A 50,817-nucleotide genomic window follows, 5' to 3' on the forward strand; every position below is an offset into this window, starting at 1 on the left:
CCACGCCGAATGGACCTATTCCCCCACCCTCATCCCCACCCCCACCCTCACAACCCTCACCACCACCTGGCTACAAACCCTCACCCACCTGGCCACCGACCTCACCACCACCGACCCCACCGGCCTAACCCCGTCCGACACCGCCGTCCCCACCTTGACCCAGGCGGAAATCGACGAGTTCGAGGCGGAGTGGGACCTGTGAGCACCGTCCACGCATCTCCTCGGAAACGTGTCACGCCACTGTGGTCGGAAGATTCGCCAGCGCGGCTGCGCATTCCGCGCATTCTTCGAGTCCCTCGTGATCCTGCATCGGCACGAAGAACACACCGCAGAGCGCACGCGAAGCCTTTCCTTCGATAGTCGCTGCCGCGAGATGCCCGGTGTGCACGCGATGGCTGACGGCACCGAGCACTTGTGGCAGGAGTTCATCGCGCGCCGACGCGACACGGAGACGGTCAGCCTGCTCCCGGCAGTAGCCCGGCTCAGCGATGGTCGAATACGACGAACCGTAACGATCCCAGCCCTGTACCGGAGGCGACAGCGACACCAAGACGCGCACTGTCAGAAGCCATCCGAGGTCGCTGGTCGCGAATTCGTGAGCCAGGTCGAACTCGACCACCAGCTCCTCGCATCCGTCGACCATTGCGACTGTGAACACAGCCGCACCCATGGATTCGGCACGCACCGGATGAGGGAGGCACAGTCGAAAGCTTCCGCCCGAATTGGTTGCGCTCAGTACATCGGCAACGTCCTGCTGCATCCGCAGTTCCCACTGGGTTGTCAACCAAGCCGACTTCTCGACCCTGAAAAGCCTCCGGTCGAGTTCCGTCGGCAGCAGCCGCGCACCACCGGCGCGGTCGATGATCGCACCGAGCCATTGATAGAAGTCCGCGCCGTCTTTGTGTCCGCCCTTCGCGAGCCCGGCCGCGCAGACCCACCGCACCCCAGTATCGGGGTCTGTCCACAGTCCCGCACGCCACTGCCCGTTCCGCAGCTCCTGCAACCTCAGATCGCCCGAGCAGGCGATCAAGCGCGGCGACGGGTCATTCGCCGGATCGGATCCGTAGAGTTCGGCGGCTTTGCGCAGCAACGAGTGCGGTAGCTCATTGAACGGATGCAGGTCGCTCCACCGCTGGTCGGTAACGGCTCGTATCACGCGCGGCTCCGCCCAATCCGCAACGAGGTCCTCGGTGAGCACACGGATTGTGGGGCGAGCACGACTATATGGGGCCACGCGACGATGCTCGCAGGCGACGGCACACGTTTCCACTCATCGTGGGCCTACTCGCCGGTTCGATGGGATCACACCTCGTCGGCAAGCTCGTCGATGGCCGCGGCACGGGTGCGGTCGATGTGCGCGAAACGCTCGGCGAGTTCCCGGCGGTCACGCTGACGTTCACGCTCGAACTCGATGACATCCTCCAGGTTGATCCGGCGATCGCGGCCGACCCGAAACGACGGCAGGGCCCCGGAATCGAGCAACTTGTACAAGTGCGTACGGCTCATACCGAGCCGCTGCGCGACCTGCGTGGGCGTCCACACAGCGTCGGTCCCGGACATGGCGACGTCGGAACCCGCGTGAACATTGCGGACGAGCGCCTCCAACAGCTCGCGAAGCTCGGACGGCGCGAGCTCGCCCACCAGCCTCTCGACCTTCGCCAGCTCCGCCGCAGACACCTGGGCAGCATCCACGCGATGAGTCACAACAGCCACCCGACACCCTCCTTCGTGCCCACTCACCCATCAACAGATGTCACAGATGACACTACGTCATGAGGCCGATCCAGTCAATGTCAGTCATGGAGTCGACAGATGGCCAACCACACGGACCAGCAAGCTCAACGTGCCACACGGCGAGAGCTACTCGACTCCCGGGATCGAAAATTCGGACCGGTCGCGACGGAAGGACTCGCACGAGCACGCGAGGCGTTCGGCGAACTGCATGGGAACAGCCTTCGACCTGAGCCACGTCAGGTCACCAGACTTCGAGCATCGACCGCACCCGGGACAGGCGACACCGCCGATCCGCGTTAAGTATAGTTAAACTAACTATACTTAACCTCTTATTCACAGGTCAGCAGAGGTAGGCGAGTTCCTCGAACTCGCCGGTCGTCATGAGCGGATCATGCGCGGTGGTCATGAGACAACGCTACCGACATCGGACGCGGGCATTCGACGGAATTATGATCACCGTAGTACCCATTATCTCACTTAACGATTACCATAGTAACCATGAAGCGCCCCACATCCCCCGTCGTCACGAGGAGCGCGAAGCAGCTCGGGGAGTACCTGGCGAACTGGCGGAAACTCCAGGGACTGACAGCCGAGCAGGTTGCTCAGCGCGCGAACATCACCCGCACAACCTTGCGGAGCGTCGAGAACGGTGGGCTCGGCGTGACCATGGAGACCTACCTGTCGGTCCTGCACGCCCTGGGCATTCTGCGCGATTCTCTCAACGCCATCGACCCCTACGAATCCGATCTCGGGCGAGCCCGCGCCGACCAGATCCTGCCGAAGCGAGTGCGCCCGTGACGACACCGGACAAGCTTCTCGTCGCGGTCGACCTCGACGGCGACACCACCGATGCCGCCATCGCCCACTTCAACCGCCGTGGGCCCACGATCAGCACAACCATCCACTATCTCCCGAGCTACCTGTCGAATCCCCGCGCCTACGCCTTCGATCCGGGAATCCCGCTCACCGCAGGGAGTTTCAGCGTTCGAGGTCTTCCGGGGGCATTCTCGGACTGCACCCCCGACCGCTGGGGGAAGAATCTGGTCACGAAACGGTTGGCGGCGCAGGCTCGTGAACAGGGACGCCGACCCGCCACCGTGACCGATATCGACCTGCTCGTCGGCGTCGCGGACGCGACCCGGCAGGGCGCATTGCGCTTTCGTGAAGTCGACGGGCCGGAATTCCTCCACTCGGATGCCTCGATTCCGCCCTTGGTCGAACTTCCCCGGCTCCTGCGCGCCGCCGATCGAGTTACCTTCGCGCCACAGCCGCGCTCCTCCGACCTCGCCGCCATCAAAGAGCTCTTGGCCGCAGGAACAGGCACGCTCGGCGGAGCTCGCCCCAAGGCCTCGGTCCGCGACGGCAACCGTCTGCTCATCGCCAAGTTTCCGCACCGCGACGACACCGTCGATGTCATGGCATGGGAATGCACCGCGCTCGACCTTGCCGAGCGGGCCGGAATCGAAGTTCCTCCACACCGCATCTCACGGATCGACGGACGCACGGTACTGCTACTCGATCGTTTCGATCGCCGCCCGTCCACCGGACAACGGGTCGGATACATCAGCGCGATGACGCTCACCGAACACAGCGACGGCGACATCGCCGACTACTTGGATCTCGCCGCCGCACTGTCCTTCGCCGGGCAGAAGCCGAAGGATGATCTGGTCGCGCTATGGCGCCGGATCGCGTTCTCTGTCGCCATCCACAACACCGACGATCACCTGCGAAACCATGGGTTCCTCCGTGTGCGTAACGGATGGACGCTGGCACCGCTGTTCGACGTCAACCCGAACCCCGACCCGCACAGCGAACGCGTGACCGGAATCGCCGGCGCACGCGCGGCCGACGAGGAAATCGACGCACTGATGACCAGCGCCGCCGAATTCGGGCTGTCGGCAGTCCAGGCGGCCACGATTCTCGCCGAGGTGTTCGCGGCGACGCGGGATTGGCGAAGTGTCGCTACTGCCAACGGCATCGGCAGTTCGCAGATCGCCGTTTTCGAACCAGCTTTCGAGCAACTACGCGAGGGGGCGAAACTTGCGGTCGAACGCTGATTGCCGCGCCCCGAGTTTTCCGTCGACAAACTCCAGCGGAACGCCCTCCGCCACCCGCGCGGCGACCCGGGCGAGTTCCTCGAACTCACCGGTCGTCATGAGCGGATCATGCGCGGTGGCCATGAGACAACGCTACCGACGGGGCTGGTGAGGGTGGCGGGGAACATCGTGAAACACGGCCGCCCCGGCACCCATTCGATTTCTCGGGAATGCCGGGGCGGGGGCGGCGACCCGATGAGGGTGGGGTCGCACGTTTCGGGGTCAGAGGGTTTTGGCGATCTCCTCGATGCGGTCGAGGACCGACATGGCCTGGCCGTAGTGGAGGGTATTGAAGTAGGAGAGGGGGTAGGCGTGGCCGGTGCGGACGGCGGGGAGGCGGGTCCAGGCTTCGGTGGCGCGCAGGGGGTTGGTGGTGGGGAGGGGGGCGCCGGTGTTGTCGGCTTGGTAGAGGATGACGTCGGAGGGGGTGAGGGTGTCGATCAGTTCGATCGAGAACTCCTTGGTGGTGCCGGTGCCCTGGGAGATGTCGGAGAATTGGACGCCCGCGTCGGCGAGGACGACGCCGCTCCAGGAGTCGGGCAGGGCCAGGTACCAGGTGGCGGGGTTGCGGCCGCCCATGACCATGCTCCAGCGGGTGCGGGCGAAGACGTCCTGGTAGCGGGTGGCGATGTCGTTGGCGCGTTCGTCGTAGCGGCGCTTGACCTCGTCGCCTTCGGCGCGTTTGCCGACCGTGTCGGCGGCGGACAGGGCGTGCAGTTTCCATTCGCCCGCCTGACGGGCCGGGAAGTAGACGGTGGGGGCGATCTCGGCGAAGCGGGCGGCGTTGGTGTCGGGAGCGTGCGACAGCGCGGTGCTCAGGATGAGGTCGGGGGTGTGGGTGAGGACCAGTTCGGGTTTGGCGCCGTTGCGCGGGCCGACCTTGGGGATCGCGCGGTAGGCGTCGAGATGGGTTGCCAGCAGCTGGGTTTCGTCGTATTCGGCCATCGCGACGGGCGTGTAGCCGACGTCGAGCAGGGCGCCGGGGGTGTAGTGGTCCAGGCAGACCACGCGCGCGGGGTTCACCGGGATCTGCACCGGTCCGGTCGCGCCCTCGACCGCGCGGGTGCTGGCAACCGCCGTCTCCGCCGAGCCGGCGCAACCGGCCAGTGCGACCGCGCCGACCGCGCCTGCGGCGAGTCCGAAGAACCCGCGCCTGTCCATCAGCATTGCCATCGAATTACCTTTCATCTGCCACGACGGGGTGGCTGTCGAGCGTGCGCAAAGCGGTGAGTGCGCACCAGAGAACAAGGGTCACCACGCAGCCGGCGGCGCCGTAGACGAGGAAGACCTGGCGGGTGGGCACCAGGCCGGCCACCACGCCCGCGACGATCGCGCCGACCGAGACCGAGACGGTGACCTGGGCGGTCCACACGCCGGAGACCCGGCCGCGGAACTCGTCGGGCGTATTGCCCTGCACCACCGCGAATCTCGCGATGTCACTGACGACGCGACCGACGCCGTGCGCGGCCAGGCCGAGGAACAGCACGGCGGTGGAGGCGAGCAGACCCGCGCCGACGAAGGCGGCGGCCGAGACGAGGGTGGCGGCGAAGATCACCTGGCCGCCGCGACGCATCGAACCGGTCCAGCCGGAGGTCAGGGTGCCGAGCAGGGCGCCGACGGCGGGTGCGGCGAACAGGACGCCGACGGTGCGTTCGCCGCCGTGCAGCACCTCGGCGACGTAGGCGGGCACGAGCACGCCCCAGCCCGAGAGCAGCATCGTGACGAAGCCGACCAGCATGGTCGCGCCGACGACCCGGTGGCCGAAGGCGAACCGGAACCCGGACACGATCGCGCGCAGCGGCGACTCGCCGTGGGTGCTGTCGGGGACCATGCGGTCGAGTCGGGCGATGAGCACGGTGGTGACCAGGCTGGCCGCGGCGGCCAGCCAGTAGTTGGCGGTCACGTCGAGCGCGGCGATGAGGACACCGCCCAGTGCGGGCGCGGCCACCGAACCGAGGTTGGAGGTCAGGGCCATCAGCGCGCCCGCCGCGGCGAGTTTGTCGCGCGGGATCAGTCCGGGGGTCGCGGCGATCAGGGCGGTCGCCGAGATGCCGCCGGCTACTCCGTCGATGACGGCGCACACGAAGATCGCCCACAGGTGCGGGTCGGGCAGCATGGCATTGATCGCCAGCAGCGCGAAGCCGATGGTCGCCGCGCCCCGGGCGCCCGCGATCACCGTGCGGCGGTCGTAGCGGTCGGCCGCGGTGCCGCCGAACAGGGTGCCGATCAGCGCGGAGACGCCGATGACGGTGGAGATCGTGGCGACCGTGGCGGTGGAGCCGGTGAGCCCGTAGACCTGGATCGGCAGGGCCACCACCAGGAAACCGATGCCGAACACCGAGATCGTGCGGGCGATGAACAGGGTGCGGAACTCGCGGCTGGTGCGCAGCGGTTCGAGGTCGATCGCGATCTTGCGCGGCGGGGCGGCGCTCACGGAGCGAGCACGTCGAGCCAGAGCCCGAGCACCGGTTCGGCGGCCAGGGTGACGAATTCGGCCTGCGGGGCCCCGGCGGAGCGCCACTTCTCGACCAGCTGCATCAGCCGGACCGAGTCCAGACCGGCGTCGAACAGGTTCGTGTCCTCGGTGAGTTCACCGGGTTCGACGCCGAGCGCGGCGGCGATGTCGGCGAGTACGGCGTCGCGGTCGAGGGTGGTCACGGTGTCCTCGGACATGGCAAGTCTCTCTTGATCTTTCGGAGTTCAGCGTGACGACAGTTGGTCGATGGCGCCGGGCACCGGTTCGGCGGGGTCGGCGCCGAGCGCGACGATCCGGTTGTCGGCGTCGACGTGGACGACCTTGGGCTCGTGCACCAGGATCTCGGCGGGCTCGAGCTGAGCGTAGGACATGATGATCACCAGGTCACCCGGGTTTACCAGGTGCGCGGCGGCGCCGTTGATACAGATCTTGCCCGAGCCCGCGGGTCCGGTGATCGCGTAGGTTTCCAGCCGGGCGCCGTTGGTGATGTCGACGACCGCGACCTGCTCGCCCTCGACGAGATCGGCCGCCCGCATCAGATCCGCGTCGATGGTGATGGAGCCGACGTAGTGCAGATCGGCCTGGGTGACCGTTGCGCGGTGAATCTTGCCGTTGACGAGCGTACGAAGCATTCGCTTTCTCCCACTGCATAGTTCGACGGACCGACGGGTTCCGGCGCGGGACACGCCTCGGCCGACCAGAGGTTAGGCTACACTAACGAACGCCTCTATTGGCAACCTTCCGTCATGCAATCACGGATAGGCTATTAGCACTCATTCGTCATCTTCGGCGTGATGGTCCAGGTTGACCGTGCCCACGCGCCAGTACCCGTCGACCTTCATCTGGTCCTTGGTCAGCTTCAGCTCATCGACGAGAACCCGCCGGATCGGCCGCAACGAGGTCGATTCCCCAGCCGCCCAAGCGAATACGCGCCCCTGCGGCAGGTCCAGCGCACGGATGGCCTCGACCAGCAGCGTGGTGGTGCCGGGTGCGGCACTCCCCCGGTGCAGATACGTCACGTGGACGCGATCCGAGACCGGCAGCTCGAGTTCGTCGGTGGCGTCGGTGACCTCCACGAACGCGCGCACCTGCTTGTCGGCGGGCAGTTCCTCGAGCCAGCGGTGCAGTGCGGGCAGGGCGGTCTCGTCGGCGGCGAGCAGGTACCAGTCGTAGCCGACCGGGTAGATGTGCGAGCCGCGCGGTCCGATCACGCCGATCCGGTCGCCGAGCTGCGCACCGGCCGCCCAGCTGCCGCCCACACCGTGCGTGTGGAGGACGAAATCGATGGTCACCGCGCGCTTTTCGGGATCGTAGGCGCGGATCGTGTAGTCGCGGAATTCCGGTCGGCGGCCGTCGGCGCGCGGGGCGAGACCGAACGGACCGATCTCGGGCATGACCAGTTCGCCGGTCGCCGCGTCGGGGAAGAACAGTTTGAAGTGACTGTCGGCGGCCATCGGCACGAACGGGAAGTCGTCCTCGAGGTCGTCGCCGCCCAGGACGATTCGCTGCATGCGCGGGGTGAGCGCGTAGGTTTGGAGCACCTCGAGCACGCGCGGGGCGATCGGGTGCATGACCAGGTTGATGGTGTCCTGGTGCGGGGTTGCCTCGGTGTTCACAGCAGTTCCTTTCGTTCGCGCGAGCGTGCCCGCGGAATCACCAGCGGGGTGCCCGATTCCGGGTCGTCGATGATGCGGCAGGCCAGGCCGAACACGTGCTCGACCAGCTCGGCGGTGATCACGTCCGCCGGGTGCCCCTCGGCCACCACGACGCCGTCCTTCATGGCGATCAGGTGGTCGCCGTAGCGGCAGGCCTGGTTGAGGTCGTGCAGGACCGCGACCAGGGTGTGGCCGCGGTCGCGGTTGAGATCGCGGAACAGTTCGAGCAGTTCGATCTGGTGGGCGATGTCGAGGAAGGTGGTCGGCTCGTCGAGCAGCATCAGCGGGGTCTCCTGGGCCAGGACCATCGCCACCCACACGCGCTGGCGCTGCCCGCCGGAGAGTTCGTCGACCAGGCGCGGCGCCAGCTCGGTGACGCCGGTGGCGGCCATCGCCGTGATCACCGCGTCCTCGTCGGCGCGCGACCACTGTCGGATCAGCTTCTGATGCGGGTAGCGGCCGCGCGCGACCAGGTCGGCCACCGAAATGCCTTCCGGGGCAGTGGAAGTCTGCGGCAGTAGGCCCAGCTTGCGGGCGACCTGTTTGGCCGGATACGACGAGATGGCCTTGCCGTCGAGCAGCACGGTGCCCGCCGACGGGCGCAACAGGCGCGAAAGGGCGCGCAGCAGTGTCGATTTGCCGCAGGCGTTGGGTCCGACGATCACGGTGAAGGTGTCGTCGGGGATGGCCACGGACAGCTGCGTGCTGATCACCCGTTTGTCGTAGCCGACGGTGATCTCGTGCGCGGCCAAGCGCGAACTCGGGTTCGTCAACGTCGTACCTCTCGTGCCAGCAACCAGACGAAATACAGGCCACCGATCGACACCGTGACCACCCCGACCGGCAGTTGGTTCGGGGCGAACGCGCGCTGGGCGACCCAGTCGGCGGTGACCAGCAGCAGCGCGCCCATCGCCGCGGCGGGCAGGACCGCGACCGAGGCGGTGCGGGTGAGCCTGCGCGCGAGTTGCGGGGCGGCCAGGGCGACGAAGGCGATCGGACCGGCGGCGGCAGTGGCCAGCGCGGTGAGCGCGACACCCACCAGCACCAGGGCCAGGCGGGTGGGTTCCACCCGGATGCCGAGCGCGCGGGCGGCGTCGTCGCCGAGGTCGAGCACCGGGATCCGGTAGGCGAGCAGGACCGCGCACGGCAGCAGCACCGCGAGCACGATCGTCACCGGCAGCACCTGATCCCAGCCGAGTCCGGCCAGGGAGCCCTGGCCCCAGACCGCGGCCGCCATCGCCGCGTTCAGATCGGTCTTGATGATCAGCCACACGTTCACCGATTGCAGCATGGCGCTGATCGCGATACCGACGATGATCAGCCGGAAGCCCTGCACGCCGTCGCGATAGGCGAGGACATAGACCAGCAGGGCGGTGCCGAGGCCGCCCGCCAGCGCGCCGACAGCCGTCTCGTAGTAGCCGCCCTGGAGGAACAGGATGACGATCAGGGCGCCGGTGTAGGCGCCGGTGTTGAAGCCGATGATGTCGGGGCTGCCCAGCGGATTGCGGGTCAGCGACTGGAAGATCGCGCCGCTGGCCCCGAGCGCGGCGCCGAACATCAGCGCCAACAGCACGCGCGGCATCCGCCATTTGCTCACGACGAGTTCGTCGGTGCGCGAGCCCTCGCCGAAGATGGCGCGGAGCACGTCGGGCGGGGAGATCGTGTAGTCGCCGGTGCCGAGGGAGATGACCGCGACGACACCGGCCAGCCCGATCAGCACCAGCACCACCGCGACGACGCGCAGGCCGATTCGCGCGGAGAAGCGGTCGGTGACCCGGAGGGTGGCGACGGCACGGCCGAAGTCGACGCGCGAGGCGTCCTTGCTGATCCTCACAGGCCACTGGCCTTCCGGCGGCGGACCAGCATGATCAGCACCGGTGCGCCGACGAAGGCGGTGACGATGCCGACCTGTAATTCCGTGGGGCGCAGGACGATTCGGCCGAGCACGTCCGACAGCAGCACCAGGGTGGACGCGCCGAGCACGGTGTAGGGCAGGATCCAGCGCTGGTCGGGGCCGACCAGCCAGCGGGCCACGTGCGGCACCATCAGGCCGACGAAGCCGATCGGCCCGGCGGCCGCGGTGGCCGCGCCGCACAGCAGCGTGACGGCGATGATGCCGAGCCTGCGGGTGTTGGCGATGTCGACGCCGAGCGAGCGGGCGAGGTCGTCGCCGAGGGCGATGGAGTTGAGTGGGCGCGCGACGGCGAAGGCGAGCACCAGCCCGGCGACCACGAATCCGCTGATCGCCCAGACGACGCCCGGGTCGGCGCCCGCGATCGAGCCCGCGTACCAGAACCGCAGGTGGTCGAAGGTTTTCGGGTCGATCAGCATCAGCCCGTTGGTGATGCCGTAGAGCACGGCGCCGATCGCCACGCCCGAGAGCGTGATCCGGATGGGTGTGGTGCCGCCGCGGCCCTGGGAACCGAGCAGGTAGACCGCGACCGTCACCACCACCGCGCCGAGGAAGGCGAACCACATGTACTGCCAGATGCTGGTGAAGCCGAAGATCGCGACGGCCAGTGCGACGAAGAACGCGGCACCGGCGTTCACCCCGAGAATGCCGGGGTCCGCCAAGGGGTTTCGGGTCATGGCCTGGATGAGCGCGCCCGCGACGCCGAGCGCCATACCGACCAGCAGGCCGAGCATGGTCCGTGGGACGCGCAGTGACCGCACGACCAACTGGTCGGCCGAGCCGTCGTAGTTCCACAGTGCGTCCCAGACCGCGGCGAGCGGGATATCGCGGGTGCCGACGGTGAGGCTGAGGGCGAGAGCGACGAGCAGGATCGCGGCCGCGACCAGCAGGCCCAGCGAGCGGCCTCGGTTCGAGGTGACGGTGCCGGTTCTGGTGATCGGTTTCTCGGCGGTGCTCACTTCGGCTTCCCCCTGCGAAGCCGAAGTGAGCACCATCGTCGAATCTACTGTGGCACTGGTATTTTCGGCAACGTCCTTGCGTTCCCTCATGCGCGTGCGCCGATCTTCCACGACTGGGCGCGTTCCTGTTCGCGCCAGAAGTCGGCGTAGCGGCCCTCGGCGGCGAGAAGTTCGTCGTGGGTGCCGGTTTCGGCGATGCGGCCGTGTTCGAGGAACACGATGCGGTCGGCGGCGCGGACGGTCTCGAGGCGGTGGGCGATGACCAGGACGGTGCGGCCGGTGGTGAGGGCTGCGGTGGCGGCGCGGATGGCGGCCTCGTTCTCCACGTCCAGAGCCGAGGTGGCCTCGTCCAGCAGGACGACCGGGGCGTTCTTGAGCAGCGCGCGGGCGAGCGAAATGCGTTGGCGTTCACCGCCGGACAGGGCCGCTCCACCCTCGCCGACGATGGTGTTCCAGCCGTCGGGGAGACGGGCGATGATCTCGTCCACTCGCGCCTGGGCGGCGGCCGCGGCCAGCTCGTCGTCGGTGGCGTCGGGGTGGGCGATGAGCACGTTCTCCCGGATACTGGCGTCGAACAGGTAGACGTCTTGGAAGACCATCGACACCGCGCCCATCAGTTCCACCGAACCGATCTCGCGAATGTCTTTGCCGCCGAGGGTGATCGAGCCCGAGTCGACGTCCCAGAAGCGGGCGACCAGGCGGGCCAAGGTTGTCTTGCCCGAACCGGACGGACCGACGATCGCGCAGACCGAACCCTGCGGGACCTCGAAGGAGATGCCGTCGAGGAGGGTGCGGTCGGCGTCGTAGCCGAAGGTGATGTCGCCGAAGGTGATCGAGGAATCGGCCGGGACGGCGGTGTCGGTGGTGGGTTCCGGCAGGGGCGGGGTGGCGACGATCTCGCCGATCTCGGCCAGGGTGCGTTCGGCCGCCCAGATCACGCTGCCGGTGCGGCCGAGCGCGGCCATCGAGTCGACCAGCAGCGCGGCCAGCACGATCACGATGGTGGCGACCACGGCGGATACGGCGGCGGAGTCGGCCCGGTGCAGGGCGGTGAGCAGCACCGAGGACAGGAACAGGGCGGTGCCGGCCTGGAAGACCACCGAGCCGGTCACCGCGCCACGGAAGTACGCGGCCGAGGCCGTGCGCACGCGGTCGAGGGCGGTGGTGATCTCCGAATCCGCCTGGGCGGTCCGGCCGTAGGCGCGCAGTACCGATTGCAGCTGGGCGAATTCGACCAGTTCGGCGTTGATCTGCTCGGTGGTGGTGTTGCCCGCCGAGGTGGCGCCGCGCAGCAGTCGCGCGGCCCAGAAGTACAGGACCACCAGGATTCCCAGGCCGCCCGCGGCGACCGCGCCGGTCACCGGGTCGACCACGACGAGCACCACCCAGACCGCACCGGCCAGTGCGGCGGCGCGAATATTCACCGCCACAACGCCGTTCAGGGTCGCGGCGAGCATGCGGGTGGCCTCGCCGGCCAGTCGGGTCAGCGCGGCGGCGCGGTCCGGGGAGAACCAGCCGAGTGGGAGCGTGACCACGTGCTCGGCCAGGCGATGCTGGAGGGAGGCCACGATCTCGCTGGTCACCGCGCGCTGTCGGGCCGAGGCGGCGCGGGAGGTGGCGACGGTGAGGACGAGCAGCACGCTCAGCGCCGCGACCCACCACCACGCCTGCGGGAACCGGTCCCCGATCAGGGTGTGCAACAGCGGGACCAGCACCGCGAAACAGGCGCCCTCGACCAGGGCCGAGGCCGCGACGAGCCAGTAGCATCGGCGCATTCGCCGCCGGACCGGTTCGGTGACGACACCGTCTGCCAACGCGATCATCGCGCGGTCACCTCCTGCGCGGTCGACGCCGCCCACATCCGGGCGTAGCGGCCGTTCGCGGCGAGTAGTTCTGTGTGCGTGCCGGATTCGGCGATGCGGCCCTCGTCGAGCACGACGATTCGGTCGGCGTCGGTCACGGTGGTGAGCTGGTGGGCGATGACCAGGGTGGTCTTGTCGGCCATCAGGTTCGACAGGGCGTCCTGGATGCGGGCGGCCGATTCCGGGTCGGCGGAGGCGGTGGGTTCGTCCAGCACGAGGATCGGGGCATCGGCCAGGACGGCGCGGGCGATGGCGACCCGCTGGGACTCCCCGCCGGACAGGCGGGCGTCGGCGCCGATCACCGAGTCGTAGCCGCGCGGCAGTTCGGCGATCCGATCGGCGATTCCGGCCAGGCGGGCGGCCTCGGCGACGGTGGCGTCGTCGGCGTCGGGCCGGGCCAGGCGGATGTTGTCGGCGATCGAGCGGCGTAGGAGTTGGGGGTCCTGGAAGACGAAGGCGAGTTCGCGGTAGAGGTCGTCGGGTTCTAGTTCGCGAATGTCGCGGCCCCGCAACCGGATCGCGCCCGCGTCGATATCCCAGAAGCGCGGGATCAGGCGGGCCAGGGTCGACTTGCCGGAGCCGGAGGCGCCGACCACGGCGGTGACTGTGCCCGGTTCCAGGCGTAGGTCGATCTCGCGCAGGACCGGGGCGTCCGCACGGTAACCGAAGCTGACCCCGACGAACTCGACCGCCGCACGCTCGGTGTCCGCGCCGATTCGCACCTCGGCCGAACGCGCATCGAAGGCGATTTCGGGCGCGCCTGCGGCAGGATCCGCGACCTCCCCGGACTGCGTATCGACCGGACCTTCGCCCGAGTTCACGCTGTCGACATCACGGGACTCGAAGCGCCTATCGACACCCACGGCGAGTCGCCGCTGCGCACGATCGTGTTCGGGTTCCGGTTCACCTTCGGCCACACCGGCATCCGGGTCCTGCGACACACTCGCGGGCCGCACCTCGAGCGGTGCCTCACCGAAGATCTGCGCCAGCGACATCCCCACCATGCGGGCGCGCCGACCGGCCATCAGCACCATCGGCAGCGACCACACCCCGCGCGAGATGATCCAGGAGAGCAGCAGGAACGGGACCACGACCACGCCGTCGATCCAGCCCGCTGCGGTGAACGCGGTGCCCGCGACGGCGGTGATCACGATGGTGACGATCCAGGAGGACAGGAGGGAGGTGGCGCGGGTGCGGCGGGCTTCGACGGCTTCGGCGAGCAGGTAGGTCTGCGCGAAACTGTCGGCGGCCTCGCCGAAACGTCGGGTGCCGCGCTGGGCCTGGCCGAAGACCTTGAACACCGAAATGCCCTGGGCGAGTTCGGTGGTGCGAGCGCCGAGCAGGCGGGCGGCCTCCTCGTGCGCGGTTTCGGCCGGGCTGGGGTTGCGGCGCTGACGGGTGATGATCGCCGTCGCGGCCAGGGTGGGAGCCAGCACGATGAGCGCGAGGCGCCAGTCGACCCACAGCAGGTACCCGGTGGCGAGCACGGTGGTGGCGACGAAGCGCGGCAGCATCGGAATGCCCTCGCCGACAAGCACACTCAGTGAGCCGATATCGGCGCCGACGGTCTTGCGGACCTGCGCGGAACCGTTGCGGGTGAACCACCCCAGCGGCAACCGCTCGAGGTGGGCGACCACCGCCCGTCGGGCCGCGTATTCGACCTGGCGGCTGGCGCCGAAGCTCAGGGTGAACGAGATGCCGTGTGCCACCGGCACGGCGAACAGGGTGCCGACGGCGATCCAGGCCCACACCCGCACCGCATCGGTGACGCCCGCCGCGATCAGGGTGATCAGGAGTTCGCCGAGCGCGATGAACGTCAGCACCGTGGCCACGGCGGCGACCAGTTGCAGCAGGGCCGCGGCGATCAGGCGCGACCGGACCGGGCGCAGCAGCAGGGCCAGCTGCGACGGGCCCGCCGGTCGACCGGCCCCGCCATCCGCGGTGGTCCGCGACATGGACTTCCTCCTGAACCGTGGCAACACCGGAAGCTACCTCTAACAAAGACGCAATTGGACAGTACAGGCTATAAGTCCGGTTCACGACAAACGGCGGGCCCGTGGACCGGACCCGCCGATTGGTCGTACCGAAACCTGATGGAGAAGAATCAGGAGGCGGTGACGGTGATGAAGTACTCGACCGCGGCGGCGATGGCCACCGGCACACCGACGAACAGCGCGCCGCCCATGGTGCCCGCGGGCGCCAGCATGACCGCGCCGGCGATGCAGCCCGCGACCGGACCCGCGCCGAGGAACATGGCCAGCGGCAGCGACAGACCGGCACCGATGACGCCACCGATGATGCAGCCCGCGACACCCGCGCCGACCGCGCCGACGAGGGCACCGATCGCGGCGCCGACCGACAGGCGGCTACCGAACTTCTGCCAGGCCGAGGCCTCGCGCTGCTGCGGGCTGACCTCGGCGATGTGCTGGGGCGCGCTGGCCGAGGGCTTGTAGTACGCACCCTCGGTGACCGGGGTCAGACGCGCGGTGTTGCCGTTGATCTCGGCCCGCACCGGGTACGCGATCTCGTCGATGCTGATCTCGAGCGGCGTACCGCCGACGATCTGGTTCTCGGCGTTCTTGATCTGGAACTGGCCGTTGGCGACGGTCAGGGAGCCCGCGTCGATCGTGATGATCGCGGCGGTGTCGTCGCGGGTGGCGGTGTAGTTCACCACGCCGGGGACGATCTCGACCGCGATGCCACCGTCGGGCGCGACCGGGGCGGGGACCGCACCGGCGCTGCCCGCGGTGCCTGCGATCCCGACCGCGGCGATCGCCACCATCGAGGCGAACGCCATCTTCCTCATCTTCATGCCTGTTCCTTCTGCTCGTCGACCGAGCACAGCCAACCGGCCGTCTCGATCCGTCGGGAGTTGTTCGGCAGGTGCGCCGCACCGGAACCGCCGCTTCGTCGATCACGGCGTTCCAACCCCTCCGAGGGCGTGCCGCACGATCGCTCAGCCGAACGACGCTAAAGTTAGCCTATCCTGACAACGTGCACAAGCGGTTGCTCATCGTCAATGCGCGGGGACCTGTGCGCGCAGCACGATCGAGTCCAGGATCTCGGCCGCGCGCACCGCGACCACCGAGAGCAGCGAGGAACTCAACCCGTGGGTGTCCTCGACGCCGCCGTTGAGATACACCCCGCACGCCTGCCCCTCCGGCAGCCGGAGCCGGTAGTCGCGCTCGACCGGAGGTTTGCCCGAAGCCTGTTGCCCCGCAACGACATCGACGAGTTGGGTCACGTCGAAGGACCGGAAACCGGTCGCGTAGACCACCGCGTCGACCGTGAGCGAGCGACGCCGCCGGTCCATCACGTCGAACAGCTCCAGCCGCACCCCGTCGGCCAGCTCGGTCACCGCCTCGATCCGGGTGGCGTTGTGCACGTACTGCCTGCGATGCCCGGCGACCTTCTCCTCGTACTCGCGCCGGAACAGATCGGCGATGAGCTCGCCGTCGACCGCGCTGTAATTGGTGCCGCGGTGGTAGGACATCATCTGCTCGCGCACCGGCTCGGGGGCGTCGTACCAGCGGTCGACGGTGTCGGGATCGAAGACCCGATTGGCATAGGGACTGTCGTCGGACGGGCTGAACCCGAACCGCGAGATGACCGAGTGCACCTCGGCCTCGGGATACTGGGTGTGCAGATACCGGATCACCTCGCCCGCGCTCTGCCCCGCGCCGACGACGGCGAACCGGCCGTGCGGACGACTCGGCACCTGCCCGAGATGATCGAGCAGCTGATGGTTGTGGAACACGCGCGCGCTCGGCGTGACGCCCTCGGGCAGTTTCGGCACCAGCCCCGGCGCGACCACCACGTTCTTGGCGCGCACCGTCGTGACGCCGTCGGGTCCGTGGCAGGTCACTTCGACAAGCTCACCGACACAGTCGATTCGGACAACGCGGGTGCTGTAGCGGACCTCCACGTCGACCCGTTCGGCGGCCCAGTTCAGATAGTCGGAGAATTCCTGCCTACTGGGGAAGAAGGTCTGTAGGTTCACGAAGTCGACGATGCGGCCGCGCTCGTGCAGGTAGTTGAAGAAGGTGAACTCGCTGCGCGGATTGCGCAGGGTGGCAAGGTCTTTGGCGAAGGATATCTGCATCGTCGAGTCCGGCAACAACATGCCGGGATGCCAGCCGAACTGCGGTTTCGCCTCGAGGAAGACCGCGTCGACGCGGGTGGCCGCGCCCTGGTTGCGCTCGTGCACCACGGTGGCCAGCGCCAGATTCGAGGGCCCGAACCCGACCCCGATCAGGTCGTGGACCTGCGTTGCGGCGTCCGCTCCATTCATTGTGTTACGCAAGGAATATCCCATCGATCGACCCCGGAGCCCCCGTTGGCAACTCGAGGCGCGACAGTAACACATAGCCTATCACTTTTGGTTGCCTCAATGTAGGCACAATGGGTACCCGGATGGGACGAACCGCGTTGCCGCTACCAGCGCGTTCGATTCGCCGCGCCTACCCGAGTCGGCGATGGTCGGGTCACAGCGGGACGGGGTCGAGCCTCTCGTGCGCGGTTGCCGCGCTCACTGCGCGATATCGCAGGTCCCGTCGGACACGAGGAGTTCCGGTCCGTTGTTGCGCACATTGTTGACCAGGGTCGAGACCGGACGCACCGAGATCGACGCCAGTTCCGCCGGCGAGGGCGGCGCCAGCAGGTCGGCGGGCGCGGGGTGGTCGGGGTCGAGCCAGGCGTCCCAGTGCGCGCGCGGCATCGGCAGCGGCATCCGGTCGTGGATGTCGGCCAGCTCGCCCGCGGAATCGGTGGTCAGGATCGTGCACGACAGGATCGGCTCGGCGTCGGGCTGGGCGCGATCGCGCCACACCGACCACAGTCCGGCCATGTACAGCAGGGAACCGTCACTGTGCGACATGTAGAAGGGTTTCTTCACCGCCTTGCCCGTGCCGGTCGGGGCCGGCTCGACCAGCCATTCGTACCAGCCGTCCATCGGCACCAGGCAGCGCTTGTGCTTGACCGCGTCACGGAACGAGGGCGCGGTGGCCGCCTTGTCGGCGCGCGCGTTGAACAGCGGCTTGCCCTTGGCGGGCACGCCCGGTTCGGCCGCCTTGGTCCAGTGCGGGATCAGACCCCAGCGCATCCGCCGGATCCGCAGGCGCGGGTCGTCGTCGGGGTCGCCGTGCTCGTGGCGTTCCACCACGGTGAGGACCTGGGTGGTCGGGGCGACGTTGTAGCTGACGGCCGCGTCGGGCTCGCTCAGCCCGGTCTCGTCGACGGCGTCGAGCTCGGCCGCCAACCGGCCCGGATTCGTGGTCGTCGCATATCGTCCACACATACCGGCCAAGATACGCGCCGAAATACCCACCACCGGTGTGTCCACGACGCACATAGGCGAAGATGGGGACGTGAGTTTCTGGCCTGCGCCCCATATCGAGGTCCCCGTCCACGCGACCGTGACCCTGCCCGGTTCGAAATCCATCACCAACCGAGCGCTCATCCTGGCCGCGCTGGCCGATGGGCCCTCCACCCTCACCGGTGCGCTGCGCAGCCGCGACACCGACCTGATGATCGCGGCCCTGCGCGCGCTCGGCACCGAGATCACCGGCGCGGCTGACGTCCTCGAGGTGACCCCCGCGCCCCTGCACAGCGCCGCCGTCGACTGCGGTCTCGCGGGCACCATCATGCGATTCCTGCCGCCCGCCGCCGCCCTGGCGACCGGCGACGTCGCGTTCTTCGGCGACGAGCAGGCCAAGACGCGTCCGCTGTCGACCATCCTCGACGCCCTGCGCGCGCTCGGCCTCGACGTCGACGGCGACGCGCTGCCGTTCGTCGTGCACGGCACCGGCGCGCTGCGCGGCGGCACGGTCACCATCGACGCCTCCGGTTCCTCGCAGTTCGTCTCCGGGCTGCTGCTCTCGGCGGCCCGCTTCGACGAGGGCGTCACCGTCCACCACGACGGCAAGTCGCTGCCCTCGATGCCGCACATCGAGATGACCGTCGAGATGCTGCGTCGCGCCGACGTGGACGTGCGCACCCCCGCCGACTCCGGCAACGCCCAGACCTGGACCGTGGCGCCCGGCCCGATCCGCGCGGTCGACTGGGACATCGAACCCGACCTGTCCAACGCCACCCCGTTCCTGGCCGCCGCGGCGATCACCGGCGGCGAGGTGAGCATTCCGATGTGGCCGCGCGGCACCACCCAGCCCGGCGACGTGATCCGCGAGATCCTGGTGCGCATGGGCGCCGAGGCCCGCGTCACCGACGGCATCCTGACCGTGCGCGGACCGGAGCGGTTGGCGGGCATCGACATCGACCTGCACGATGTCGGCGAGCTCACCCCCACCGTCGCCGCACTGGCCGCGCTGGCCGACTCCCCCTCGCGCCTGCGTGGCATCGCGCATCTGCGCGGTCACGAAACCGACCGGCTCGCAGCGCTTTCCACCGAGATCAACCGTCTCGGCGGCAAGGTCGCCGAGACCGAGGACGGCCTCGAGATCATCCCCACCCCGCTGCACGGCGGCCAGTGGCACTCCTACCACGATCACCGGATGGCCACCGCCGGTGCGATTCTGGGTCTGCGGGTGCCGGGCGTGCAGATCGAGGACATCGGCACCACGGCCAAGACCCTGCCGACCTTCGTCGCGCTGTGGGAGCAGATGTTGGCGCCCGCCCTATCCGGTGAGGGAGTAGCGCGCTGAGCCGCCAGGGGCGATCCTCGGCCAGCTACGACGAATCCGACGTCCGGGTGCGTCCGGGCAAGGCCTCGTCGCGTCCGCGCACCAAAACCCGTCCGCAGCACGCCGACGCCGAGGCCGCCATGGTCGTCGCCGTCGACCGGGGGCGCTGGGGCTGTGTGCTCGACGGTGACGCCGACCGGCGCATCGTCGCCATGCGGGCGCGCGAACTCGGCCGCACCCCGATCGTGGTCGGCGACCAGGTCGACGTGGTCGGCGACCTCACCGGCAAACCCGACAGCCTGGCCAGGATCGTGCGGGTGAGTCCGCGCAGCACCGTGTTGCGGCGCACCGCCGACGACACCGATCCGTTCGAACGCATCGTCGTCGCCAATGCCCAGCAGCTGTTCATCGTGGTCGCGCTGGCCGATCCGCCGCCGCGCACCGGGTTCGTCGAGCGGGCGATGGTGGCCGCGTATGCCGGTGGGCTGGAACCGATCCTGGTGCTGACCAAACGCGATCTGGTCTCCGAGTCCGAGTTCGCCGCCGCCTTCGACGGTCTGGACCTGACGATCCTCTACGCGGGCATCGACGATCCGATGGAGCCGGTGCTCGAGATCCTGCGCGATCGGCTCACCGCGCTGATCGGGCACTCCGGGGTGGGCAAGTCGACCATGGTGAATCGTCTTGTGCCCGACGCGTACCGGGCCGTCGGCGAGGTGTCGGGGGTCGGCAAGGGTAAACACACCTCCACCCAGTCGGTCGCGCTGCCGTTGCCCGAAGGTGGCTGGGTCATCGACACCCCCGGTGTGCGCTCGTTCGGTCTCGCCCACATCACGCCCGACGATGTGATCGCGTCCTTCACCGACCTCGCAGGCGCGATCGAGGATTGTCCGCGCGGCTGCACCCATCTGGGCCCGCCCGCCGACCCGGAATGTGCGCTTGACCAGCTTCCCGGCACCGAACGTCGGGTGGCCGCGATCCGCACGTTGCTCACCGCGCTGATCGCCAATGATGCCTGGTAAGTAGCGAAGGTTGCGAAATGAGCAACGGTCAGATTGCGAATTCGACTCGCGTCCGCGCACGTTCACGATCTGGACCACCCGCGCCGTTAGGGTCATCCCCATGAAGCCACCGGCGATCGGTTACCTGCGACGCGACATCTCGGGTGTCGCGCAGTCCTGGGACGAAACGCAGATCCGTTCCCTAGCCGAGCGACTCGGTTACCGCTTCACCAAGACCGTCGTGTTCAGCAATCGCACCGCCGATCCGATCGGCAGGCTGCTCGACGTGGTCGCCACCACCGAGGCCGCCGCGATCGTCACCCCGAGCCTGGCCCACCTCGACTCCGACCTCCCGCACCGGATCGTCGCGGCCTGCGATGTGATCACGGTGTCCCCCGAGATCACCCACGCGAGAACCCTGCCCGCGCTGCCCGCCTAGGCGAGCGCGCGGAAGCGGCCGTCGGGGTCGCGGGCCAGCCGTCCGCGCCGGACCGCGGCATTGAGGCAGGCTTCGATGCGGTCCTCGGCGGCGCCGGTGCGTTCGTGGCCGAACTGGGTGAGCGTGGCCCAGACGATCTCGTCGAGGGTGTGCCGATCACGCTGCGCGACATGGGTTATCGCGTTGACGATCTCCTCGGCCGGGATGGCGTCGATGGTGCGGGTGAGGGTGGGCGGGGTGAAGCGGAAGCCGCGCCAGGTGGCCGGATCCAGGTCCGAGGGCCAGACGAAGACACCCAGCGAGGTGGCGCGCATGAGGGATTCGGGAACCTCGCCCAGCACGCAGATCTGCTGCTTCTCCGAGGGTTTCTGGACGCCGAAACGTTGGGCTACCCGCGCGACCAGCAGGTTTCGCTCGATCGGGCCCTCGAGGGAGATGGTTTCGCGCACCGCGTCGCGGACCCGCACGGGGATGGTGGCGGAACTGTCGCGGTCGAGGTCGGCGGGGGAACCGAGGACGCCGGTCGAGGCTTTGACGTAGGGGATGCCGGTGGGGAGCCAGTGGTGGGCGGTGCGGGTATGGGTCTGCCAGTCGGGGGTTTGAGCGACGGTGGGAGACGGGGGTGGGGTGTAGGCGTGCGGGGACGGTGAGGGCGGGGCGGTGTGGGCGATCGGGTAGTGCGTGGGGGTGTGCGGGCGGGGCACAGGCGGGGCGTACGGACCCGGCTGTCCGTAGCCGTGCTGCGGGGCAACGGGATTGACGTAGTGCGCACGATCCGGTTGCCACGGTGCGCCGACACGCTGCTTGTGACGTGCGCGCCGATCGCCGGTGACGAGCTGCCAGATCGACACCCCGACCAGCGCCGTGCCGGCCACCAGGAAGCCGACCGCGAGGGCGATCTCGCCCGTGCTCGCGTTGCCGATGCCGCTCGAGTAGCCGACCGCGCCGAGTAGCACGCCGAAAATGCCGCCGATGATGCCGACGATCCAGCCGATCTTGCCGAACACCTGCACAGGGCCCACTCCACTTCCGCGCGGGCCTGTATTTCGAGGCCGCACCGATGTCCGACGCGCTCCCCCGTCGGCGATGCGCCGAGCCTACTACCGAGGTGCGACAGGTTCGTCGTTCCGGTTCCCCTGCGATCAGCAGCCGAGTTCGGCGGCGAGCTGTTCGACGCGGCGCCGGACCGGATCGTCGGCGGGTCGAAGGATTCCCAGGTCGTCGCGCAACTGCCCCACGAATCGCCCCGCCTTCGCCTGATCACCCACCGCCGGAAGCAGATTCGCGATCGCTACCCGGACCGCCAGCGCGTCCTCACCGAATTCGCCACCGGTGGCGCGGATTTCGCCGAGGATCCGATACAGCTCGTCCACCGCCGAGGCCGCGGTCAGATCGCCCAGAGCGGCCCGGCACTCCACCGCGGCTGTCCGGGCCTGCCGGACCGGACTGCTGCTCGGGCCGCCTGCCCGCAGTTCGATCGCCTCGACCCGCTCCCATTCGGCCAGGGCTCGACGCTGTTCGCCGCTGAGGGCCAAGGCGAGGGCGATGTCGCGATGTAGTTGGCCGAGTTGGGAACTGACGGGACCGTAGCGGTGCTCGGCCTCGTCGATGACGGTGACCAGGGCTTGGGCCGCCTGCGCGAAACGTCCCTGATCGCACAGTTCGCGGTAGCGGGCGCCCACGCCGACGAGTCCCGTTGTCTCCGTTGCCGGTTGGTGACCAATGGGCTCATTCTCTCGCGGTGCCGTTTCTCGCGGTGCCTCGGCGGGCGGATTCGGACGGCGGAAGATCCGGGTGGGATCGGGACAGCCTGGCGGAGAGTACGATTCGGGTGCGCCGCTGCCGGGCAGGAACGGCAGCAACCGGTCATAGACCTCGCGCGCCGTCGCGGGCCGATCGGACGGGTCCTTCGCCAGCAATTCCAGGACCAGCTGTTCGATCTGCGCGGGCACCTCGCGACGCAGGGACCGCAGCGGCGTCGGCACGTCCGACAGGTGCCGATTGTGCGCATCGAATTCCGAGCGCGCCTCGAACACCCCACGCCCGCTGAACATCTCGTGCATGATGCAGCCCAGCGCGTACAGGTCCGCGCGCGGTCCCACAGCCAGCCCGTTCACCAACTCCGGCGACATATACGCCGCCGTCCCCAGCACCGACCCGGTTCGCGTGATCCGTCCGGTGCTGCCGTCGAGCAGCGCGGCGATCCCGAAGTCGATCACCTTCACCGTGCCGTCCGCCGCCACCAGCACATTCGCCGGTTTCAGATCCCGGTGCACCACCGGAAACACGTGCGCGTGCGACAGCACCGTCGCGATCTGCGCCGCGATCGCCACCCCGCATTCGATCGACACCGTGCCCACGCCGGCCAGGAAGTCACGCAGGGTCACGCCCTCGATGTGTTCCATGACCAGATACACGCTCTCGGCGTCGGAATCGAGCACCGCGTCGAACACCTGCGGCACGCCGTGATGGCGGATCCGCGCGGTCACCCTGGCCTCGCGGCGGAACCGGGCCACGAACTCCTCGGCCAGATCCTGGCGAGTGGCGAACTGTCCCACCGCGATTCGCTTGACCGCCACCGGTCGATCCAGGACCGTGTCGTAGCCCGACAACACCTGCCCCATGCCACCCGCGCCCAGCGCTCCCGTAATCTCATAGCGACCGCCGAGAATTTCGCGCACCCGAACCACCTTCCGTTCCACGACACACCAGCGCGAGGCTATCTCAGTGCTATTACTGGTCGAGCCACCAGAAGACCGACCCGAGCGCAAGCCGCGCCCACCAGCAGATCCGCCCGCGCGCTACCAGCGCCCACCCGCGTACCTGGACCCTGCCGACCTGTGCCTCGAAGACCTGCGGACCGTAGCTCAGGTCCTCTACCGGTGGCGAAACGGCATCTCGTCCCCGAACGCGATCCCGCCGAGTTCCAACAACTCGCAGTAGGCCACGCGGTCGGCGGCGAGGCGCTGGGCGGCCTCGGCCAACGTGGCCGGAGTGAAGTCGGCGCCGACCGTGGCCTGATGCTCGACCGCCTCATCGGCCAACGCGACCAGCAGATCAGCCAACCGGTTGATCTGCCGCTCCACCGTGCCCGAACGCCGCCCACCCAGCTGATCGGTCATCCCGTCGGCGACCCCGAGCCGATGCAGTCGCGCCATGGACTCCGACAGCCCGCGCGTGCTGGTGGCATCGATCCAGCCCCGGCGCTGGAGTTCGGACACCACGCCGTACGCCTTGTCGAGCCGAAACCACGACGCCTTCAACCGATGCGGTAGCTGCGGACCCCGCACGGCCGCAGGACGATTCGGCGGCGGAGCCACCGGCCGAGGCGGCGGCGGCAGTCGACGCGCCTGCATGATCATCGCCCGCCGCGCCTCCCCCCGCTCATGCAGCAGCACACCACCCAACGGCAACACACCCACCAGGATCGAGGCATAGAAGTGCCCCGCCTCGGTGCTGTCCACCCCCCGCGCCTCGAACAGCGACGCCACCCCGTACCCGAGACTCAGCGCACACCAGCAGGCAGCGAGCACCCACAGTGTGATCACCGAGCCCGAACGCTGATACTTCATCGCCCCACCCCCATATCAGCCGCCCCTCCTGCTCTGAGAATACTTTTGTCACTGTAGAGGCGGGATACTCCGGCAGTTGTACGAACGCTTACTCAATCCTTCGTACATGCACAGCGTCGGCCGGGCATGATGCGATCATGCGGACCACGGTATCCCTGGACCCCGACGTGGCAGCCCAGATCACCGAGCGGATGCGCAGGACTGGAGCGTCCTTCGACAAGGTGCTCAATGATGCTGTCCGCGCGGCTCTTTCGCCACAGTCTGCTCCAACCGAAATTCGGGTACGCACCCGCAATCTCGGAAGCCCGTCCGGAGTGCAATGGCCGTAAGCATCGGCTCGTACGCGCAGCGGCTCCGCCCGAAGACCTAAGTCACCCGACGACCACATCGGCCGCTCGCACTCGAGTCGGACGCTATGCAGCGCTGCTATGCGGGACGAAGCTCACGCGCGCGTCATCGACCGCGATGACAAGGTTCAGTTCCGCATCCAAGCCCTTGGCAAGCTTGGCCAACAACCCCAGCGTCGGCACTGCGTCAGAGCCCTCGATACGAGAGATCTTGGCCTGCGTCAGTCCGGCCCGCTCAGCCAACTCCGCCTGTGTCAAACCCAACTCGGTCCGCCGCCCATACACCGCCTCGGCCAGGGCCATCGCCAACCGAACCTCATGCCGAACGCTCGCGACCTCCTCGGACTCGAACGGCGCGACTCCGGCCCTCCATCGACTATGGGTCATCACAGCTCTCCCTTATCGATCACACGAGCGAACTCATCATGCGATGGCCCATGCTGCGCTTCACAGACCAGCTTCGCCTTGATAGCGACCTTCATCACCTCGTCGCCGTAGTCGTTGATGACCTTGACCGCGATTTTGCCGCTCTCCGGCTTCGGGAAGGGGCGAGAGACCGTCTGATAGAGGGACTCCAAGGCGTCTGGGTCGATGTCGGCCTCGAGCGCGGTCTCGAGCCGCTTGTAGGGGTCGTTACCGCCGGTGAAGCCGACCGTCCTTGATGACACCAGTGGGGCCGCGCCGTCCGATCTCGAAGTATCTAGCGGGCGGGTCGTACGGCGAGTTCAAGATCGGATTGTCGCTCGACTCAGACACCCCACGCACCTTCACCTACGACACACCATCTATAGACGGCACCACCCGGACCGGTCACATAATGCCATCTATAGATGGTCGACGCGAGAGCAACGCCTCGGAAGCCTTGTTGAGGTGCCAGAATCCGCCGTCGAGAACGAGCTCGTCGCGATTCTGGGACATCATCTGGCCGAGTTGCGCATGGCCCGAGGGCTCACTCAGGAGCAGGTCGCGCTCGCCGCGGGGATGAGTCGCAACCACTATCAGTTGCTCGAGGCCGGGTTGCGGGCGCGTAAGCCTAGGAAACCGGCGAATCCCACGTTCACGACGCTGGTCGCGCTGAGCGAGGTGCTCGATACTCCGCTGCCGGATCTGATCAACGAGGTTTGGAATCGGAACGCGGGCTGAGGTGCCCCGGGGGCTGGGTTATCGGAGGTAACTTCGGTTGCGGAAGTAGTCGCCTTCCTCGTCGTCGGGGTCGACGAGGCTGGTCGGGGCTTCCGTAACCGGTTCCGGGAGTGGGGGCGGGGGTGGTGATACCTGGGCGATCAGGTCTTTCATGCTCGGCGCGCCGGGGATCAGGTCGGGGAGGTCGGGCATGGATGCCGACAGTGGTGCCAGGGCCTGGTGTTGGGCTTCGGCGGTTCGGCGGGTCAGTTCGGTGAGGGCTTCGGTGACGGAGCGGCCCAGGGCTTCGGGGGTGGTTCGTTTGAAGGCGTCCTCGGCGATGTGCACTTCGGAGACGCCGACGACGGTGCCGGAGGCCCGCACCAGACCGTCGGCCGACCACACGCCGACCAGGGCTGTGGCGCGGTCGCCGGCGTCGAGCAGGGCCGACTTCTCGGCGTCGAACGTGTCGAGTAGCGCGTCGATCTGGGCGCGCAACGCGGCGTTGGACGCGCGGGTCGGGGCGGACTGATCGTCGTTCATGGAACTCTCACTCTGTCGGGAGGCACGTCACGTTGCATGATATGGGCAGGTCTCGCCCCCAGCCGAAATCAGCCGTGCTGCCACACCAGCCGATCGAGCATGTTGTGCATCGGCCTGTTGTCACCGCGCAGTGAGGCCATCGATGCGTGGACATTCTCTTCGGGATCGAGACCCGACCAGTCGATCACCCAGCCGACCTCACGGCCGAGCTGATGAAAGAACGCCCGTTGGGCACGGCCATTGCCTTCGCGGAACGGATGTATCGCGTTGACCTCACCCAGGTAGTGCGCGAGTTTCGCGATGAATTCGGGTCGGTTCATACCTCGCAGGTGCCCGTCAGCCGACAGTGCCGCGAATACCTCAGCGGAGTAGCCGACGATGTGGTGCGGATGGCAGAACGGATCCGATTTGGCGATCCCGACTGTCCGAACCTCTCCAGCCCACGGATAGACGTCGCCCAGAATCTCGCGGTGGAACGCGGCGAGATGTGCCAAGTCGTAGCTTCCCGGCAACGATCGGATACCCAAGTCGACCAGCGCGGCTTGGCTCAGATCCGACTCCACCTGATGCAGCGTGTCAGCGTCGGTGATCCCGAAATGATTGCGCAGCAACCCAGATTCAGGATCGATGTACGGGTCGACGGTCACGCCGCGCTGTGCAGACCCCGAACCAACTCCCGCATGCGCACGGTGCTGATCTCACCGCGTGCCCACTGCCCCATGATCGCCTCCGCGGCTGGACTCGCCGATCCGCCTTCCGCCCGAACCGACGCCGCCGCCTGCGCCAGGGATCGAGAACGCTCGGCGGTCAACTCCTCGAACACCTCGACAGGAACCATCACTGCCTCGGTCTTGCGATGCGACCCTACGCCGACCGGTCGCAGATCGCCGCGACGAAACCGAGCCAGCAGGGCGGACAGCTGCTCTCGCGCTTCACGTACCGACAGGGTATCCATCAGCAAAGTGTACCCAAATATGTACACATCGACCTCGCCCTTCCGGTCAGCGGATCACTCTGCCTCGGGGTGGTGTTCGAGGGCTCCCGCAGTTGCGCAAGGCAGAGGACAGGCCAGAAGTAGCCGGCGATCCGTCCGGTGGCGGGTGGCGGCGGTCTGTTGCCGCGCGCCCAGGCCGCGAAGGGGGATCGGCTGTTCGATCGACAGTCGCCACGCGGTGATCCGTGCGATCACTCCGTTGCCTACGGTGCTACTCCGGTACGGAGAAGGGTTCGAGGGCTGCGGCGGTGAGGCCGGTGGCGATGAGGTCGGCGGTGGTGTGGGCGGATTGGGTGGTGGTGCGGGCGGTGACGCGGAGGTGGTGCAGGCGGCGGAAGGCTTGGCCGTAGGTCTTCTGGGTGGGGAGGGGGAGCAGGGGGATGCGCAGGCGAGCGGGGTCGAGGCGGATGGTGGTGGTGCCGATCATGGCGGCGGCGTTGTCGGGGCTGCCGATGAAACCGGCGAAGAACCAGGGGTCGATGCGGGTGGGGTCGGTGCGGAAGACGAGGACGCCGGGGCCGGGGACGGCGCCGATGTCGGGGCCCTCGGCGACGCGGGCGCCCTGGGCGGCGCCGTGGTCGTCGCGCAGGCGGGAGACCAGGACGTCGCCGTCCTCGATGGGGTCGTCGACGGAGGCGCCGGGCGCGGACAGGCCGGAGGGGGCGCGGCTGGCGAGCAGGTCGTGGCCGGTGAGGACCGGGCGCTGTGGGGTGTCGAGGGCGACGGTTTCGGAGTTGGGGGTGACGATGCGGACCGCCTTGCCCGCGATGAGGTTGCCGACGGCGACGTAGCGCCACACAGTGCCGGGGGCCGATTCCCAGTCGCGCACGGCGTCGGCGGCCGCGCGGAGTTCGGTGAGGTCGTCGGCGAGGCGGGTGATGGCGGCGTGGGCGGCGGCGGAGGCGTTGTCGGGGTCCACTGCGGCGCGCACCTGACGGGCGGGGGTGAGGTCGACGTCGTCGTCGAGGACGTCCATCACCCGGACCACGGCGGTCACATCGGGGACGGTGGGGTCCTGACCCGCGTCGAAGGCGCGCCACGCGGTGACCACCGTGTCGGCGAGCACCTGCCAATCCGATTGTTCGCCACCGTGATTCGGTAGGCGGGTGGTGTCGGCGAACAGCAGGGTGTCCTTCGAGATGCCCGGTGCGGGGCGGCGCACCACCCACAGGTGCAGACCGACCTGGCGCGGCGTGGACGCGCCGGGCGGGAGTGCGATCACAGCGCGTAATGCGCCCGCGCGCAACAGTTCCATGCGAATCCGTCGGCCCGAGGATCGGGCGGCGACGGCGGGCGGTAGCAGGAGAACGGCGGTGCCGCCGGAGTGCAGGTGGGCGATGGCGTGCTGGACCCAGGCCAGTTCGGATTCGCTGCGCGGGGGCACCGAGTAGACCCAGCGCGGGTCGAGCGCCAGTTCGTCGGCACTCCAATCACGTTGGGAATAGGGCGGATTCGACAGGACACCGTCGAACTCGAGATCGGTGAAGGCGTCGGCGAGCAGGGCGTCGCCCGCGTGGATGTCGATCTGCGCCTCGGGCGCGAGGGAGCTGAGCAGGGCGGCGGTGCGGCCGGCTTGCACGGGCACGATGTCTTGGCCGACGAGCTGGTCGGCCCCGATTCGTGAGGCCTCGAGCAGGAGGGTGCCGCCGCCGCAGGCCGGGTCGAGGACCGAGCGCGGGGCGGGCGCGGCGGAGGCGGCGAGGACGTCGGCCATCAGGGCGGCGACGGGTTGATCGGTGGGGTAGACGCCGGTGCTGGGGCCGTCGAGGCCGCGTTCGGCGAGCACGGACAGGGTCCGCTGCACGCCGACCTCCGTGACCGCCGCCCGCACCGCCGCCAGCACCGCCCCTTCGGACTCGCGCGCGGGGTCCGCGACGAACTCCATCAGCGCGGCCACCTCGCCGGGCGCGACCTCGGAGCGCAACACGGTGCGCAGATGCTGCACCGGGGAGTCGGCCGCGGTGTTGCCGTGGCCGCGCAACCACTGCTGCACCTCGGCGAGGTCGAACAGGGGGCGGGTTTCGGAGCCGCCGGGGACCGGTGCGGGGAAATCGGCATGTCGGCGGCGCCAGTTGCTGACGGTGGCGCGGGTGACGCCGGCCAGCCGGGAGATCTCGGCCGCGGCGACGGTGGGCGCCGGGGATGCGGGCCTGCTCGGCGTGTCCGTCGCGGGGCGCCGTGTTCTGCGGGTCGAGTCCGACATGTGCCTCCTCTGGTCAAGGTCAAACATTACACATATCGTTGACAAAACCCGAGGTCGGTAAACGTGTTTTCAACGTCAACAGTGAAAACATTGTTCATCTGTTGCCATTGCCTCGCGGAGCGTGTAGCGTCTTCCTCAACGGCGCGGCAACGATCGAGACAACCGCCCGAGACGCACGAAACATGTTGCACCGCAATCTGTTTCGTGACAGCACCCATCGCGGCACACCCCTGTAGACGACGACCGGAACCGGTCGGCGATCGGTCGTGCCATCAGCCAGCCCTACACATGGCCACCGGCAGCTCCGACGGCCTTTTCCAGGAGGAACCGATGACCGGACCGCTCGACAAGCCCGCTCAGCCCGCCGACGCGCCGGTGGCGTGGGATCCGCCGACGCAGGTGGAGCCGCTGCCGGACCCCCGGAACTTCGCGCCGCATCCGCGGGAGTCGCCGCGCGATCTCGCGCCGCCGCAGCCGGTCGCGCCCACCCAGCCCTACCCCGCCCCGCAGCAGCCCTATCCCCCTGCGCCGCAGCACTATTCGCCCTATCAGGGTTATCCGCCGCCGGCCTATCCGATGCCCGGACAGCCGATGGTGTCGGTGACCCAGCACAACGGGATGGGCCCGCACACGATCGTGGTCCGCCGCGGGGTGAACCACGGCCTGCACCTGGTCCTCACCCTGATCACCTGCGGCCTGTGGTTGCCCATCTGGGCGATCGCCATCGTCATCGACTTGATGAACAACAACTGACCCACTTCCACCGAGGAGAGAAGCCATGTCCAACCCGTATCCGGCCCATCCCGGCGTCCCGCCGCAGCCCTACTACCCGCAGCCGCCGCGCAAGAAGAAGGTGTGGCCGTGGGTGCTCGGCGCCTTCGCACTCGCCGTGCTCGCGCTCTTCGGCGGGTGCGTGGCCCTGATCAGCAGCGCGGCCGACGAGGTCACCAAGGCCGAGGAGAGTCGCGCGGTGGCGGCACCGGCGGGCACCGAGGTCCGTGACGGCAAGTTCGGGTTCACGGTGACCAAGGTCGATCCGCCGGTGCAGACCGTCGGGGACAACGAGTACCTGCGCAAGACCGCGCAGGGCGAATTCGTGCTGGTCTACGTCGACGTCGCCAACACCTCCACTGTCGCCCAGCACTACTTCGGGTCGAACCAGAAGCTCATCGACGACCAGGGTCGCGAATTCGCCAACGACACCTCGGCGGAGATGAACGTGAACGACCAGCTCTCGGCCGAGATCAATCCGGGCAACAAGATCTCGATGGTCCTCGTGTTCGACGTCCCGGTCGGCACAGTCGCGGCCGCGGTCGAATTCCACGACTCGGCCTTCTCCGACGGAGCCCGCGTCGCCCTGAAGTGAGGTGAATCCGGTTCGGGTCCAGCGATAACGCTGGGCCCGAACCTATTTCGTGTTCGACACTCCCGCACCACCGGCCACGCCGAGTCGTGCGGGAAAATGGCGCGGTGAGCCCCGACGAGCGCCCCGGCCCCCCGACGATGAGCCCGAGCATTCTGGCGATCACCCTGTCGCGGCGGGTGGAGTCGGAGTTGGCGAACGAACTCGCGGCATTGGATCTGACGGTGGCCCGGTTGGGGTTGCTCGGCCACATCAACGGGGTGTCGGGGCCTCGTTCAGCGAGTCGGCCCGAATGTCGGGCACGAGCGTGCAGAGTGATCGTTCGGCCGGGTGCTGGCACCTGAGTCAGTGTTCGGCGCCGATGGTGTGCAGGATTTCGTGGATGATCGGGTCGGACAGGCGGTTGGTGACCGAGCGGCCCTCGCGGGTCGAGGTGACGCAGCCTTCGTGACGTAGGACGCGTAGCGCCTGGGAGATGGCGTTCTCGTTGCGGCCGATGGCGGCGGCCAGTTCGCCGACGCTGATGCCCGGCGAACGGTGCAGGCACAGCAGGATTTCCAGGCGGCCGGGGTCGGAGAGCACGTCGAAGCGTTGCGCCCACTGGCCGATCTCGACATCGCCGATCGCGCGCCGACCGAGTTCGACCGGCGATCCGTCCAGCGTGCGTGGCTCTCCCATGGCGATGTTCAGGATACGTGATTATTATCTGTCCATCTGTTCAGATAAACATGAGTTGGGATCCTGTGATGCGCGCACGGCCGCTGGTGGTTCTGGGGGCCGTGTTGGCGGTCGCGGCGTGTGGCGCGCCCGAGAGCGGGTCGGCCGATTCGCTCGTGCTGGCCGATGCCTATGAGCTGGGCGGATACAACCCGGTCGCCGGGTACGGGGCGGCCGGTGAGGCCAAGGTCTACGACGGTTTGCTGAAGCTGACCGGCGGGACCGGACTGCCCGGTTTCGTGCCGGGTCTGGCGACCGAACTGCCCACCGCCGAGGCCGACGCGACCGTGTGGACGGCGCCGCTGCGATCGGGCGTGCGGTTCAGTGATGGGTCGGAGTTCGACGCGGCCGATGTGGTGGCCACCTATCGCGCGATCCTGGACCCGGCGTCCGCGTCGGAGGTGCGGTCGTCGTTCTCGATGATCGAGCGGGTGGAGGCGGTGGATCCGCTGCGGGTGCGGTTCACCCTGCGCCATTCCTATGCCGCGTTCCCGACCAAGCTGCTGATCGGGATCGTGCCGTCGGAGTCGGTCGCGACGCCGGGACCCGCGACGGAATCGCCGCTGAATTCGGCGCCGATCGGCACCGGGCCCTACCGGCTCACCGCGTTGGAGCCGACGCGGGCGGTGTTCGAGGCGAACGAGAACTATTGGGGCGGTGCGCCTTCGGTCAAGCGGTTGACCTTGCTGTACGTGCCCGACGACAACACGCGGGCGCAGCGGATGGCCAGTGGCGAGTTGGACGGGACGTCGTTGCCGCCGCTGCTGGCGGATACGTTCGAGGCGCCGATGTCGGTGCGGGCCAATGCTTCCGCTGATTGGCGGGGGGTGTCGATGCCGTCGGGCGATCTGGTCGCCGGCGACCCCGCTGTTCGACTGGCGTTGAATCACGCGGTCGACCGGCAAGCGATGATCGACAATATCCTCGGCGGGCATGGGCGTCCGGCCTACACGCCCTTCGCGGATGTCTACGGCGAATCCTATGAGCCCGCAGCCACTTTCGCCTTCGATCGCGAGCGGGCCGCGCGGATTCTCGACGACGCGGGCTGGCGGGCAGGCGCTGACGGGGTTCGCGCGAAAGATGGTGTGCGAGCGCGGTTCAGCGTGATGTACAACTCCAGCGACACGTTACGACGTGATCTGGCACTGGCTTTCGCCTCCGACGCGCGTCGGGTGGGGATCGAGGTGGATCTCGAGGCGCTGTCGTGGGATCGGATCGAGCCGCGCATCGAGCGGGCGGGGATCCTGCTCGGCGGCGGCAGTGAGCCCTACGACGCCGACACCCAGGCGTACAACACCCTGCACTCGCCGCTGTCGGATCCGGGCGCGGGCAGCCCGTACGACAACGCGAGCAGGCACGCGGACCCGGCGATCGACGCGCAGCTCGACATCGGCAGGCGCAGTACCGATCCCGCCGTGCGAGCGGCCGCGTACCGGGCGGTGCAGAGCCGCTACACGCAGGATCCGAGTCACGTGTTCCTGGTGCACCTCGATCACACCTATGTGGTGAAGGATTCGGCGTGGACCATGTCGGGGCCGATTCTCGAACCGCACTCCCACGGGGTCACCTGGGGGCCGTGGTGGTCGTTGCAGACGTGGACTCGATGAGGGTGCGCGGGCGCGGGCTGCCCGCCATGATCGGATGGCGGCTGGTCGCGGTGCTCCCGGTGGTCGTGGCGGTGTCGGCGCTGCTGTTCGCCGCGGCGGCGATCTCGCCGTTCGATCCGCTGGTGGGGTACCTGGGGTCGCGGTACGAGACGACGAGTTCGGCGGATCGCACGCTGCTCAGCAACCAACTCGGGTTGGACGCGTCCTGGTACCAGCTGTACGGGCGGTGGGTCGGTGATCTGTTCAGCGGTGACCTCGGCGTCTCACGTGGGTTCTCCCAGCCGGTGAGTACCGTTCTGGCGCAACGGATTCCCTGGACCGTGCTGCTGGTGGCCGTCGGGATGGGGACGGCGATCGTGGTCGCGCTCGCGGCCGGGGTGTGGGCGGGGATGCGTCGCGGCGGGGTGGTGGATCGGGTGGTGACCGCGCTGTGTGTGGCGATGCAGGGGTTGCCGCCGTTCGTGGTGTCGCTCGGGGCGATCGCGCTGTTCGCGGTCGGGCTCGGGTGGTTGCCGCCCGCGGGGCTCACCGACGCCGGCGCGGAGGTCGGATTCGGGCAGGTGGCGCGGCATCTGGTGCTGCCCGCGGCCGCGTTGGCCGTGTCGCAGGTGCCGTGGTTGCTGTTGGCCGTGCGGGAGTCGGTGTCGGGCAATCGCGGGGAGGATTTCGTGGTCGGCGCGGCGACTCGCGGTATCGACTCCACGACCATCACCCGCAAACACATTCTGCCGAGTTCGCTGGCCCCGTTCGTGACCATTCTCGGCGCGCGACTACCGGAAGTCGTCGTGGGCGCGGTGCTGGTGGAGGAGATCTTCTCGTGGCCGGGGATCGCCGGTGCGTTCGTGCAGTCGGCGAAAGACCTGGATATGGCGTTGCTGGCGATACTGACGGTGGGAACGACCGGGGCGGTGCTGCTCGGGTCGCTGCTCGCCGATGTCGCGGTGGTGCTGCTCGATCCGCGGGTGCGCGCCGATGGGTGAGCGGCGGCGGCTGGTGCTCGCGGGGTCGGTGCTGGTGGCGGTGGTGCTGTACGCGGTGATCGTGCCGTGGGTGGGCGGGGTCGATGATCGGCTGACCGATTTCGCGCAGGCTCGACAGGCGCCCTCGGGGCAGTGGTGGTTCGGGACCGACGCGGCCGGGCGGTCGCTGTTCGTGCGGATCGCGGCGGCGCTGCGGACCTCGCTGATCGTCGCGGCGTGCGCGGCGGCGGTGTCCACGGTGATCGGGGTGCTGGTCGGGGCGGTGTCGGCGCTGGCCGGCGGATGGGTGGATCGGGTGGTGATGCGGGTCGCCGACACGGCCAACGCGCTGCCGCACCTGCTGCTCGGGATCGTGATCGTGGCGCTGTTCCGTGGCAACGCGGTGGCGGTGGTGTTGTCGATCGGGCTCACGCACTGGGTGCAGGTGGCGCGGATCGTGCGGGCGGAGAGTTTGAGTCTGCGGGAACGCGAATACATCTCCGCCGCGGTGCTGGCCGGGGCCGGGCGCGCGCATCTGCTCGTCCGGCATCTACTGCCCGCGGTGGCTCCGCAGGCGTTGATCGCGGTGGTTCTGCTACTACCGCATGCGATTTGGCACGAGTCGACCTTGTCGTTCCTCGGGTTCGGGTTGCCGCCGCACGAGCCGAGCCTGGGGACCCTGCTCGAGGAGGCGCGCACGTCGCTGTTGCTCGGGGGGTGGTGGACGCTGGTGTTTCCGGCCGGACTGCTGGTGCTGACGACCGTGGCGGTCGCGGTGGCGGGGTCGTCGTTGCGGGGGCTGTTGGCTCCGCCGAAGCCTTCGAGGGTGCTGTGATGCTGTCTATCGCTGAGTTGAGTGTGCGGATCCCGGTGGGGGGCGGGGATGTGGTGCACGCGGTGAGTGAGGTGTCGCTCGAGGTCGGGGCTGGGCGGGTGACGGCGCTGGTGGGGGAATCCGGGTGTGGGAAGTCGATTGTGGCTGGTGCGGTGATGGGGGTGTTGCCGGTGGGGGCTGTTGTGACCGGGGCTGTTCGGTTGGGCGATCCGGCGGTGAAATACCCAGCGCTCTACCGGGATCACCGGGCCGCTCTCGGCGGTGACGACCACGCTGCCAATGGGGTCGATGTGCTCGGTGGGGATCATTCCTATCGTGGTCGGCGGATCGCGCTGGTTCCGCAGTCGCCCAGCACGTACTTCACGCCGGTGCGCACGCTCGGTTCCCAGCTCACCGAGACCATCGCGGCGCTCGGAACCGACTACAGCGCAGGTGATCTCGTCGATCGGGCGGGGCTGTCGCGTTCGGCGTTGGCGCTGTTTCCGCATGAGTTGTCCGGTGGGATGGCGCAGCGGGCGGCCGTGGCGGCGGCGTTGGCGGGTGATCCCGAGGTGATCGTGGCCGACGAACCGACCTCCGGGCTGGACCGGGGGCGGACCGACCAGATCGGGAAATTGTTGCGCGAGTGCGCCGATGGGGGTGCGGCGGTGCTGCTGATCACCCACGATCTCGGTCACCTGCTGCGCGCGAGCCTGGCCGACACGGTGGCGGTCATGTACGCGTCGCGGCTGATGGAGGTCGGGCCCGGTGCCGAGGTGCTCGACGATCCATGGCACGACTACACCCGCGACCTGCTCGCCGCGCTGCCCGAGCGTGGGCTGCGACCGCTCCCCCATCCGCCGCGCGCGCTGACGAATCTGTCCGAGGTGTGCCCGTACGCGGGTGGGCCGACGACGCTGATTCGGCAGGGGCAGCGCATGATTCGCCAACGGAGGTCTTGATGCTCGTCGCCGATTCGGTTACCGCCGGTTACCGCGCCGGTGCGGTCATCCGGGAGGTGGACCTCCAGGTGGCGCCCGGGGAGATCGTCGGGATCACCGGGGATTCGGGGTCGGGGAAGACGACGCTGGCCCGGACGATGGCGGGACTGGTCGCGCCCAGCGGAGGCACGGTCACCGTCGACGGTCGGTCGCCCCGTCGCGCGCGCGGCACCATCGCGATGGTCTTCCAATCCCCCCGCGCCGCAACCAATCCCCACTTCACCATCGCCCGGATCATCACCGAACCCACCACGATCAGCCGCACCCCACCCCCCGACCTGACCGAACTCGCCGCCACCGTCGGCCTCACCCCCGACCTGCTCACCCGCCGCCCCCACGCCCTCAGCGACGGCCAACTCCAACGCGCCTGCCTGGCCCGCGCCCTGGCCCAATCCCCCCGCTACCTCATCCTCGACGAACCCACCGCCATGCTCGACGCCGCCACCACGGCCACCATCATCCGCCTGGTCATGCACCGCACCGACCTGGGCACCCTCCTGATCAGCCACGACCAACCCCTCCTCACCGCCGCCTGCACCCGAATCCTGACCATGCACGAGGGCACCCTGAAAACCCACCCCGAATCTCCCCACTAGCAACACAATTACCTCAGCCCGTACTCAGGAACCGGCCCTAGCGTCAGTCCCCGTGACATCGAACGCAGTCAGCACACGACGCAGTCTCAGCGGGTGGGGACGGACCGCGCCGACGGTCGCCGAGGTCCTCCGCACACCCGACCTCGCGGTGATCGCCGAACGGGTGCGCACGGCGGGCCCGCGCGGGGTGATCGCCCGGGGACTCGGCCGCAGTTACGGCGATCCCGCGCAGAACGCGGGCGGACTGGTCATCGACATGACCGCGCTCGACCGCATCCACGCGATCGACCCGGACAGCGGAATCGTCGACGCCGACGCCGGGGTCAGCCTGGACACGCTCATGCGGGCCGCGCTGCCGTTCGGGCTGTGGGTTCCGGTGCTGCCGGGCACCAGGCAGGTGACCGTCGGCGGGGCGATCGGCGCGGATATCCATGGCAAGAACCATCATTCGCAGGGCAGCTTCGGCAATCACGTCGTCTCGATGGACATGATCACCGCCGACGGGCAGGTGCGCACGCTGACTCCCGACGGGACCGACGCCGCGCTGTTCTGGGCGACCGTGGGCGGGATGGGACTCACCGGGATCATCGTGCGAGCGCGAATTCGCTTGAAGCACACCGAGACCGCCTACTTCCTCGTCGACAACGACCGCACCCGCGATCTCGACGAAACCATGGAACTGCTGACCGGCGGGTCCGACGACGGGTACGACTACTCGATGTCGGTGCCGGACACCATCTCCACCGGCGCGAAACTGGGGCGCGCCGGATTCAGTCGCGGGTCGCTGGCCACGATCGATCAGCTACCGGTGAAACTTCGGTCGCGACCGCTGGAATTCGCCGCGCCGCACCTGTTCACGGTCCCCGACATCTTCCCGAACGGGATGGTCAACGCGGTGACGACGCGGATCGCCGCCGAGGCCGCGCATCGCCTGTTCCCCCGGCGCGCACGCGGGCGCATCCAGAATCTGACGCAGTTCTATCACCCGCTCGACCTGCTCGGGGAGTGGAATCGTGCCTACGGCAAGCGCGGATTCCTGCAGTACCAGTTTTCCATGCCGTTCGGAGCCGAGCGGCAGTTGGCGGATACGGTGCGCGCGATCGCCGAGTCGGGGCACCACTCGTTTCTCAATGTGTTCAAGCGGATGGGCGCGAGCAATCCGGCGCCGCTGTCGTGGCCGCACCCGGGGTACATGCTGAGCTTGGACTTCACGCTGAGCAGTGGGCTCGATCGGTTCTGCGTCGAACTCGACGAACGGGTCCTGGACGCGGGTGGGCGGCTGTATTTCGCCAAGGAGTCGCGGACTACACCGGCGATGATCGCGGCGATGTATCCGCGACTCGACGAATGGCGGCGGGTGCGGGAGCTGGTCGATCCGGCGGGGGTGTTCGTGTCCGATCTGGCTCGGCGGTTGCGGCTTCAGCGTTGATCGGCGCGGGTGCGTAGGGCGGTGTGGGCGGTGGTCCAGGCGTCGTGGGTGAGGGGGCCGCCTGCGGCGGAGTAGGCGTTCCAGTCGGTGGTGGGGTCGGGTTGGGTGGTCGGGGTCAGGGCGGTGGCGGCGGTGCCGTTCTGGGCGACCTGTTGTTCGAGGGCGCTGAGTTGTTCGGGGTTCAGGGCGCGGACGGTGACGTGGGCGAAGGCGTTGATGGGGACGGTTTGGCCCGCGGGGACCAGGTAGGGGTTGTAGGTGGCGGTGCAGCGGATGGCGGTGGAGCTGTTGGGGGACATGGTGCCGGTGCCGACGCAATCGGGGCCGGTGGTGATGTCGAGGGCGGACTCCACGGTGATGGTGTAGTCGTAGGAGATCGAGGTGATGCGGATGTCGGGGGACGTGGACACGGTGTTCTTGATGGTGAACTCGATCGTGCACGTGCCCAGGCACGGGTTCTCCAGGAAGCGGCCGTTCAGGGTGCCGCCGAGGTCGACGCGTGAGTCGATCGCGGTGCTCAGGGCCTGGATGCGGCCGGGGAACTCGGCGTAGACGGTGGTGGCCTCGCTCGCGGTCAGGTAAGTCGTGTCGAGGGTGAACTCGGGCAGCCGGTCCCGGCCTGCGCCCGAGTAGCCCGCGGCGTTGTTGATGATGCGGGTGATGATCGACTCCTCGCCGCCGGCCAGGCCGCGCAGGTAGGTGGTCACGTCACCGCTGGTCACGGGGGTCGACTGGTGATCGCCGACGCGGGCTTCGGCACCCACGCGCACAGCCGTGTCGTAGGTGGCCTCGGGATCCAGGGCCAGGGCGAGTCGGGCCGGTGCCAGCACCGTCGCCAGGTCGACACCGAACAGATCGGGTCCGATCAGCACCGGACGATTCAGGTAGAGCTCGATCTTGTCCTTCGGCACACCCAGTGCGCGCCAATCACTCTCGTCGCCGGTGAGGAACGACGTGCCGCCGACGCCGAGGTAGTCCAGCGACGCGCTGCCCACCGCGAGCGTGCCGGTGGCCTCCCCGACATTGGTGACGACCAGGTTCACCGTCATCGTCGGCGACCCCGCGGCGGTGCCGGTGAGAGTGCCCTCGTAGCGCACGGCGGGGGTGTGCAGCAGGCGCAGTTGTGCGGTGGCCAGTGCGGATCGGGCCTGGCGCTCGGGGCTGTTGTCGGCGCTGTTGACGACGAGCAGCACGACCGCCGTGAGACCGAGCACGACGATCAACGCGACGGCGCCGAGGGCGAGGAACAGGGGCTTGTTGCTGGAGCGCGGCGGTCGCGGGGCGTAGCCGTGGGGCGGTGCGCCGAACTGCTGTTGCGCATAGTGGTTCGGTTGCACGGCAAAGGGATTCGGACCAGAGTGCGGATTCTGCGGGGCTCCGACCGGCGGCGTCGGTCCGTAGGCCGGATTCTGCGGAGTTCCGACCGGGGGCGTCGGACCGTAGGTCGGATACGGCTGCGCACCGGATCCCGCACGGTCGCCGAAATCCGACATGTCCCCTCCTGACGGGCCCCGCCAGCACGCGACGGATCCCCAATAACCTGTAACCCCGGCAATTCTAGGGCTTCGGCGCTACCCGTGAGTACTCAGCCGGATGCGCAGCGTCTCGTAGGTGGGGATGAAAACCCTTCGCCGGTAACGACGTTCGACGATGTCCCACGGGCGGCCCGCGGCGGTGAGGGCTTCGAGCAGGGCGGTCAGTTCGGAATGGACCAGTTGGGCGCCCAGGCACAGGTGGCGGCCGCCGCCGAACCAGAGTTGGCGGGTTTCGGGGTTGTAGTCGCGGGCGATGTCGAACTCGCCCGCGGCGTTGTTGATGGTCCAGGTGAGGATCTTGACGTGCTCGCCGACGCGCAGGTCGCGGTCGGCCACGCGCACGTCGGCGGTCACCGAGCGGCCGACCAGGTAGGCGGGGCTGGTGACGCGCAGGGTCTCGCGCACGGCGTCGGGCAGGCGGTCGGGGGCGGCGAGCAGGGCGCGGTGCTGGTCGGTGTCGTGCATGATCGCGACCATGCGGGTCATGGCGCTGGCCAGGGTGTCGGTGCCGGCGACGGCCATCAGGATGGCGAGGCCGCCCGCGTGCTCGACCGCGAGACCGAGCTCCCGGCAGCGGCCCAGGGTGGTGTCGGGGTCGGCGCGGGCGTAGGCGGCGGGCACGTTCACGGCAAGCTGAGCGGCCAGTTCGCGGGCGCGGGCCACGGCGACGGGGTCCAGCGTGGTCGAGGCCATGGTGCCGAAACCCAGGTTGACCAGCTCTTCGACGTGGTGGAACAGGCGCAGGAACAGCGCGTCGGAGTCGTCGGTGACCTCGCCGCCGATGGCCGCGGCGATGTCCTCGGGGCGCATGCCGACCAGGTCGGAGACGCTGCGACCGACCAGGATCCGCGCGCGGGCGGCGATGTCGACGGTCTCGCCCGCCGCGAGGCGTTCGCGCAGGTCACGCAGGTCGGGGCCGATCACGCGTTCGACCAGGGCGTCGGTGTGGGCGAGGGTGAACAGGTCGCGGACCCTGGTGCGCAGTTCGGTGTGGCCGGGGCCCTCGAACAGGTCCTCGACCCAGTCGCCGATCACCTGCGCCCACCAGTGCCCGGCCGCGCCCTCGGAGACGATGCTGAAGTGGGTGCTGTCGTTGTAGATCTGGCGCGCCACCAGCGGATCCGCCACGAACCAACCGAGCTTGGGCACCGCCCGGATCGGGCGCGCGAAACGACCGAGCAGCAGTAAACCGGGCAACCAGGGTTGTCCCGCGGCGAGTAAGGTGAGCTCATGGCGTCGGGCAGTGCTCCACACCCCGGCACAATCTAGTTGAGCTTGCCCGATTAGTGAAGGTCCGCGGCGAGATCCGGAAGTGAACGAACATGAGATCGACCATCGAAGCGATCGGCGCGTACCTGCCGAGCACCGAGGTGAGTACGGCGCAGTTACTGGCACAGTTGGCCGTGGACGCGCCGGTAGACCTGGAAAAGGTCAGCGGAGTCAAAGCCCGGCGGGTGCGCGGGGACGCGGAGGACTCGTTCACCATCGCGCTGGCCGCCGCGCGCAGCGCCCTGGACAACTCCCGCTACGACGCCGCCGATCTCGACGTCATCATCTCCTGCTCGATCACCCGCACCCGCGGCGAGGACTTCTGCTACGAACCGTCCTTCGCGCTGCTGCTGCGCAACGCGCTCGGAGCGCGCACGGCGATCCACTTCGACGTGTCCAATGCCTGCGCCGGGATGATGACCGGGGTTCTGGTGCTGGACAGGATGATTCGCGCCGGCGCGGTGCGGCGCGGGATGGTGGTCTCCGGGGAGTGCATCACGCCCATCGCCGACACCGCGGTGCGCGAGATCTCGCAGAAATACGATCCACAGTTCGCGTCGCTGACCGTGGGCGACGCCGGGGCGGCGGTGGTGCTCGACGGCACCGACGGGCCCGGCCTGGACTACGTGGAACTCAATACCAGCGCGTCGTTCGCCAAGCTGTGCCTGGGAATGCCCAGTGACAAGGGCCCCGGCGTCGCGCTCTACACCGACAACCGGGCCATGCACAACGAGTCGCGGTACCTGCTGTGGACCTCGCGGCAGCAGGAGTTCCTCGACGCGCGCGGGTCCAGCTTCGCCGACGAACACTACGACTACCTGATCCACCACCAATTCAGCGCTCCGGCAGTGGAATTGATCGACAAGATCGCCGAACGCGAATTCGACTCCCCCATGCCGCCGGGTCTGATGGTGCTCGACCGGTACGGCAATACCGCCTCGACCTCGCATTTCGTGGTCCTGCACGACGCGCTGCGGCGCGGACTCGTCGCGCCGGGGTCGAAGGTGCTGCTCGTGCCCGCGGCGTCGGGGGTGGTGGCCGGATTCCTGTCGGTGATAATCGGCGATCTGCGGGTATAGAACAGTATGGGAATCATCATTTCTTCGGCCTCGGTGCGGAGCGACGGGGTCAGCTCGGTCGGACAGGCGGCCGATGCCGCGCAGGACGCGTTGGCGGCGGCGCAGTGTCCGCTCGAACAGGTCGACGCGCTGATCAACGTGGGCGTCTACCGCGACGCCAACCTCGTGGAACCGGCGGTCGCTGCGCTGATCCAGCAGGCGGCGGGGATCGGGTTGGACTACCGGCGCGGGGACGTGCCGTGCCTGTCGTTCGATCTGATGAACGGCGCGTGCGGGATGGTCAACGCCGTGGGAGTGGCGGCCTCGCTGCTGGCCGATCTGCCCGAGGGGCACGTGGTGGTGGTGTCGGGGGACGCGCATCCGGCGGGGTCGGACGAGTTCGCGTTCACGCCGGTGGGTGCGGCATTCGTCCTCGAGAATTCCACTGACGCAGTAGGTTTCGGTGGTGTGCACGTGAGCGCGGGTGACGCGCTGCCCGATCCGCAGGGGTATGTGACCCTGTCGGCGATGGGTTCGCAGGGGCGCTCGTCGTTGACGGTGGAGTTGCTGTCCGACACCACCGAACTCGTCGAACACGCCGCGGCCGCCGCCAGGGAAGCGCTCGCCGCCGACGGGCTCGACGCCGCCGATGTGGTGCTGCTGTGCGGCAAGCCGACCGCCGATTTCGCCGGTGGACTCGCCGCCGAACTGGGCGTGGGGGCGGTGGTGACCGACGAATTCACCGGGGACGCGCATACTTCGGCCCTGACCGCCGCGTACGTGACCGCGCGCGCGGCGGGGCTGGCCGATCGACCGTTGTTGTTCGTAGCCGCCGATGGTGGACCCACCGCGGCGGCGGTGACCTATCGAGGAGTTGGTGTGCGGTGAGTCCTTCGTTGCAGCACGGTCGACATCGGGCCGAGTCCGATGCGTCGGCGCCCAGCCGGGAGACGGTGCTGGCGCTGCGTTCGATTCCGGTGCTGGGGTGGGCGTTCCTGATCATCGGGCTGGTGCGACCGTTCCGGGCGCGCTGGTTGCGGGTGGTCTTCTGGATCGACGTGGTGTTGAGCGTGGGCGTGCACGCCGCGCAGATCCCGGCCGCGCGCAAGGTGGCGGCCGAACGCGGCATCTCGAGCGGGCGGGCCGCGATGATGACCATGCTGTTCGGGGCGACCTGGTGGAAGACACTGGGCGAGCACTGAGATGACAGTCCTGGTGACCGGTGCGAGCGGGTTCGTCGGCGGGGCGATCGTGCGCGGGCTCGCGCGTCGCGGGGTGCCCGTTCGCGCGATGGTCCGGGACGCGGCCTCGGCGCCCGAGGGTGTCGAGGTGGCGGTGGCCGATCTCGGCGACACCACGGCGCTGGCTCGGGCGGTGACCGGGGTGCGGGCGGTGGTGCACGCCGCCGCGCTGCTCGGCGAATTCGGCAGGCCCGCCGAGTTCTTCGCCGTGAATGTCGCCGGAACCGACCGGTTGGCGCAGGAAGCGGCGGCGGCCGGGGTGGCGCGGTTCGTGTTCATCGGCAGCCCGAGCGCGTTGATGGCGCCCGACGGTGGGGATCAGCTCGGGATCGACGAGACGGTGCCGTATCCGTCGCGGTTCCTGAACAGCTACTGCGAAACCAAGGCTGTCGCTGAACAATTGGTGCTCGCGGCCGACGCGCCGGGGTTCACGACGTGTTCGTTGCGGCCGCGGGCGGTGTGGGGGCCGGGCGATCGGCGGGGACCGATCGTGCAGATTCTGGCGAAGTTGCGGGCGGGGCGGTTGCCGGAGCTGTCCGGCGGGCGCGAGGTGCTGGCCTCGCTGTGCTACATCGACCATCTCGTCGACGCCGTCGCGCTCGCCCTCGTGGCCGAGAATATCGGTGGGCGTGCGTATTTCGTCGCCGATGCCGAGCCGGTGTCGGTGTGGCCGACGCTGGACGCGGTGGCGCGGCGGTTCGGGCTGGCCGGACCCGGAGTGACGGTGCCCGCGCCGGTACTGGGGGCGGGATTGTCGGTGATCGAAACACTGTGGCGGATACCGGCTGTCGCGCAGCGGTGGACTCCCCCGCTGTCGCGGTACGCGGTCGCGCTGGTCACCCGGTCGGCGACCTACGACCTGTCCCGAGCCGAACGCGAGCTGGGCTATCGACCCACCGTGGGGTTCGCCGATGGCCTCGACGAATTCCACCGGTGGGTCGACGAGGTCGGCGGGCTCGACCGGCTGCTGGAGGACGCGTGAGCGAGTTCTGGGTGGTGATTCCCGCCTTCGACGAGGAGCGGGGAATCTCGGCGACGCTGGAAGCCGTTGCGGCCCAGCAGGACAGCGACTTCACCGTGGTGGTGGTCGACAACAACTCGACCGACGGCACGGTGAAGGTGGTCGAGGCGTTCGCCCAGGCGCATCCGGTGCCGCGCATCGTGGTGATCTCCGAACCGCAGAAAGGCACCGGCGCGGCCGCCGACACCGGAATGCGCTACGCCATCGCACAGGGCGCCACACATCTGGCGCGCACCGACGCCGACTGCCTGCCCGCGCCGGACTGGACGCAAAAGATCAAGGCGGGGTTCGACTCCGGGCTGCGGCTGGTCAGTGGGCAGTTGATTCCGCGCACCGACGAGGGAGTGTCGTGGCGGGATCGCACCATCATTCGGGTCGCGCTCGAGGTGGCGTCGACCTTCGGAAAGGTGCGCTCGGGCAATCGGGACCCGAAATATCTAGGGCCCTACGTGATGACGCCCGGGTGCAATATGGCGATCACGGCCGAACTGTATGTGGCGGCGGGCGGGTTCCCGCGCACGGCCATCGAGGACCTGCACGAGGACCGGGCGCTGGTCAACGCGGTACGCACGATCACCACCGCATACGGGCTCCGGCGCGACGTGCGGGTGTACGGGTCGAATCGACGGGTGCGCGCGTGGGGAATTCGTAAGACACTGGCCTGGTACGCCGACCACCGGTACCGACCCGATGTGGTCGATATTCGGTGACGCAGCGAGTGGTCGAGCTCGACAGGCCCAATGACGAGGGGGAACATCGATGACCGACTTTCTCGAACGGCTCGCGGCGCAAGCCGATCGCATACCCGATGCCTCCGCGCTCGGGGCCGTCGGCAAACGCGCCTTCACCTACCGCGAGCTCGTCGACACCGTCGCACGGGTGGCGCACAACCTCGGCGAGGCGGGATTCGAGCCCGGGGATCGGATGCTGTTCTCGATCCGGCCCAGCGTGTCGTCGGTAATGTTGATCTTCGGGACGATCGCGGCGGGCGGGACGATCGTCTTCGTCGATCCCGGGGTGGGGCCGGAACTGTTCGCCCAGCGGGTCGCGATGGTCGAACCTCGTTGGGCGGCAACGGAATCGCTGTTGTACGCGGTGAGTGGGCCGCTGTCGCGGTACGGGCGCAAGAAGGGGTTGGAGTTGCCCCGGTTCGGGGCGCTCGATGTTCGCCATATCCACAGCGGCCTGTGGGTGCCGGGCACGCCGCTGGGATCCGTGCCGATGCGGCGCTTCACCGGCGACGCGCCCGACACCTCGTTGCCGGCAACCGATCCCGACGCCGAGGCACTGATCGTGTTCACCTCCGGGACCACCGCCGACCCCAAAGCCGTTGTGCACACGCGCGCTTCGTTGAGTGCGGGATTGGCCGCGATGGGCGGCCGGACCAGCCTCGCACCCGGCGCCTTCCTCCACACCGAACAGCTCATGATGGGACTGCCCGCGCTGATGGCCGGGGCGCGGTGGGCCATGCCGCGCTATCCGCGCCTGGGCACCCACATCGACCCCGTGCGCTTCACCCGAAACCTACGCAGCGCGACCCACGCCTTCTACACCCCGGCCGACCTCGCCGTCGCGCTCGATCACCTCGAGGCCGAATCCCTGCCGGTCCCCCCGCATCTGCGCCAGGTCGCCCTCGGCGGTGCGCCGGTGACCTCGGCATTGCTGCGGCGGGCGCAGAAGTCGTTGCCGGACACGGAGTTTCTCGCGATCTACGGGATGACCGAGATCCTGCCCGTCGCGGTGGCCACCGGTGCGGCGAAACTCGCCCACGACGGCGACCTGCTCGGGGCGCCCGTGCGGGGCGTGGAGGCGCGGATCGCCGAGGACGGTGAACTGGTGCTGTCCGGGCCCAACCTGTGTCGCGGGTACCTCGGCGCGGAGCCGCTCACCGAGATCGCCACCGGGGATCTGGCACGCTGGGACGGCAAGGAACTGGTGCTCACCGGGCGCAAGAAGGACATGATGATCCGGGGCAAGACCAACATCTACCCCGGGCTGTACGAACCGGCGATCGTCGCTCTCGACGGGGTCAGGGAGGCGGTCATGGTGGGGCTGCCCGACGAGATCGGCGACGAGCGGATCGTGCTCGCGGTGGTCGCCGAACCGGAGGCCAGGGACCTCGTCGCCCGGCTTCGGGAGCTTGTGCCGCAGATCATCGACACCACTGCGGTACCCGATGACATCGTGGTGGTGGAGCGGATTCCGGTCAGCGGGCGGACGAACAAACCGGATCGGGCGGCGCTGCGGGAAATGCTCTCCTGAGTTCGCCGCAGCGCGCACTCCGTAGCTTTCTGTACACTGCGTAGCGTTCGCGCGTACGCGATGATCGACCCGGACATGCCCGACGATGAGTGAATTCGCCGAGCCACTCCACATTCTGCTCGACACCTCGGTCCTCATCGACTACAGCGATATTCAATCGAGTTTGCCGGTCGATGCGGGACGCGGCGATCAGCGCCGTCAGCGTTGCCGAACTCGCCGCGGGTATCCATGCGGCCACAGACCCGGTGCGCCAGGCTCAGCGCCAGCTCCGGTTCCAGTGGGTCGTCCGGTCGTTCGACCCGCTGCCGTTCGACACCGATACCGCGCACGTCTACGGGTTGGCCCTACTGGTCGAGCAGATCGGCCGCAAGCCCCGACGGCGGGTGGCCGCCCTGCAGATCGCGGCTACGGCCGTTCAACACGCACTTCCGCTCTACACCCGCAATCCGGATGACTTCAGGGGGCTCGGACCGCTTCTCGATATCATTGCCGTGTAGCGGTCGCGATCGCGCGAAGGGTGTGGTCGGCGAGGGATTCGATGGTGGGGCGCGGGAGCATGGTGTCGACGTAGCAGAAAGTGATCGACATGGTGGGGCCGAGGGTGGCCACCGCTACGGTCAGGGCGCTGGCGCAGGAGTTGGTGCCTGCGATGGTGAGGGCGGTGATGTGCAGGGGGTCGGGGGTTTCGGGTGGGGTGAGTTTTCCGAGGTTGCTGAGGGTGACGTTCCAGGGGGCGCGGCGGTCGATGAGTTCTATTGTGCGGCGGCCTGATTCGAGGGTGCGGGGACAGCCGTAGCGGATGGCGGCCAGGGCTGCTAGGTGGTTCTTCTGCTGGAGTTGTTGGGACAGTTGGTCTTTGGCTGTTCGGGCGGCTTGCCAGAGCGTGGCTCGGGGGCCGTAGGGGATGTAGGTGGGGACTACGGCGGTGAACATGCCGGGTTCGTCGTCGGCCGGGGGTGGGGTGAGGTCGGCGCGGATGTCGACGGGGATGCCGATGCCCGCCACCTGCGTGGATCGGGGGGCCAGGGCGCCGAGGGCGGCGGCGAGTGCGGCGGCCAGGGCGGCGTTGATTGTGACGTCGTGCTGGTGGCAGCGGGCGCGGAGTTCGGTGAGATCCGCGCCCTCGATCGTGCGAATCACGGTGCGGGTGCGGCGAATCGGGAGCGGGGGCGCGGTGCCGGGCAGGCCGGTCGGGCGGCGGCGGAGCGCGGTGAGTTGGGCGGTGAGGTTGGTGCGCAGGCAGTGCAGCAGGCGGGTGTGTTCGGGTGGGATGAGGTCGTCGGCGGCCGGGATCGGGGCGCGCGGGGAGGCGGGCGGGGCGCCGAAGGCGTGGGCGAGGATGCGCCAGCCGAGCGAGGCCATCGAACGGCCGTCGAGCAGGACGTGCGACAGAACCAGGATCAGGTCATGGTGTTCGTCGGAAGTTCCTGGGCGCCAAGCCAAGTCGATGAGACGGCCCGGCGCGGTGGCGAGGTCGATGGGTTCGGAGAGTTGGGTGTCGAAGATCGTGCGCCACTCGTCGGGGTCGGTGACGATGCGGTGCAGGACCGGCAGATGCGGGTCGGGCGACGGGGCGAAACGGGGGCCGGCGACGACTGTTGTTCGCAGCAGCGGGAATTCGGCGACCACGGCATCGGCGGCCTCCTCCAAGCGATAGGCGCCGAGCGGGCCGCGCACGCGCAATCGGACAACGCAATTCGCCGGCGACAACTGATCGATGAGCCAGAACCAACGCTCCGACGCCGACAGCGGGCGGCTGATCTCCCCCATCGCGAGCCTCCCCTGTGTCGACATCACCCTCACCGTATCGAACCCCGATCGATACACAGTGCTTTCACATGGTGTTACTACGTGCGTATTATGGGGTTATGGGTTTCGAGTGGCCTGATTGGGCGATCGCTCACCTGATCGGCATCGAACCCAGCGAGGTTCGGCAGGTCCTCGCAGCGTCACGACGGTGGCCACGCCCGGCCTACGACGGCCAGGTGACCGTCCTGACGGTGTGGGGGCGCACCACGGCCGGGCGCCCGCTGATCGTGGTCATGCGACAGCGGGAGGACTGGACGTGGGTGATCATCGGCGCACGCACGATGCGCGCCGAGGAACTGGCGCGATTCGAGCAGTGGGAAAGTGGGAACCGATCATGAGCGATCTTCCGTCCGACAAAGAAGGACTCGCCGACTTCCTCGATCGGCTGAGCTTCTCCGACGAACCCACCGACGCCCCACCACGCCTTCCCGCCAACGAAGACATCATGGTGACCACGTCGATCCGCCTTCCCCTCGGACTGCACAGTCGGTTGAAATCACTCGCCGACGAGCGGCGGGTGGGGGTCTCGACGCTCCTGCGGGAATGGGCCGAGGCGGCGGTCGCCGATATCGACGACGAGGACCAGATGATCTCGTTGGCCGAAGCCAAGCGGGCGCTGTCGCGGGTGCATCCGATTCATCGGGCCAGCTGACGAGAGGCCCACCGGTTCCGACCGGATGCCCGAAGCACACTCAACGTGCGGTACCCCGACATCTTCGTGCGTGACTGCGAACCCTACGACGTCGACACGGTTCGCGAGCACCTCGCGCTGGTTGTCGAGGTCGCCTCGCGCGCTACGGTCGACAGCGATACCGGGGTGAAGCATCAGCTCTACGCACGGGCCGGTATTCCAGGCGGGGATCGGCGGCGCCGGTGCACGGGTGGTCGGTTCGACGGCCGGGGTCGGTAGCAGGTCGAACGCGCCGGTTGTCGCGCGCGGCAGGCTGGCCGAGAGATTCGCGGCCAGCTTCTTCGCGATGGCGTCGGCGCCGGTGCGCAACTGCGCGCGCAATCCCGACGAGTCGCGGACCAAACATCTTTCGTGATCGCCGGGTCTTGCGGTTCGCGACCGATCAATGCTCGATACGCAGCACCCGCTTCGGGGGTAGTGCGGCAGTGGTCGCCGCGGGGCAGAGTTGGGGAGGGTGGGGCGAAGTGGCCCGGCAGATCCTCGATAAAGGTCCGGCAGATTCCGAATAAAGTCCCGGCAGATCCCGAATAAGTACCCGGCAGATCCCGAATAAGTACCCGGCAGATCCCGAATAAGTACCCGGCAGATTCCGAATAGGCACCCGGCAGATCCCGAGTACTCTCGTCAGAGCATGGAGAATCCGAGACTGCCGACCGAGGGGAACTCGTGCTCGAATTGGTGCCGCGTGCCGCATCCGATCAGCTCGCGGATGCTGTCGCCGGCCAGGTCAACGCCCACTGGGCGCACTCGTCGAGACCTTCGTCTTCGCCGAACTGCTGAAACTGAAGAGCTTGACCTGCGATGCCTTCGAGATCATGCACTACCGCGACCGCGACGGCCGCGAGATCGACTTCATTCTCGAGACACCGGATGGCTCCGCGACAAACTCGGCGACCGCTTCACCGCCGGAATCGTCCTTCACTTGGGAGCCAAAGGGTTCTCCTACGGGGACCGAATCCTGTCGCTGCCGCTGTCGGCTCTCTGGGGTCATGCGCCGCTGCGCACGGAACCTGCCGATGCCGGACAGACCGGACCGTGACCAGCACACGTCCGCCGGATGGTTGGCCGCGAGCGGCCACGGACACCGATTCGGCGGGACTTCCACCGTGGACCCGGCACCGGGCCGAATGACGATCTGCCGGGCCGATCAATCCTCGGTTCGCAGCACCCGCACCGGGCAGGTTATGCCCGGCGCGTTCGCCAATCGTGTGTCTGTGGTGAGTAATTCGCAGCCGTAGGCTTCCGCTGTCGCGACGTAGGCGGCGTCGTAGGTGGTGAGGTTGTCGCGTAGTTCCCAGATTCTGGGGACCAGGACTCGGGTGACGGGGACCTCTGGATCGAGTTTTTCCAGGGCGGTGACGGCTTGGGTGGCCTGGGCGGGGGTGATGGTGCCCGCTCGGGTGAAGCGGCGGATGACTGACAGGACCTCGATGGTCCAGTGTTGGGGGGCGATCCAGCGGTTGTCGGCTTCCAAGGCGGTGCGGCAGTGGTCGCCGAGGGGAGCGGGGTTGAGGAGGGCGTGGGCGAAGACTGATGCGTCGACCACGATCACTCGGTGGCCTCGTGGTCGGTCAGTGCCGAATCTCGTTCGGCGCGTTCGGCATCCAGTGCCACCTGGATGTCCTGCGCGGGGAAAGCGACATCCCAGGTGGCGGGGCTGAACTGTTTGAGGACCGCGATGTTGTCCTGGCGGCGGGCCTCGTCGCGGATCAGGTCGAACAGGAAGGCTTGCAGGGACTGGCCTCGGCGCTGTGCCAGCGCGACCAGCTGATCACGCAGCGGCTCGGGAACGTCTCGAATCTGCAGGGCAACCATGCATGCAATAGTACATGCATGAGCTACGGGCGGTTGAGGCAGCGAGGGCTCCCACGGAAACCGTGGGAGCCCTCGTG

General features: G+C 68.5%; 58 protein-coding genes. 27 read left to right on the forward strand and 31 right to left on the reverse strand.

Going from position 1 to position 50,817, the window contains the following annotated elements:
- The coding region (locus ACFP3H_RS22050) for a hypothetical protein (protein WP_378608874.1) at positions 1 to 202 on the forward strand (202 nt) is incomplete at its 5' end.
- A 30-nt stretch (positions 203 to 232) separates the two neighbouring features.
- Here ACFP3H_RS22050 and ACFP3H_RS22055 read toward each other — a convergent pair.
- Together ACFP3H_RS22055 and ACFP3H_RS22060 are read right to left on the reverse strand one after the other, a co-directional pair.
- Positions 233 to 1,198: a DUF3039 domain-containing protein gene (locus ACFP3H_RS22055; protein WP_378608875.1), complete on the reverse strand. Its 966-nt coding sequence runs from the start codon at positions 1,196 to 1,198 to the stop codon at positions 233 to 235.
- A gap of 104 nt (positions 1,199 to 1,302) precedes the next feature.
- Positions 1,303 to 1,713, reverse strand: coding sequence for a helix-turn-helix domain-containing protein (locus tag ACFP3H_RS22060; protein ID WP_378608876.1), 411 nt, complete (start codon positions 1,711 to 1,713; stop codon positions 1,303 to 1,305).
- A 519-nt stretch (positions 1,714 to 2,232) separates the two neighbouring features.
- Here ACFP3H_RS22060 and ACFP3H_RS22065 point away from each other — a divergent pair.
- A complete protein-coding gene (locus tag ACFP3H_RS22065) occupies positions 2,233 to 2,532 on the forward strand; it encodes a helix-turn-helix domain-containing protein (RefSeq protein ID WP_378608877.1) in 300 nt (99 codons plus the stop codon).
- A 299-nt stretch (positions 2,533 to 2,831) separates the two neighbouring features.
- On the forward strand, positions 2,832 to 3,791 hold the full coding sequence (locus tag ACFP3H_RS22070; protein WP_378608878.1) for a type II toxin-antitoxin system HipA family toxin: 960 nt from the start codon (positions 2,832 to 2,834) through the stop codon (positions 3,789 to 3,791).
- Here ACFP3H_RS22070 and ACFP3H_RS22075 read toward each other — a convergent pair.
- From ACFP3H_RS22075 to ACFP3H_RS22140, 14 genes are all read right to left on the reverse strand, one after another.
- Positions 3,756 to 3,914 (reverse strand): hypothetical protein, encoded by a 159-nt coding sequence (locus ACFP3H_RS22075; RefSeq protein WP_378608880.1) that lies wholly within the window; start codon positions 3,912 to 3,914, stop codon positions 3,756 to 3,758. The genes ACFP3H_RS22070 and ACFP3H_RS22075 overlap by 36 nt on opposite strands.
- A 138-nt stretch (positions 3,915 to 4,052) precedes the next feature.
- A complete protein-coding gene (locus ACFP3H_RS22080; RefSeq protein WP_378608881.1) occupies positions 4,053 to 5,003 on the reverse strand; it encodes an ABC transporter substrate-binding protein in 951 nt (316 codons plus the stop codon).
- A gap of 4 nt (positions 5,004 to 5,007) precedes the next feature.
- Positions 5,008 to 6,264: an enterobactin transporter EntS gene (gene entS, locus ACFP3H_RS22085; RefSeq protein WP_378608882.1), complete on the reverse strand. Its 1,257-nt coding sequence runs from the start codon at positions 6,262 to 6,264 to the stop codon at positions 5,008 to 5,010.
- A complete protein-coding gene (locus ACFP3H_RS22090) occupies positions 6,261 to 6,503 on the reverse strand; it encodes a phosphopantetheine-binding protein (protein WP_378608884.1) in 243 nt (80 codons plus the stop codon). The genes entS and ACFP3H_RS22090 overlap by 4 nt, the downstream gene beginning before the upstream one ends.
- Before the next feature lie 27 nt (positions 6,504 to 6,530).
- Entirely contained in the window at positions 6,531 to 6,938 is a 408-nt protein-coding gene (panD, locus tag ACFP3H_RS22095) for an aspartate 1-decarboxylase (protein WP_378608886.1), read from the reverse strand.
- A 141-nt stretch (positions 6,939 to 7,079) separates the two neighbouring features.
- Positions 7,080 to 7,922 carry a siderophore-interacting protein gene (locus tag ACFP3H_RS22100; protein WP_378608887.1) on the reverse strand — a complete coding sequence of 281 codons (843 nt, stop codon included), beginning with the start codon at positions 7,920 to 7,922 and terminating at the stop codon, positions 7,080 to 7,082.
- Positions 7,919 to 8,734, reverse strand: coding sequence for an ABC transporter ATP-binding protein (locus ACFP3H_RS22105; protein ID WP_378608889.1), 816 nt, complete (start codon positions 8,732 to 8,734; stop codon positions 7,919 to 7,921). Before ACFP3H_RS22105 ends, ACFP3H_RS22100 begins: the two co-directional genes overlap by 4 nt.
- Complete coding sequence (locus ACFP3H_RS22110) at positions 8,731 to 9,795, reverse strand: FecCD family ABC transporter permease (protein ID WP_378608890.1); 1,065 nt, start codon at positions 9,793 to 9,795, stop codon at positions 8,731 to 8,733. Before ACFP3H_RS22110 ends, ACFP3H_RS22105 begins: the two co-directional genes overlap by 4 nt.
- Complete coding sequence (locus ACFP3H_RS22115) at positions 9,792 to 10,868, reverse strand: FecCD family ABC transporter permease (protein ID WP_378608891.1); 1,077 nt, start codon at positions 10,866 to 10,868, stop codon at positions 9,792 to 9,794. The genes ACFP3H_RS22110 and ACFP3H_RS22115 overlap by 4 nt, the downstream gene beginning before the upstream one ends.
- A gap of 50 nt (positions 10,869 to 10,918) precedes the next feature.
- Positions 10,919 to 12,655: an ABC transporter ATP-binding protein gene (locus tag ACFP3H_RS22120; protein ID WP_378608892.1), complete on the reverse strand. Its 1,737-nt coding sequence runs from the start codon at positions 12,653 to 12,655 to the stop codon at positions 10,919 to 10,921.
- Positions 12,652 to 14,649, reverse strand: a complete 1,998-nt coding sequence (locus tag ACFP3H_RS22125; protein ID WP_378608893.1) for an ABC transporter ATP-binding protein — start codon at positions 14,647 to 14,649, stop codon at positions 12,652 to 12,654. Before ACFP3H_RS22125 ends, ACFP3H_RS22120 begins: the two co-directional genes overlap by 4 nt.
- A 149-nt stretch (positions 14,650 to 14,798) precedes the next feature.
- A complete protein-coding gene (locus tag ACFP3H_RS22130) occupies positions 14,799 to 15,506 on the reverse strand; it encodes a DUF8020 domain-containing protein (RefSeq protein ID WP_378608894.1) in 708 nt (235 codons plus the stop codon).
- 204 nt (positions 15,507 to 15,710) lie between these two features.
- The gene (locus tag ACFP3H_RS22135; protein WP_378608895.1) at positions 15,711 to 16,985 is read right to left on the reverse strand and encodes a lysine N(6)-hydroxylase/L-ornithine N(5)-oxygenase family protein; all 1,275 of its coding nucleotides are present in this window, start codon (positions 16,983 to 16,985) and stop codon (positions 15,711 to 15,713) included.
- A gap of 237 nt (positions 16,986 to 17,222) precedes the next feature.
- Positions 17,223 to 17,990, reverse strand: coding sequence for an SOS response-associated peptidase (locus tag ACFP3H_RS22140; RefSeq protein ID WP_378608896.1), 768 nt, complete (start codon positions 17,988 to 17,990; stop codon positions 17,223 to 17,225).
- A gap of 70 nt (positions 17,991 to 18,060) precedes the next feature.
- On the opposite strand from ACFP3H_RS22140, the gene aroA reads away from it, so the two are divergent.
- The 3 genes from aroA (at position 18,061) to ACFP3H_RS22155 (ending at position 20,772) form a co-directional block, all read left to right on the forward strand.
- Positions 18,061 to 19,353 (forward strand): 3-phosphoshikimate 1-carboxyvinyltransferase, encoded by a 1,293-nt coding sequence (gene aroA / locus ACFP3H_RS22145; RefSeq protein WP_378608897.1) that lies wholly within the window; start codon positions 18,061 to 18,063, stop codon positions 19,351 to 19,353.
- Entirely contained in the window at positions 19,350 to 20,354 is a 1,005-nt protein-coding gene (rsgA, locus tag ACFP3H_RS22150; RefSeq protein ID WP_378609553.1) for a ribosome small subunit-dependent GTPase A, read from the forward strand. Before aroA ends, rsgA begins: the two co-directional genes overlap by 4 nt.
- A gap of 100 nt (positions 20,355 to 20,454) precedes the next feature.
- Complete coding sequence (locus ACFP3H_RS22155) at positions 20,455 to 20,772, forward strand: hypothetical protein (protein WP_378608898.1); 318 nt, start codon at positions 20,455 to 20,457, stop codon at positions 20,770 to 20,772.
- Here the strand turns inward: ACFP3H_RS22155 and ACFP3H_RS22160 are convergent.
- From ACFP3H_RS22160 to ACFP3H_RS22180, 5 genes are all read right to left on the reverse strand, one after another.
- Positions 20,769 to 21,794 (reverse strand): hypothetical protein, encoded by a 1,026-nt coding sequence (locus tag ACFP3H_RS22160; RefSeq protein WP_378608899.1) that lies wholly within the window; start codon positions 21,792 to 21,794, stop codon positions 20,769 to 20,771. The two genes, ACFP3H_RS22155 and ACFP3H_RS22160, sit on opposite strands and share 4 nt — an antisense overlap.
- 120 nt (positions 21,795 to 21,914) lie before the next feature.
- Complete coding sequence (locus ACFP3H_RS22165; RefSeq protein ID WP_378608900.1) at positions 21,915 to 23,453, reverse strand: serine/threonine-protein kinase; 1,539 nt, start codon at positions 23,451 to 23,453, stop codon at positions 21,915 to 21,917.
- Between the two features lie 195 nt (positions 23,454 to 23,648).
- Positions 23,649 to 24,344: a hypothetical protein gene (locus tag ACFP3H_RS22170; RefSeq protein ID WP_378608901.1), complete on the reverse strand. Its 696-nt coding sequence runs from the start codon at positions 24,342 to 24,344 to the stop codon at positions 23,649 to 23,651.
- 413 nt (positions 24,345 to 24,757) lie between these two features.
- Complete coding sequence (locus ACFP3H_RS22175; RefSeq protein ID WP_378608903.1) at positions 24,758 to 24,994, reverse strand: helix-turn-helix domain-containing protein; 237 nt, start codon at positions 24,992 to 24,994, stop codon at positions 24,758 to 24,760.
- An 83-nt stretch (positions 24,995 to 25,077) separates the two neighbouring features.
- On the reverse strand, positions 25,078 to 25,359 hold the full coding sequence (locus ACFP3H_RS22180; RefSeq protein WP_378608904.1) for a hypothetical protein: 282 nt from the start codon (positions 25,357 to 25,359) through the stop codon (positions 25,078 to 25,080).
- A gap of 202 nt (positions 25,360 to 25,561) precedes the next feature.
- Here ACFP3H_RS22180 and ACFP3H_RS22185 point away from each other — a divergent pair, with 202 nt between their 5' ends.
- The gene (locus ACFP3H_RS22185) at positions 25,562 to 25,834 is read left to right on the forward strand and encodes a helix-turn-helix domain-containing protein (RefSeq protein WP_378608905.1); all 273 of its coding nucleotides are present in this window, start codon (positions 25,562 to 25,564) and stop codon (positions 25,832 to 25,834) included.
- Between the two features lie 18 nt (positions 25,835 to 25,852).
- Here the strand turns inward: ACFP3H_RS22185 and ACFP3H_RS22190 are convergent, their stop codons facing one another.
- From ACFP3H_RS22190 to ACFP3H_RS22205, 4 genes are all read right to left on the reverse strand, one after another.
- Positions 25,853 to 26,356: a YbaB/EbfC family DNA-binding protein gene (locus tag ACFP3H_RS22190; protein ID WP_378608906.1), complete on the reverse strand. Its 504-nt coding sequence runs from the start codon at positions 26,354 to 26,356 to the stop codon at positions 25,853 to 25,855.
- A gap of 68 nt (positions 26,357 to 26,424) precedes the next feature.
- Positions 26,425 to 27,003: a Fic/DOC family protein gene (locus ACFP3H_RS22195; protein WP_378608907.1), complete on the reverse strand. Its 579-nt coding sequence runs from the start codon at positions 27,001 to 27,003 to the stop codon at positions 26,425 to 26,427.
- On the reverse strand, positions 27,000 to 27,311 hold the full coding sequence (locus ACFP3H_RS22200; RefSeq protein ID WP_378608909.1) for an antitoxin VbhA family protein: 312 nt from the start codon (positions 27,309 to 27,311) through the stop codon (positions 27,000 to 27,002). The genes ACFP3H_RS22195 and ACFP3H_RS22200 overlap by 4 nt, the downstream gene beginning before the upstream one ends.
- Positions 27,312 to 27,561: 250 nt before the next feature.
- Positions 27,562 to 29,553 (reverse strand): N-6 DNA methylase, encoded by a 1,992-nt coding sequence (locus ACFP3H_RS22205; protein ID WP_378608911.1) that lies wholly within the window; start codon positions 29,551 to 29,553, stop codon positions 27,562 to 27,564.
- Between the two features lie 330 nt (positions 29,554 to 29,883).
- On the opposite strand from ACFP3H_RS22205, the gene ACFP3H_RS22210 reads away from it, so the two are divergent.
- Positions 29,884 to 30,306, forward strand: a complete 423-nt coding sequence (locus ACFP3H_RS22210; protein ID WP_378608912.1) for a hypothetical protein — start codon at positions 29,884 to 29,886, stop codon at positions 30,304 to 30,306.
- Between the two features lie 25 nt (positions 30,307 to 30,331).
- Positions 30,332 to 30,919, forward strand: a complete 588-nt coding sequence (locus ACFP3H_RS22215) for a DUF4352 domain-containing protein (RefSeq protein WP_378608914.1) — start codon at positions 30,332 to 30,334, stop codon at positions 30,917 to 30,919.
- 342 nt (positions 30,920 to 31,261) lie between these two features.
- On the opposite strand, the gene ACFP3H_RS22220 is transcribed toward ACFP3H_RS22215, so the two are convergent.
- The gene (locus ACFP3H_RS22220; RefSeq protein ID WP_378608915.1) at positions 31,262 to 31,594 is read right to left on the reverse strand and encodes an ArsR/SmtB family transcription factor; all 333 of its coding nucleotides are present in this window, start codon (positions 31,592 to 31,594) and stop codon (positions 31,262 to 31,264) included.
- Positions 31,595 to 31,644: 50 nt separating this feature from the next.
- Here ACFP3H_RS22220 and ACFP3H_RS22225 point away from each other — a divergent pair, with 50 nt between their 5' ends.
- The 6 genes from ACFP3H_RS22225 to ACFP3H_RS22250 are packed head-to-tail and all read left to right on the forward strand — an operon-like array spanning position 31,645 to position 38,039.
- Complete coding sequence (locus ACFP3H_RS22225; protein WP_378608917.1) at positions 31,645 to 33,240, forward strand: ABC transporter substrate-binding protein; 1,596 nt, start codon at positions 31,645 to 31,647, stop codon at positions 33,238 to 33,240.
- Entirely contained in the window at positions 33,237 to 34,220 is a 984-nt protein-coding gene (locus ACFP3H_RS22230) for an ABC transporter permease (RefSeq protein WP_378608918.1), read from the forward strand. Before ACFP3H_RS22225 ends, ACFP3H_RS22230 begins: the two co-directional genes overlap by 4 nt.
- On the forward strand, positions 34,213 to 35,034 hold the full coding sequence (locus ACFP3H_RS22235) for an ABC transporter permease (RefSeq protein WP_378608920.1): 822 nt from the start codon (positions 34,213 to 34,215) through the stop codon (positions 35,032 to 35,034). Before ACFP3H_RS22230 ends, ACFP3H_RS22235 begins: the two co-directional genes overlap by 8 nt.
- Positions 35,034 to 35,975, forward strand: a complete 942-nt coding sequence (locus ACFP3H_RS22240; RefSeq protein ID WP_378608921.1) for an ATP-binding cassette domain-containing protein — start codon at positions 35,034 to 35,036, stop codon at positions 35,973 to 35,975. Before ACFP3H_RS22235 ends, ACFP3H_RS22240 begins: the two co-directional genes overlap by 1 nt.
- Positions 35,975 to 36,610, forward strand: coding sequence for an ABC transporter ATP-binding protein (locus ACFP3H_RS22245; protein WP_378608923.1), 636 nt, complete (start codon positions 35,975 to 35,977; stop codon positions 36,608 to 36,610). Before ACFP3H_RS22240 ends, ACFP3H_RS22245 begins: the two co-directional genes overlap by 1 nt.
- A 52-nt stretch (positions 36,611 to 36,662) precedes the next feature.
- Entirely contained in the window at positions 36,663 to 38,039 is a 1,377-nt protein-coding gene (locus ACFP3H_RS22250) for an FAD-binding protein (RefSeq protein ID WP_378608924.1), read from the forward strand.
- On the opposite strand, the gene ACFP3H_RS22255 is transcribed toward ACFP3H_RS22250, so the two are convergent.
- Positions 38,030 to 39,532 (reverse strand): DUF3824 domain-containing protein, encoded by a 1,503-nt coding sequence (locus ACFP3H_RS22255; RefSeq protein WP_378608925.1) that lies wholly within the window; start codon positions 39,530 to 39,532, stop codon positions 38,030 to 38,032. The two genes, ACFP3H_RS22250 and ACFP3H_RS22255, sit on opposite strands and share 10 nt — an antisense overlap.
- A 78-nt stretch (positions 39,533 to 39,610) precedes the next feature.
- On the reverse strand, positions 39,611 to 40,723 hold the full coding sequence (locus ACFP3H_RS22260) for a cytochrome P450 (protein WP_378608926.1): 1,113 nt from the start codon (positions 40,721 to 40,723) through the stop codon (positions 39,611 to 39,613).
- A gap of 173 nt (positions 40,724 to 40,896) precedes the next feature.
- Here ACFP3H_RS22260 and ACFP3H_RS22265 point away from each other — a divergent pair, with 173 nt between their 5' ends.
- From ACFP3H_RS22265 to ACFP3H_RS22295, 7 genes are all read left to right on the forward strand, one after another.
- Positions 40,897 to 41,922 (forward strand): 3-oxoacyl-ACP synthase III family protein, encoded by a 1,026-nt coding sequence (locus ACFP3H_RS22265; protein WP_378608927.1) that lies wholly within the window; start codon positions 40,897 to 40,899, stop codon positions 41,920 to 41,922.
- A gap of 6 nt (positions 41,923 to 41,928) precedes the next feature.
- Positions 41,929 to 42,789, forward strand: a complete 861-nt coding sequence (locus tag ACFP3H_RS22270) for a hypothetical protein (RefSeq protein WP_378608928.1) — start codon at positions 41,929 to 41,931, stop codon at positions 42,787 to 42,789.
- Complete coding sequence (locus tag ACFP3H_RS22275) at positions 42,786 to 43,103, forward strand: hypothetical protein (protein WP_378608929.1); 318 nt, start codon at positions 42,786 to 42,788, stop codon at positions 43,101 to 43,103. The genes ACFP3H_RS22270 and ACFP3H_RS22275 overlap by 4 nt, the downstream gene beginning before the upstream one ends.
- Before the next feature lies 1 nt (position 43,104).
- Complete coding sequence (locus ACFP3H_RS22280) at positions 43,105 to 44,124, forward strand: NAD-dependent epimerase/dehydratase family protein (protein ID WP_378608930.1); 1,020 nt, start codon at positions 43,105 to 43,107, stop codon at positions 44,122 to 44,124.
- Entirely contained in the window at positions 44,121 to 44,873 is a 753-nt protein-coding gene (locus ACFP3H_RS22285; RefSeq protein ID WP_378608931.1) for a glycosyltransferase family A protein, read from the forward strand. The genes ACFP3H_RS22280 and ACFP3H_RS22285 overlap by 4 nt, the downstream gene beginning before the upstream one ends.
- A 49-nt stretch (positions 44,874 to 44,922) precedes the next feature.
- Entirely contained in the window at positions 44,923 to 46,425 is a 1,503-nt protein-coding gene (locus ACFP3H_RS22290; protein WP_378608932.1) for a class I adenylate-forming enzyme family protein, read from the forward strand.
- A gap of 173 nt (positions 46,426 to 46,598) precedes the next feature.
- Positions 46,599 to 46,922, forward strand: a complete 324-nt coding sequence (locus tag ACFP3H_RS22295; protein ID WP_378608933.1) for a PIN domain-containing protein — start codon at positions 46,599 to 46,601, stop codon at positions 46,920 to 46,922.
- Here the strand turns inward: ACFP3H_RS22295 and ACFP3H_RS22300 are convergent.
- Positions 46,909 to 48,219 (reverse strand): phthiocerol/phthiodiolone dimycocerosyl transferase family protein, encoded by a 1,311-nt coding sequence (locus tag ACFP3H_RS22300; protein ID WP_378608934.1) that lies wholly within the window; start codon positions 48,217 to 48,219, stop codon positions 46,909 to 46,911. The genes ACFP3H_RS22295 and ACFP3H_RS22300 overlap by 14 nt on opposite strands.
- A 74-nt stretch (positions 48,220 to 48,293) precedes the next feature.
- Here ACFP3H_RS22300 and ACFP3H_RS22305 point away from each other — a divergent pair, with 74 nt between their 5' ends.
- From ACFP3H_RS22305 to ACFP3H_RS22325, 5 genes are all read left to right on the forward strand, one after another.
- Positions 48,294 to 48,572, forward strand: coding sequence for a hypothetical protein (locus ACFP3H_RS22305; protein WP_378608935.1), 279 nt, complete (start codon positions 48,294 to 48,296; stop codon positions 48,570 to 48,572).
- Positions 48,569 to 48,886 (forward strand): hypothetical protein, encoded by a 318-nt coding sequence (locus tag ACFP3H_RS22310; protein WP_378608936.1) that lies wholly within the window; start codon positions 48,569 to 48,571, stop codon positions 48,884 to 48,886. The genes ACFP3H_RS22305 and ACFP3H_RS22310 overlap by 4 nt, the downstream gene beginning before the upstream one ends.
- 45 nt (positions 48,887 to 48,931) lie before the next feature.
- Positions 48,932 to 49,144 (forward strand): hypothetical protein, encoded by a 213-nt coding sequence (locus ACFP3H_RS22315; RefSeq protein ID WP_378608937.1) that lies wholly within the window; start codon positions 48,932 to 48,934, stop codon positions 49,142 to 49,144.
- Positions 49,116 to 49,280, forward strand: coding sequence for a hypothetical protein (locus tag ACFP3H_RS22320; RefSeq protein ID WP_378609598.1), 165 nt, complete (start codon positions 49,116 to 49,118; stop codon positions 49,278 to 49,280). Before ACFP3H_RS22315 ends, ACFP3H_RS22320 begins: the two co-directional genes overlap by 29 nt.
- Before the next feature lie 382 nt (positions 49,281 to 49,662).
- A complete protein-coding gene (locus ACFP3H_RS22325; protein ID WP_378609554.1) occupies positions 49,663 to 50,163 on the forward strand; it encodes a DUF4143 domain-containing protein in 501 nt (166 codons plus the stop codon).
- Here ACFP3H_RS22325 and ACFP3H_RS22330 read toward each other — a convergent pair.
- Together ACFP3H_RS22330 and ACFP3H_RS22335 are read right to left on the reverse strand one after the other, a co-directional pair.
- Positions 50,073 to 50,471, reverse strand: coding sequence for a type II toxin-antitoxin system VapC family toxin (locus ACFP3H_RS22330; RefSeq protein ID WP_378608938.1), 399 nt, complete (start codon positions 50,469 to 50,471; stop codon positions 50,073 to 50,075). The two genes, ACFP3H_RS22325 and ACFP3H_RS22330, sit on opposite strands and share 91 nt — an antisense overlap.
- A 2-nt stretch (positions 50,472 to 50,473) precedes the next feature.
- The gene (locus ACFP3H_RS22335; RefSeq protein ID WP_378608939.1) at positions 50,474 to 50,740 is read right to left on the reverse strand and encodes a hypothetical protein; all 267 of its coding nucleotides are present in this window, start codon (positions 50,738 to 50,740) and stop codon (positions 50,474 to 50,476) included.
- Between the last annotated feature and the right edge of the window lie 77 nt (positions 50,741 to 50,817).

Source organism: Nocardia lasii (assembly GCF_042658545.1).
Classification (GTDB): Bacteria; Actinomycetota; Actinomycetes; order Mycobacteriales; family Mycobacteriaceae; genus Nocardia; species Nocardia lasii.

Coding starts and splice junctions, on each gene's coding strand:
- ACFP3H_RS22065 (WP_378608877.1), top strand. CDS start 2,233: ATGAAGCGCCCCACATCCCCCGTCGTCACGAGGAGCGCGAAGCAGCTC.
- ACFP3H_RS22075 (WP_378608880.1), bottom strand. CDS start 3,914: ATGGCCACCGCGCATGATCCGCTCATGACGACCGGTGAGTTCGAGGAA.
- ACFP3H_RS22080 (WP_378608881.1), bottom strand. CDS start 5,003: ATGGCAATGCTGATGGACAGGCGCGGGTTCTTCGGACTCGCCGCAGGC.
- ACFP3H_RS22090 (WP_378608884.1), bottom strand. CDS start 6,503: ATGTCCGAGGACACCGTGACCACCCTCGACCGCGACGCCGTACTCGCC.
- panD (WP_378608886.1), bottom strand. CDS start 6,938: ATGCTTCGTACGCTCGTCAACGGCAAGATTCACCGCGCAACGGTCACC.
- ACFP3H_RS22115 (WP_378608891.1), bottom strand. CDS start 10,868: ATGGTGCTCACTTCGGCTTCGCAGGGGGAAGCCGAAGTGAGCACCGCC.
- ACFP3H_RS22120 (WP_378608892.1), bottom strand. CDS start 12,655: ATGATCGCGTTGGCAGACGGTGTCGTCACCGAACCGGTCCGGCGGCGA.
- ACFP3H_RS22125 (WP_378608893.1), bottom strand. CDS start 14,649: ATGTCGCGGACCACCGCGGATGGCGGGGCCGGTCGACCGGCGGGCCCG.
- ACFP3H_RS22130 (WP_378608894.1), bottom strand. CDS start 15,506: ATGAAGATGAGGAAGATGGCGTTCGCCTCGATGGTGGCGATCGCCGCG.
- ACFP3H_RS22135 (WP_378608895.1), bottom strand. CDS start 16,985: ATGAATGGAGCGGACGCCGCAACGCAGGTCCACGACCTGATCGGGGTC.
- ACFP3H_RS22140 (WP_378608896.1), bottom strand. CDS start 17,990: ATGTGTGGACGATATGCGACGACCACGAATCCGGGCCGGTTGGCGGCC.
- ACFP3H_RS22155 (WP_378608898.1), top strand. CDS start 20,455: ATGAAGCCACCGGCGATCGGTTACCTGCGACGCGACATCTCGGGTGTC.
- ACFP3H_RS22170 (WP_378608901.1), bottom strand. CDS start 24,344: ATGAAGTATCAGCGTTCGGGCTCGGTGATCACACTGTGGGTGCTCGCT.
- ACFP3H_RS22175 (WP_378608903.1), bottom strand. CDS start 24,994: ATGGCCCTGGCCGAGGCGGTGTATGGGCGGCGGACCGAGTTGGGTTTG.
- ACFP3H_RS22190 (WP_378608906.1), bottom strand. CDS start 26,356: ATGAACGACGATCAGTCCGCCCCGACCCGCGCGTCCAACGCCGCGTTG.
- ACFP3H_RS22200 (WP_378608909.1), bottom strand. CDS start 27,311: ATGGATACCCTGTCGGTACGTGAAGCGCGAGAGCAGCTGTCCGCCCTG.
- ACFP3H_RS22205 (WP_378608911.1), bottom strand. CDS start 29,553: ATGTCGGACTCGACCCGCAGAACACGGCGCCCCGCGACGGACACGCCG.
- ACFP3H_RS22210 (WP_378608912.1), top strand. CDS start 29,884: ATGACCGGACCGCTCGACAAGCCCGCTCAGCCCGCCGACGCGCCGGTG.
- ACFP3H_RS22215 (WP_378608914.1), top strand. CDS start 30,332: ATGTCCAACCCGTATCCGGCCCATCCCGGCGTCCCGCCGCAGCCCTAC.
- ACFP3H_RS22220 (WP_378608915.1), bottom strand. CDS start 31,594: ATGGGAGAGCCACGCACGCTGGACGGATCGCCGGTCGAACTCGGTCGG.
- ACFP3H_RS22225 (WP_378608917.1), top strand. CDS start 31,645: ATGAGTTGGGATCCTGTGATGCGCGCACGGCCGCTGGTGGTTCTGGGG.
- ACFP3H_RS22230 (WP_378608918.1), top strand. CDS start 33,237: ATGAGGGTGCGCGGGCGCGGGCTGCCCGCCATGATCGGATGGCGGCTG.
- ACFP3H_RS22235 (WP_378608920.1), top strand. CDS start 34,213: ATGGGTGAGCGGCGGCGGCTGGTGCTCGCGGGGTCGGTGCTGGTGGCG.
- ACFP3H_RS22240 (WP_378608921.1), top strand. CDS start 35,034: ATGCTGTCTATCGCTGAGTTGAGTGTGCGGATCCCGGTGGGGGGCGGG.
- ACFP3H_RS22245 (WP_378608923.1), top strand. CDS start 35,975: ATGCTCGTCGCCGATTCGGTTACCGCCGGTTACCGCGCCGGTGCGGTC.
- ACFP3H_RS22255 (WP_378608925.1), bottom strand. CDS start 39,532: ATGTCGGATTTCGGCGACCGTGCGGGATCCGGTGCGCAGCCGTATCCG.
- ACFP3H_RS22265 (WP_378608927.1), top strand. CDS start 40,897: ATGAGATCGACCATCGAAGCGATCGGCGCGTACCTGCCGAGCACCGAG.
- ACFP3H_RS22270 (WP_378608928.1), top strand. CDS start 41,929: ATGGGAATCATCATTTCTTCGGCCTCGGTGCGGAGCGACGGGGTCAGC.
- ACFP3H_RS22280 (WP_378608930.1), top strand. CDS start 43,105: ATGACAGTCCTGGTGACCGGTGCGAGCGGGTTCGTCGGCGGGGCGATC.
- ACFP3H_RS22290 (WP_378608932.1), top strand. CDS start 44,923: ATGACCGACTTTCTCGAACGGCTCGCGGCGCAAGCCGATCGCATACCC.
- ACFP3H_RS22295 (WP_378608933.1), top strand. CDS start 46,599: ATGCGGGACGCGGCGATCAGCGCCGTCAGCGTTGCCGAACTCGCCGCG.
- ACFP3H_RS22300 (WP_378608934.1), bottom strand. CDS start 48,219: ATGTCGACACAGGGGAGGCTCGCGATGGGGGAGATCAGCCGCCCGCTG.
- ACFP3H_RS22305 (WP_378608935.1), top strand. CDS start 48,294: ATGGGTTTCGAGTGGCCTGATTGGGCGATCGCTCACCTGATCGGCATC.
- ACFP3H_RS22310 (WP_378608936.1), top strand. CDS start 48,569: ATGAGCGATCTTCCGTCCGACAAAGAAGGACTCGCCGACTTCCTCGAT.
- ACFP3H_RS22335 (WP_378608939.1), bottom strand. CDS start 50,740: ATGGTTGCCCTGCAGATTCGAGACGTTCCCGAGCCGCTGCGTGATCAG.